Raw genomic sequence first — 57,671 nt, 5'->3', positions numbered from 1 at the left:
CTTGATGCCCAGGCCGACGCCCGGTGGGGTGCCGGTGGAGATGATGTCGCCAGGTTGCAGGCTCATGCAACGGCTCAGGTAGGCGATCAGTTGCGGCACGCTGAAGATCAGCGTGCGGGTGTTGCCTTTCTGGTAACGGTGACCGTCGACCTCCAACCACAAGTCCAGCGCATGGGGGTCGGCGATTTCATCGCGGGTGACCAGCCATGGGCCGATCGGGCCGAAGGTGTCGAAGCCCTTGCCCTTGTCCCAGGTGCCGCCGCGCTCCAACTGCCAGGCGCGCTCGGAGACATCGTTGATCACGCAGTAACCGGCGACGTGATCCATCGCATTAGCCTCATCGATGTAACGCCCACCCTTGCCGATGACCACCCCCAGTTCGACTTCCCAGTCGGTCTTGAGCGAACCACGGGGGATCTCGATGTTGTCGTTGGGGCCGCAGATGGCGCTGGTCCATTTGCTGAAGATGATCGGCTCCTTGGGCACTTCCATGTTCGACTCGGCGGCATGGTCGGCGTAGTTCAGGCCGATGCAGATGAACTTGCCCACCTGGCCGACGCAGGCGCCGATCCGTGGCTGGCCTGGCACCCGCGGCAGGCTGGCGGGGTCGATCGCCGCCAGGGCCGCCAGACCCTGTGGAGTCAGGGTCTGCCCGGCGATGTCGGCAACGTGGCCAGAGAGGTCGCGAAGCTGTTGATTGGCATCCAGCAGGCCCGGTTTTTCCGAACCCTTGTCGCCATAACGCACTAATTTCATGTGTCGCTCCTGCTTCTAATTAAAGGTGCCGGGTGGCGCTCAGATACTCATGCCGCCATCGATGACATGCACGCCACCGGTGGTGTAGGCCGAGGCGTCGCTGCCCAGGTACAAGGCCAACTGGGCGATCTCCGTGGCGCTGCCGATGCGGCCCATGGGCTGGCGGTCGAGGAACTGTTGGTACACCTGCGCCTCGGTGACGCCCTGCTGCGCCGCCTGCTCGGCGATCCGCTGGCGCAGCGACGGCGACTCCACGGTGCCCGGGCATATTGCGTTGCAGCGAATGCCCTGGCCGATAAAGTCGGCGGCGACCGCCTTGGTCAGGCCCACCACCGCTGCCTTGCTCGCGGCATAGGCAAAACGCTTGGGCACACCCTTGACGCTGGAGACCACCGACGACATGTTGATGATCGAACCGCCGCCACGCTCGAGCATGCCCGGCAGCACCGCGCGGATCATCCGGTACATGGCGGTCACGTTGATGTCCATGGACCGGGCCCAGGCCGCTTCATCGCACTCCAGGATGTTGCCGCTGTGCACATACCCGGCGCAATTGAACAGCACATCCAGGCCACCGATCCGCTGGCAGGCCTCGCTGATGGCGCCGGCCGAAGTGACGTCCAGGGTCAGGGCTTCGATACCCGGAATCCCTCGCAGCCCGCGCACCTCGATATCACTGGCGAACACCTGCGCACCCGCCTCGGCAAAGGCGATGGCACTGGCCAGCCCGATGCCCTGCCCGGCCGCCGTCACCAGCACCCGCTTGTTGTGCATCTTCATACTCGCTCCAGGTTAGCGCTGCCGGCCGCGGTTTTCGCCGTCCGGCCGAGCATCGCCGCAGGGATCGCCAGGATCAACGCGCCGCTGATGAACAGACACACCGCCAGCACGTAAGTACCGTTGTTGATGTTGCCCGTGAGGTTCTCGGCCACGGCGGTGATCATCGAGCCGGTGAAGCCGGACAGGTTGCCGATGGCGTTGATCATGCCGATCCCGGCTGCGGCCGCCACACCCGACAGCACGGTGCCCGGCAGGGTCCAGAAAATCGGCATCAGGCTGAGGATCCCCGAGGCGGCGACGCTGAGGAACAGCACGGAGAGCATCAGGTTGTCGGCAAAAAAGGCGCTGAGGATCAGCCCGGCGCCGCCGATGAAGGCCGGAATCGCCGCATGCAGCCGGCGCTCGCCGGTTCGGTTGGAGTGGCGTGCGTTGAGCAGCATCGCCACCGTGGCTACCGCATAGGGAATCGCGGTCAGCAGGCCAATGTGCAGGCTGTTGGTGATGCCGGTGCTCTTGATGATCGATGGCATCCAGAACGCCAGGCCATAGAAGCCGGTGTTGAAGGTCAGCAGGATCAGCACCAGCAACCACACGCGCGGGTTGAAGAACACCTCGCCCAGGCGCGACACCTTGCCCTGGTTGTCGGTCTGCAGGTTGGCCTTGAGCATGGCTTTCTCGGCGGCTGACAGCCACTTGGCCTTGTCGATGTTATCGGCCAGGCAAACGATGACCACGAAGGCCATGATGATCGAAGGAATGCCCTCGATGATCAGCATCCACTGCCAGCCCGACAGCCCATGCACCCCTTGCATGCTGTTCATCAGCCAGCCGGAGAGGATTCCGCCCAGGGTCAGGCTGATCGGCATGGCCATCAGGAACCCGGACATCACCCGGCTCTGGCGATGGGTCGGGAACCAGTAGTTGAGGTACAGGATCACCCCGGGAAAGAAGCCCGCTTCACAGATCCCCAGCAGGAATCGCAGCACATAGAACATGGTGCTCGACTCAAGCCCGAAGAACCCCGCCAGCGGCACCGTATACGCCACCGCCATGGAGATCACCGCCCAGCTGAGCATGATCCGCGCGATCCAGAAGCGCGCGCCGAAGCGATGCAGCAACAGGTTGCTGGGTACTTCAAAGAGGAAGTAGCCCCAGAAGAACATGCTGGCGCCAAGGGCGTAGACGGTGTTGCTGAATTGCAGCTCGTTGAGCATGTCGAGCTTGGCGAAGCCGATGTTGACCCGGTCCAGGTAGGCGGCCATGTAGCACAGCAGCAGCACCGGCAGGATGCGCCAGATCACTTTGCGGTAGGTGCGGTCTTCAAAGTCGAGTTCGCTGGCTTGCGCCTGCGCGGGCAGATGCTCGGATATCGTTTGCATGGAGATAACCCCTGGGCATGTGGACATGCCTGATTGTTTTTATCGAATGGGTCACGCCGGGCGAGCAATTCACCCGGCGATGCAGCGTGGACTAGAGTGCCTGGGTGGTTTTTTCTCCGTTGACCAGGCGCGTCAGCCCCAATGGATTGCTGTTGCGCAGCGCTTCGGGAAGCAAGGCATCCGGGAAGTTCTGGTAGCACACCGGACGCAGGAAACGGTCGATGGCCAGGGTGCCCACCGAGGTGCCACGGGCGTCGGAAGTCGCCGGCCAAGGGCCGCCGTGGACCATGGCGTCACACACCTCGACGCCGGTCGGGTAACCGTTGACCAGCACCCGGCCGACTTTCTGCGCCAGCAACGCCACCAGGTCGGCAGCGTGTGCCAGCTCGTCCGGCTCACCCAGCAGGGTGGCGGTCAGTTGCCCGCGCAGGCCCTGCAAGGCCGCCAGCAATTCAGCGCGATCAGCCACTTCCACCACCACGGTGGCCGGCCCGAAGATTTCTTCCTGCAGCAGTTCATCACCACTGAGCAGCAATTGGACGTCGGCCAGGAACAGTTGCGCCCGGGCTTGATTGCCCTCCTGCGCCTGCCCGGCCAGGTGCGTGACCTGGGGATGGGCGCGCAAGGTGGCGCAGCCTTCGACGTAACTGCGCAGGCCGCCCGCGTTGAGCATGGTTTGCCCAGGCTGTTCGGCGATCAGCACGCTGAGCGATTGCAGGAAAGCGCTGAACGCTGGCGAACGAATGCCGATCACCAGGCCCGGATTGGTACAGAACTGTCCGGCGCCCATCACCACCGAGGCGGCCAGTTCGCGGGCGATCTGCTCGCCGCGCACCTGCAGCGCCTGCGGCAGCACCAGCACCGGATTGATGCTGCTCATCTCGGCGAACACCGGGATCGGTTGCGCCCGGGCAGCAGCCATGTCGCACAGCGCCCGGCCGCCCTTGAGCGAGCCGGTGAAGCCGACCGCCTGGATCAGCGGATGCTTGACCAGTGCCTCACCGACGCCGGCACCGAAGATCATGTTGAACACCCCGGCCGGCATGCCGGTCTTCTCGGCGGCACGAATGATTGCCATGGCTACCTGCTCGGCCGTCGCCATGTGCCCGCTGTGGGCCTTGAACACCACCGGGCAGCCAGCGGCCAGGGCCGCAGCGGTGTCGCCACCGGCGGTGGAAAAGGCCAGGGGAAAGTTGCTGGCACCAAACACCGCGACCGGGCCGACGCCCAGGCGGCACTGACGCAGATCGACCCGTGGCAGAGGCTGGCGCTGGGGCAGCGGCAAATCGATCCGCGCACCGAGGAAGTCACCACGGCGCAAGGTCTGGGCGAACAGGCGCATCTGCCCGCTGGTGCGGGCCCGTTCGCCTTGGATGCGCGCCGCTGGCAAGGCGGTTTCGCTGCAGACCAGGGCGACGAATTGCTCGTCCAGGGCATCCAGCTCGCTGGCGATGGTGTCGAGGAATTCGGCCCGGCGCTCGGCCGGCAAATTGCTGTAGATCGCGCTGGCCTGATGGGCCGCCGTGGCAGCAGCGTGCACTTCCTCGGCCGTGGCCTGGATAAAGGCGATGGGCAGCGGCTGCCCGGTAGTCGCATCAACGCTGTGCAGGACCACGGAGCCGGCGGCGCTACGGCCACCGGCGATGAAGTTGTGACCAGACAGTTCGGGCATGACAGTCTCCTGACCCAGAGTGAAATCTGGTCGGTACTCTACTGCCGCGAATCGATTCTTTCCCAATGGCATTTTTGGATTAACCGATAACCAAGCGTTATCGAGTTTCACCTGCGACTGCCGCATTTTCAGCCACCTGGTCCCTGGCCAGGCGGGCGTTGTCCGTGAGGATCTGCGCGAACTCCAGGGCCGCCCCCACCAGTTGCTCGCCCTTGCGGGTGAGGATGCCGTAGTCCTGTGGCGCCAGGTGCAGCGGCGTGTCGAGGGCTTTCAACTGGCCGTTTTCCAGGAGTGGATAGACCATGGCATCCGGCAGCATGCCGATCATCGGCCCGCGCTGCAGGACCTGGAGGAAGGTCTGCATCGAGATGGTGTCGACGGTATTGCGCGGCAGCGCCACCCCAGCCTCGGCGAAGGCCAGTTCCATGCGCGCACGAATCGGCGTGCCCACCGGGTACAGAATCCACGGCAGGTCCACCAACTGCTGCAAGGAGATTGGCCCGGCGTCTGCCAGCGGGTGGCGGCTGTTGACCACGATGCAGAACGGTTCCGGGGCTAGCGGCTGGAAGTCGTAGCGTTGCTCCTGGCTGTGCTCGGTGAACCGGGCCACCGCCAGGTCGAGTTTTTTCTCTTCGAGCATCTCCATCAGGTGGTTGCTGGTCTGCTCCACCACCTCGATCGACAACAGCGGCCAGCGCTGCTTGATCTGCAGAATCGCCTCGGGCAGGGCGATGGCGGTGGCGGCAAAAATCCCGCCGACCTTGAGATGACCATGGCCGCCCTCACGCAGGCTGCCGATCTGCTCGACGAACGAACGTGCGTCATTCAGAGCGATCTGCGCATACCGCAAGACATGCTCGCCCAGCGCCGTGGGCGGCATGCTGCGCGGCTGGCGCTCGAACAAGGCAAACCCCAGCAGGCTTTCGATTTCCTTGAGCATCTTGCTGATAGCCGGCTGGCTGAGGTTCATCTGCTGCGCCGCCAGGTGCATGTTGCGGGTGCGGCCCAGGGTGTCGATCAGCAGCAGATGGCGGAATTTGAGCCAGCCGCAGAAGCTGGAGAATGACAGTTCGGACATGGGTGTGCCTCGTCAAACAATAACCAGGAGTTATCGATTACTGAAAATATCTCATTGGAGTTTATCGAGTGCCAGTCATAGCGTGAAGCCTTTACGGACCAGGAAGATTTGCCATGTCGTTACTGCTTACTCCCGAGAACACCCTGCCGGTCGATGGCGTGGCCGGTACCTTGATTGGTCGCGCCTGGGTTCCAGGGCCGATTGCTGGCCCTTCGCTGATTGTCCTGCGGGCCGATGGCGTGTTCGATCTGTCGCAGCGCTTCGCGACCCTGAGTGACTTGCTGGAGTCGGACGCGCCCCTGGCCGAAGTACGCCAAACCCCTGGCACTTTCCTGACCAGCGTCGAAAACCTGTTGGCCAATACCGGCCCTGATGCCGACCCGAGCCAACCCTACCTGCTGCCACCGCTGGACCTGCAAGTGATCAAGGCCGCTGGCGTGACCTTCGCCGCGAGCATGATCGAGCGCGTCATCGAAGAGCAGGCCGGTGGCGATGCTGGCAAGGCCGAGCAGGTGCGGGCTATCGTCCATGGGGTAATTGGCGACAACCTGCGCTCGATCGTGCCCGGCTCCGCACAAGCGGCGCAGTTGAAGGCACTGTTGATCGAGCAAGGCATGTGGTCGCAGTACCTGGAAGTGGGCATCGGCCCGGACGCGGAAATCTTCACCAAGGCGCCGGTGCTCGCCGCCGTCGGCAGCGGCAGCCAGATCGGCATTCATCCCGGCTCGATCTGGAACAACCCGGAGCCGGAAGTGGTGCTGGCGGTCAACAGCCGCGGGCAGATCCACGGCGCAACCCTGGGCAACGACGTCAACCTGCGGGATTTCGAGGGTCGCAGCGCGCTGTTGCTGAGCAAGGCCAAGGACAACAATGCGTCCTGCGCCATCGGCCCGTTCATTCGCCTGTTCGACGAGCAGTTCAGCCTGGACGATGTGCGCGCCTGTGTGGTCGACCTGCAGGTCGAGGGCACGGACGGCTACCGGATGCACGGTTCCAGTTCCATGAGCCAGATCAGCCGTGATCCCGAGGACCTGGCCGGGCAGACCCTCAACGCCAATCACCAATATCCCGACGGTTTCCTGCTGTTTCTCGGTACCCTGTTCGCCCCGACCGAGGACCGTGATCACGTCGGCAGCGGCTTTACCCACAAACTGGGCGACCAGGTACGCATCAGCAGCCCGTTGCTCGGCAGCCTGCACAACCGCGTGACCCACAGTTCTGCCGCCACGCCCTGGACCTTTGGCGTCGGCGCCTTGTTGCGCAACCTGGCGTCCCGAGGCCTGCTCGCCCGCTAAAGCCCGACGCCGGTTGTCGATTCATCCAATTATAAGAGAGCTATGAATCATGAGTGACACCCCGAAACGCCCGCTGCGTAGCGAGCAATGGTTCAACGACCCGGCCCACGCCGACATGACGGCGCTGTATGTCGAGCGCTACATGAACTACGGCATGACCCGTGAAGAGCTGCAATCGGGTCGCCCGATCATCGGCATCGCCCAGACCGGCAGCGACCTGACGCCCTGCAACCGGCACCACCTGGAGCTGGCGCAACGGGTCAAGGCCGGGATCCGTGATGCCGGCGGCATTCCCATGGAATTCCCGGTGCACCCGATTGCCGAGCAGACTCGCCGTCCCACCGCCGCGCTGGACCGCAACCTGGCCTACCTGGGGCTGGTGGAAATCCTCCACGGCTATCCACTCGATGGCGTAGTACTGACCACCGGGTGCGACAAGACCACGCCGGCCTGCCTGATGGCGGCCGCGACCACCGACCTGCCGGCGATTGTGCTGTCGGGCGGGCCGATGCTCGACGGTCACCACAAGGGTGAACTGATCGGCTCCGGCACCGTGCTCTGGCATGCGCGCAACCTGCTCGCCGCCGGCGATATCGACTACGAAGGCTTCATGGAAATGACCACCGCGGCGTCGCCTTCGGTGGGTCACTGCAACACCATGGGCACGGCCTTGTCGATGAACGCCCTGGCCGAGGCACTGGGTATGTCCCTGCCCGGCTGCGCGAGCATTCCGGCGCCCTATCGCGAGCGCGGCCAGATGGCCTATGCCACCGGCAAGCGCATCTGCGAGCTGGTGCGCCAGGATGTGCGACCGTCGCAGATCATGACCCGCGAAGCCTTCGAGAACGCCATTGCCGTGGCCTCGGCCCTGGGCGCCTCGAGCAATTGCCCACCGCACCTGATCGCCATCGCCCGGCACATGGGCGTCGAGCTGAGCCTGGATGACTGGCAACGGATTGGCGAAGACGTGCCGCTGCTGGTCAACTGCATGCCGGCCGGCAAGTATCTGGGCGAAGGTTTCCACCGCGCCGGCGGCGTACCGGCGGTGATGCACGAACTGCAAAAGGCCGGTCGCCTGCACGAGGACTGCGCCTCCGTCAGCGGCCAGACCATCGGCGAGATCGTGCGCAGCACCCTGACCAGCAACACCGACGTGATCCACCCCTTCGACACCCCGCTCAAGCACCGCGCCGGCTTCATCGTGCTCAGCGGCAACTTCTTCGACAGCGCGATCATGAAGATGTCGGTGGTGGGCGAAGCGTTCCGCAAGACCTACCTGTCGGAACCCGGCGCGGAGAACAGCTTCGAAGCCCGGGCCATCGTGTTCGAGGGGCCGGAGGACTATCACGCGCGGATCAACGACCCAGCGTTGGAAATCGACGAGCGCTGCATCCTGGTGATCCGTGGCGTCGGCACCGTGGGTTACCCCGGCAGTGCCGAGGTGGTGAACATGGCCCCACCCGCGGCGCTGATCAAGCAAGGCATCGACTCCCTGCCGTGCCTGGGCGACGGCCGCCAGAGCGGTACTTCGGCCAGCCCGTCGATCCTCAACATGTCCCCGGAAGCCGCCGTGGGCGGTGGCCTGGCCCTGCTGAAAACCAATGACCGGCTGAGCGTCGACCTCAATGCGCGGACGGTCAACCTGCTGGTCGACGAAGCCGAAATGGCCCGTCGCCGAGCAGCCTGGGAGCCAAACATCCCGGCCTCGCAAACCCCGTGGCAGGAACTCTACCGGCAACTGGTCGGGCAACTGTCCACCGGCGGCTGCCTGGAACCGGCCACCCTGCACCTGCGCATCATCGCCCGCAGCGGCGAGCCACGACACTCTCACTGAGGGGAAGACTGGACCGGCCCCATCGCTGTAGGAGCGAGCTTGCTCGCGATGGGGCCGGAATTTTCAACATTGATAGTGCCTGACACACCGCCATCGGCGATGTTGGCGGTGCCTACCCGGTCATTTTTCCAGGTAGTATTTTTTTTCATACCAGCCATTAGCATTACTCGTTAGTTTCATGCCGTGGATTTCTCTACTGTCGGGGAAAAACAAAAATCCGCCTGTGAGGAACCTATGAGCATCGAATCGAGCATCTGGAACCAGTGGTATCCACTGGCCGTCGTGGAAGACCTGGTCGATGGCAGGATTTACCGTACGCAGCTGTTGGGCCACGAGATCCGCTTTGGTCGCGACGGCGCGGGCCACTTCAGCGCCATACGTGCCGACGACTGCGGCGGGCCTTGTCGCACCACCACCCTGTATCACACCCATTGGGTCTGCCTGGGCGAACCCGACGCGGGATTTTTCCAGATAGCGGAGTTCGATGAACCAGACCGCCGGGTGCTGGGGGCCGGTTCAATGAAGGTGCATGCCTCGGGCCTGCGCGTGGTGGAAAACTTTCTCGACATGGCGCACTTCCCCTACGTCCATACCGGCTTTCTCGGGGCCGAACCCTACACCGATATCAGCACTTATAAGGTAGAGGTCGACCAGGAGCGGGACGAGATCCTGGCCACCGACTGCCGCATATTCCAGCCCATGGCAGCCGCCGGGTCGAAACAAGCGATCGAGGCGCACTACGTGTACCGCGTGACTCGCCCCTTCGTCGCCATTCTGTACAAGACCAGCCCCGAGCAGCCAGAGCGACGCGACGCCATCTGCCTGTTTGTCCAGCCGCTGGATGAAGAGTGGTGCATCGCCCACGTGGTCCTGGCCTATGTCGACGCCACCAGCAGCGACCGCGATCTGCGCCTGTTCCAGCAGACCATTTTCAGCCAGGACCTGATGATCCTCTCCAACCACCTGCCCCGGACTCTGCCCCTGGACCCGAAATTCGAGATCCCGACCCGGGCCGACGCGATGTCCAGTGCCTATCGCCGCTGGTTGCGCGACAAGGGCATTCGCTACGGCACTTACCAGCCGGCACAGGCTGCGGGAGGCCAGCCATGAAGCAGACCGATAATCGTTGGCACCCGGTGGCGCAGAGCAGCGACCTGGCCCCGCACCATGTGTTTCACGGTCAATTGCTCGGGGTGGAACTGGCGCTCTGGCGCGATGACGAGCAGCGCGTCAACGCCTGGGAAAACCGCTGCCCGCACCGCAGCGTGCGTTTCACCCTGGGCGTCAACCTCGGCTCCCGGCTGCGCTGCCAATACCACGGCTGGCAGTACCAGGGCGGTGATGGCCGCTGCACGCTGATTCCGGCGGCCTCGCAAAGCACCCCGCCGGCCAGCGTGTGCGCGCGGACCTTTGCGGTGAGCGAAGCGCACGGGATGATTTGGGTCAACCTGCAGGCGCAACAGGCTCAAGAACTGCCAGCAGCGGCTTTGCCACCCCTGGCTTTGCACCTGCGCAGCCTGCCCTTCCAGGCCGCCCTCGACGACGTGCGCCAGGCCTTGGCCGGTTATGCCCAACTGGATCCGGACTGCCAGCTCGACTCGGTGCAACTGCAACAGACCGACAACACATTGCAACTGTCCTGGCGCAGCGCCGAGCAGCCCTGCCAGGTGCAATTCTGGCTACAGCCGGCGAGTGCCGAGCGCACCATCGTGCACAGCAGCACCCTCGTCGGGCGCCCCGGCATCGACCCACTGCGCTGGCATAACCGGATCCTCAACGTGCTGCGCCAGCGCCTGGAAAACCAGGCCGGACTGATCACCACTAGCCGGTCCCCTGACAGCCTGCGCATCGCGCCAGCAACAGCGGTACGCCGTCCGGCGCAAACCCTGGAAGTCGAAGTGCTGCAGCGCTGGACCACCGCCAGCGAGATCGTCGCCCTCAAGCTGGCCCTGCCCGCCGATGGCGGCTTCAGCTTCGAAGCAGGTGCCCACATCGATGTGCATACACCCGGCGGGCTGGTGCGCCAGTACTCGCTGGTCAACGCCCCCGACGAGCGTGAGCACCTGGTGATCGGGGTCAAGCTGGAGGCGCAGTCGCGTGGTGGTTCTCGTTCGATGCACCACGACCTCAAAGCCGGTGAGCGCCTGCGCATCTCGGCGCCGAAGAATAATTTTCGCCTGGTCCCAGGCACCGCCGGGATTCTGATTGCCGGCGGGATCGGCATCACCCCGCTGCTGGCCATGGGCGCGGCCCTGCAGGCCGCCGAACGGCCCTACGAGTTGCATTATTTCGTGCGCAGCGAGTCCCACGTGGCGTTCCCCGAGCGCCTGCATCAGCTGCGGCACAACTGCATCCACACCGGCCTGGACCCGCAGCAGACCCGCGAACGCCTGCGCATCGTACTGCAACAGGCGAGTGCCGGCACCCACCTGTATGTCTGCGGCCCCAAGGCCCTGATCGACCTGGTCAGCACCCTGGCCAGCGAAGCCGGCTGGAGCGAGAGCCAGGTGCACTTCGAACTGTTCGCCAACGAGGTCAGCCACGACCACGACCACCCCTTCCGTGTACGCCTGCAACGCAGCGGCGAGGAATTTACCGTAGCGGCCGGCGTCAGCCTGGCGGACAGCCTCAAGGCCCGCGGGATAACGCTCGACACCTCGTGCGAACAAGGTGTGTGCGGGACCTGCCGCACTGCGGTGGTGGATGGCGAACCGGAGCACCGCGACGTCTACCTGACCCGCGAAGAGCGGCAAGCCAACCGCTGCCTGATGCCTTGTGTATCGCGCAGCAAATCCGAGCTGTTGGTGCTCGATCTTTAAGGGAGCAGGCAGGTGATCACACTCTACAACTACGAGCTGTCCGGAAACTGCTACAAGCTGCGCCTGTTCATGAACCTGCTGGGCGTGAGTTTCAGCACGGTGGACCTGGAGTTCTACCCGGGCAAGGAGCACAAGGGCGAGGCCTTCCTGGCCATCAACCCCCTCGGCCAGTTGCCGGTGCTCGACGACGACGGATATGTCCTGCGCGACGCCCAGGCGATCCTCACCTACCTGGCCGCCCGCTACGATGCCAGCGGCACCTGGTACCCGGTGCAGGACGCGCGCCGCCTGGGCGAGGTCAACATGTGGCTGGCGTTTGCCGACAGCATCACAGCCACTGCCTCGGCCGCGCGCCTGGCGGATGTTTTCAACTATGATCTTGACGCCGAAAAAGCCCGCGACGGCGCCCACGCCCTGTTCCGCATCCTCGACGAACAACTGTGGTTCAGCGAGCGGCAACACCAGGGATGGGTCTGCAGCGGACCTTTGCCGACCGTGGCCGACATCGCCTGCTTTCCCTATGTGATGTTGTCCGACGAGGCTGGCATCAGCCTGATCGACTACCCCGCGATCCGGCGCTGGACCGACCGGATCAAACGCTTGCCCGGTTTCACTGTGATGTCGGGGATTTTCGCCACTGCAACCGCCTGACCCATGTTCGACTCGAATCAAACCAAAAAAATATAACAACAACAAACAACCGAGCCTTGCCGCTTTGAGGAGATCAACATGAACCAACCGGTCAGTTTGCGCGATGCGCCCATCGGGTTAATCGCAAGACTCAGGTTATGGCTGGAAAACTACTTCGGCATCCATCGCGAAGGTTCGACCCTGCGGCGCGAGATCATCGCCGGGGCCACCACCTTCCTCGCGGCGGCCTACGTGATCGTGGTCAACCCGGACATCAACGCGGCGGCCGGCATCCCCTTCTCCGCCGGGGTCACTGCCACTGTGCTGGTGAGTTTTCTCGGCACCCTGGCGATGGCCCTGTACGCGCGCAACCCAATCCTCATCGCCCCCGGCATGGGGATCAATATCCTGTTCGCCTACACCATGGTGGTCGGGGCCAAGATCCCGCTGCAAATCGCCCTGGGCTGCGTGCTCTGGGCCAGTGTGATCTTCACTGTGCTGGCGTTCTTCAACGTGCGCCAGGCAGTGATCGACGGTATCCCGGCGAGCCTGCGCAATGCTATTTCCTGTGGCATGGGGCTGTTCATTGCACTGATCGGCCTGGTGAACGCCAAGTTCATCAGCGCCGACCCGTTCACCGTGGTGCACGCGGCACCGTTCAATCCAATCATCCTGACCTTCCTCGCAGGCCTGGTGATCACCATTGCCCTGGTGGCGCGCAAGGTGCCGGGGGCGCTGATCCTGGGGATCATCTGCACCACCTTGCTGGCGATCCCGATCGGCCGCCTGTGGGGCGATGCCACAGCCTATTGGCCCGAGGGCGCCAGCACGGTCACGCTGGTCAACTGGAGCGGCCTGTTCGCCGCGCCGGACTTCAGCTTCCTCGGCCAGGTCGACTTGCTGGGCTCGCTGCACATCGAGTACCTGCCGTACATCTTCGTGCTGGTGTTCACCAACTTCTTCGAGTCGCTGTCGACCTTTCTCGGCATCTCCGAAGCGGGCGACCTCAAGGACGCCGACGGCAACCCGCGCAACATCAAGCAGTCAATGCACGTCGACGCCCTCGCGGCCCTGGCCTCCGCGCCTCTGGGCACCAGCCCGGCAACGGCCTACATCGAATCGGCCGCCGGCATTTCCCAGGGCGGCCGCACCGGCATGGTCGCCCTGGTCGCCGCCGTGCTGTTCCTGCCATTCCTGTTCCTCTCCCCCCTGCTGTCCCTGGTCCCGGCAATCGCCACGGCGCCGGTGCTGATCATGATCGGCGTGTTCATGATGGACACCATCAGCAAAATCGACTGGAAGTCCTATGAAGAAGCGATCCCGGCATTCCTGGTGATCCTGCTGATTCCCCTGACCTACTCCATCACCCTGGGCATCGCCCTGGGCTTCATTGTCTTTGTCCTGCTCAAGCTGCTGATCGGCAAGGCACACACGGTCAAGCCCATCATGTGGTGGGTGGCGGCGTTGTCGGTGTTCTTGGTGATGCGGGTGCAGTATTAGGTGGGGGGATTGGGGGCATTGCCGAGATCTATGGTGTGGCGCAAGTCGCCATCGCGAGCAAGCCGCAAGCGGGCGCCGCAAGCGGGCGCTCGCTCCTACAGTAAGAACCCAGCAGGCCGCCTCGTGCGCCCCCCCTCCAACCATAAAAAAACAAGGACCCACCCATGACCTACACCGTGATCCGCAACGCCATCATCTTCACCGTCAACCCCCAGGACCAGGTCCTCGCCAACGGCCACGTGGTCATCCGCGACGGCGTCATCGAAGCCATCGGCCAGGGCGAACACATGCCCCTGCCCGCCGACGCCAAAGTCATCGATTGCCAAGGCCAGATGGCCCTGTTGCCAGGCCTGGTCGATGCCCACTCGCACTCCAGCCTGATGCGCGGCATCACCGAAAACATGCCGCTGATGCAATGGCTGCCCTACTACCAGCTCGAACACCGCGCCATGAACGCCGAGGACGCCTACCACGCCGCGCGCCTGTGCTACCTGGAAGCCCTGAAGAGCGGCACCACCTGCGTCATGGATATGTACCGCTTCATGCACCGCTGCGCCGACGCCGCCGGCGAAATCGGCATTCGAGTACACCTGGCGCCCTATGCCGCCGACCTGCCCGGCAAAGACTTCTTCGAAAGCCCGGAGGCCAACCGCAAGCTGATCGAAACCCATCACATGGCCCACGACGGCCGCGTGCGAGTGTGGATGGGGCTGGAGCACCTGTTCTACTGTTCACCCAAGGCCTACGCCCATGCCCGCGACTGCGCGCGCGACTACGGGATCGGCATCCACACCCACGCCTGCGAACAGAAGGAGGAAGAACAGGCGGTGCTCCAGCACTTCGGCAAACGCTCGATCCCAATGCTGGACCAGATGGGCATCCTCGGCGAAAAGACCCTGATCGCCCACTGCGTCTGGCTCAACGATGAAGAGATCAAGCGCCTGGCCGACACCGGCACCGCGGTCGCCCACTGCCCCAGCAGCAACGCCAAGCTGGCCAGCGGGATCGCCCGGGTTCCGGAAATGCTCGCCGCCGGCATCCGCGTCGGCCTGGGCACCGACGGCAACGTCTGCAACAACAGCCTCGACCTGTTCGAAGAAATGAAATTCGCCTCACTGCTGCAAAAGGCCCACCGCCTGGATGCCGCCGCCCTGCCGGCGAATGTCGCCTTGCGCATGGCAACCATCGAGGGTGCCCGGGTACTGGGCATGGACCGGGAGATCGGCTCGATCGAAGTCGGCAAGCGTGCCGACCTGCTGCTGCTCGACCTGGCTCAGCCGAACATGTGCCCGATCGTCTGGGAAGGGACACAGACCAACGTGCTGTGGAACCTGGTGTACTCGGCCCGTGGCTCGAACGTGAAAACCGTGCTGGTGGACGGCAAGGTGATCCTGGAAAACGGCCGCAGTACCCTGGTCGACGAGACGGCCTTGCTCCAGGCGGCGCAGGCCCAGACCCTGCAACTGATGGAGCGGCGCAAGGACTTCGCCCATACGCTGGTGCCGATGGTCTGAAGCGTTGACCAGCTTTCGGGCGCAAACCTCGGTAAAGTGGCGGCCGGTATTGTCCATCCTTCACCGCGAGGCCAGCGCCCGGCATATGCAAAACGTCGATATGAAATCCTTGCACGTGTTCTTTTGCCTGCTCAACGAGTGCAACGTCACCCGCACCGCCGAGCAACTGAACATGACCCAGTCGGCGGTGAGCCATACCCTGGCTCGCCTGCGCGTGCTGTTCAACGATCCACTGTTCGTCTCCATGGGCCGTGGCATGCTGCCGACCAGCCGCGCCCTGGAGCTGGTGGAGCCGTTGCAGCAGAGCCTGGCGGCGCTGAACAAGCTGATCGAGCCGGTCAAGGCTTTCGACCCCGGGCAATTCCAGGGCAGCTTCGAAATCGCCACCACCGACTACATCGGTTTTATCCTCTTGCCGCGCCTGATGGTGCGCCTCGCCGAGGTCGCGCCCGGGGTCGAGCTGAACATCCAGCCGCTGCGCCCCAAAGAGGATCTGCCGCTGCTCAAGGACGGCAAGCTCGACCTGATCATCTGGAACGAGAAGACTGCCCCGGCCAACTTCCACGTGCGCAAACTGTTCTCCGACCGGCTCAAGTCAGTGGTGCGCGTCGGCCACCCAGAGATCAACGGCAGCCTCTCCCTGGAGCAATTTCGCAACGGCAAGCACCTGCGTATCAGCAGCAACCATGGGGCGGTCAAGGAGGCCATCGACAGCCTCTACGAACAACATGACATCCGCTGCAAGACCTCCCTGACGGTGCCGCACTTCCTGCTGGCGCACATCCTGATTTCGCAAACCGACATGATCGGTATGATCGCCGAGCTGACGGCCCTGCGCATCGCCAGGGAAGTCCCCCTGCAACTGTTCGAACCGCCAGTAGCAGTGGCGGGATTCACCGTCTCCCAGGTCTGGCACGAACGCCTGCACGCATCGCCCGCGCACAAATGGCTGCGCGGCGAAATCAATCAGGTGGCCAAGGAAATCACCCTGGAGCTCGCCCAGTTCAAGGACTCGCAGCCTGCCCTGCCGGGGTGACTGAGCGTAAAGCCGATGTAGCAAGGTGAACCGCCAGTCACCTTTCAAACCTGACACTGGACGAACCGGCCTTGGCGACCTATACCTTTGAGTTCGGCGGCAGACTCTCCACCTCAGGTTTGAACCATGCGGCTCTACGATTACACCGCTTACCCGAAAGATCACGCCCAGCACGCGGTCTACGGCGAAGTGATGGCCGACACCGACAGCGCGGCCAAGGCCAAGATCAAGGCCCTGTGCCCACACTGCGGACGCATCGAACTGTCGATTCTCAGCGCCTCCGAGCCATTCGGCCGACACAGCGCTCGTCCGGTTCCTGGCACCCGATCAGCACCCAAGTACAACGGCGACTGAGCACTTGCTGATTCACCGGCCAAAGACGCACTGACCCGGCTGAAGTGCCACGACACCCTTGCGCGCAACGCGCACAGGTGTCGTGTGGGTGCAGCGAAGGTCGATCAATAGGATTTTTTGGTTGCCGATGGCCCGGCCTTGCTCAAGCCTTTGGTGTTGTGATCGCTAGGTGTCGAAGTCGAAATTGCAGTGGCCTTAGTCACGCCACGGGTATCTTTGGACTGGGCAATGCCCGAAGTCGTGGTGCCATGCCCACGGTCATCGTTACGCTCACTGCCGTATTGATTGCCGCTGACACCATGATCGCGAACGGCCTTGCCGGCGTGATCGCTGCTCAACCCCTTGCCCTGGCCATTGCTGCCCGAGTGACCCGAGCCGGCGTGACCGCCACCGGTGCCGCCACCATGGCCAGCACCTGCGCCACCGCCACCGCCACCGCCACCGCCGTGACCGCCGCCACCACCACCACCACCACCACCACCACCACCACCTTCCTTCGCATAGGCGGAGTTCATGATGGACAGGTCAGCAGGGAGTAAAGGCGCTGCTGCAAGCATCAGGGCGCAGGACATAACAGCAAACAGACTTTTGTTCTTTAAAAGCATGATGTGCTTCCGATAAGGGTGGATACCGCATAGGGTCAGACGCGAAAAACCCCATCCAGTTCAAGCCACACGACGGATGGAGGCCCACAGCCGGGTGCGTTAATCAAAGGCTCCCGTGAGCACTTCATAAATCAGCCCGGTAGCCAAGGCCACCAAAATCAAGTCCGTACCCGCCTGCTGCCACTCGTAGCCATCGTAATGGGGCAAGTGGCCAACCAGCCGGCCATCGAGCTTCTTGGCGATGCCGGGCGGCAGGGGCTTGCCCCGTGCGAGGTTCTTCTGAATCCCAGGCGGCAAGGCCGGTCCGGGGCTCCAGTAGTCCCGGTAGCCGCCGACAATTCCCAGCACACTGCTGCGGTTGATGCTCGGACCGTTACCCCAATCACCGCCTGCGGGGTTTTTGCCCTGGTTGCCATGCCCACCTTGATTGCCATGCGCCTGGCTATTGGGCGGGTTTCCCTTGCCGTTCCCCTGGCCCTTGCCATTCCCTGGATCGGCCCATGCCAGCGCCGAGCCGCAAACCAATGCAAGAGACGTAACAGCTGCAATCAACGCACGAGATCTGGACATGGAGCGTTCCTTGTTTTTTTGGGGGCCGTTGAAATATAGAGGCTGACGTGAAGGTTAGTTCCATCCCGGCGCTTACATGTTGAATGCATTTCACGCAACAACCCGTTGGCAGTGGCGACGGCGATGAGTACGGTAGTCAGTCACCGGCGCAAGACCGCTGTTTACTGCTCGAACCCATGCGCTAGCGTGATTGACGACGACAAGGAGTCGAGGCATGGCCTTGCAGGTACTTCGCGGGATATTGCTGTTGCTGCTCTGCGGCCTGAGTGTAAATGCCCTCGCCGCAGTCACGGACTGGCACGAAGTGCCAACGGCAGCCGGTACCTGGCGAATCGATCGGGCTACCCTGGCCATCGAACTCATGCCACCTACAGGTCCCACATTGCCCCTCGCGGCTCCCGCTTTCAGCGGTGCAAACACCACCCCCCTGACTGCTGAAGGATGGCAGATCCAGCAGGGGCGACAGCGTTTCGATATCGCCGTCACGCGCGACCAGAATGACCTCCAGGTCAGCATCCGCGCCGCACAACCCGCCACGCTGGATTGGCCGATCTCGGCCCAACCTTCTGCGATCGACGCTTATGCCTTTCCCTTTGGCGAAGGCAACTTTGTGCCCAGTACCGATCCGGGCTGGCTGGACTGGCTGGTGCGTCGCTATCAAAACGAAAGTGTCGCCGGTGCATTGTCGATGCCATTCTGGACCGAACTGCGCAAGAAGCACTCGCTCACCTGGATGGTCGAGACGCCGCTGAACACGGAATTTTCGATTGTCGATACCGGAGGGCGCCCGCAAATGCGACTGCGCCATGCATTCACCCGGCTGGCCCCGGACGCACCCTACATCGTACGCCTGCACATTGCCGGTCCGGACCTCCTGGCCGGAACGCGGCGTTACCGAGACTGGTTGCAACAAACCGGCCAGTTCGTCTCGCTGGACGAAAAGATCAAGACCGTGCCTGCCACCGCCAGACTCGGTGGTGCCGCCCACATCTATCTCTGGGACAGCGGGTTGTTGAAAGCCGCCGACATCGCCGACTGGCCTGGCTTTCTCCAGCGCCTGCAGGCGGGCCGGCAGGTATCGGGGAGCCTGGCCGCTCGCGTGTGGCAGCTGTTTGACACGCAGACCCGGGACCTATTCGAAGCGGCGTTCAACGAGTCGGTCAACGGCAGTCTCAGCACCTGGCGGCGACAGCCATTGATCCACGCCCTCAACAGCGGCCTTCGCCTGACAGTGCCCCGCATGCCAGTGGCGCCGCAGCCGGGCAAGCACGACCCCATGGCCGAAGTAGCCTGGGGGCGCACGGTTCGCGAACAACTGCTGGAGACCTTCGGTGAAACCCTGCAGCCGCCGGCACAATGGGGCGATGGACTGTCCACCAGCACCATCGATGCCTTGCGCACAGCCGGACTACAGCGCGCCTGGTTGGGCGCCGATAACTGGCTATCGAGTTTCTGGCGCCCCGAGGCCGTGGCCGCTGCCAAAGCCGCAGGGTATCTGGTGGGGGTATATGACAGCTATGGCAGCGCCCATCGGGAGGACCTGGCCAATACCTGGCCAACCGCGCAAATGGGCAATGCGCTGGCTGGCGCGGGTTATCGTGACCAGGACGGTAAACTTGCGGTCGGTTTTGCAGGTCGTGGGGTGTATGCCAACCCTCAGGTCGTCGAGCCCTATGCCCAGCGGCGCATCAGTGCCGTCGCTGGGGCCGGGCAGTTGAACAGCTATTTTCTCGACGTCGACGGCGCCGGCCCCATGTTGGAGGACTACACGCCTGGGCGGGAAATGAATCAGGCTGACGACGCCCAGGCCCACCGTCGGCGCCTGGAGTACCCTGCCCTGACCCATGGCCTGGTCACCGGAAGTGAGGGCGTGCTTTCCATGTTTGCCGCACAGGTGGCGTTTGCCCACGGTGTGCTGACACCGCCTTTTGCCTGGATGGACCCCGCCATCCAGGATCCCCGCTCACCTTACTACCGAGGCCGATACTGGCCGCCGGAAGCACCCTCACTGTACTTTCAACCCGTACCGCTGGCGGATTCGGTAGCGCGTTATGTGACGCGTCCACAGTTTCGCCTGCCACTGTATGAAATTGCCCTGCACGACAGCATCGTCAGCACCCATCATTGGGAATATGGCTCGCTGAAGTTCACCACCGAACGCGACCAGACGGCATTGCTGCAACTGTTGTACATGGTGCCACCGCTGTATCACCTGAGCGACCCGGTGCTGCGTCGCGACCTGCCGTTGATTCAAGCCTATGACCGGGTCTTTTCGCCCCTGCATCAGCGCTTGTTCACCCAGGCCATGACTCACTTTGAAACCCTGTCCCGCGACCGCCTGGTACAGCGCTCACAATTCGCCGACGGCACCCGGATAACCGTCAACTTTGATCGCCAGCCCCGCACGCAGGACAAGAAAATGCTCCCAGCGCTGTCGGCAACGGTCCAGTCCCCCGGCGGATCGGTTGAAGTACTCGAGATGGAAAAAATCTGGCCACCTGTCGATCAACGTCCACAACCCGCTAGACCGTAAGGCTGCGCTGGCAAGTACAGGCGCCTTGCTCAGGATTGGGCATGTGGGGCGCACTTACATTTCTGTGGGACAGATCCCACTTCAGGGGCTGCCCTTTCGCAGCCTTGTGGTGTTAATTTGGAAATGATTTGTTTCATCTCCCCTACACCCCTGCAAAGGAATGCCCACCACCATGGATTTTTCCCTCAAGCACCTGGCCGCAACCACCCTGATGCTGGCCAGCCTGGCGTCGTTCACCACGCCGGCCCACGCCAATATCACCCCGCAACAAAGCGCGGCCATGCTCAAGACCTTCAACAACAGCTCAGTCACGGACTTCAGGCAGTTCCTCACGCGCCTGGCCAAAAGTGAGCTGGCGAAAAACGACGACCTCGCCCCGGCCATCAATGCCTTCCTCGCCAACCAGAGCCTGAACGCCGAGCAGCAGAATGAAATCCATCGCCTGCTGGGCCTCTACGCGCGAGTCAAATATGGCAGCGCTGCCACCGAGACCCTGCGCGAACTAGTGGCCATCCCGACCTTCGAGATCGAAGGCGTACCGCAGCACGAGAATCCGCAGTTCCTCAAGATCGCCGACAAGATCAAGGGCCTGGCCGAGGCCTTCAATCTGAAATTTCGCAACATCGACAACCGGGTCTATGAAATCTCCCTCGACGGCGCTGGCGATGAAGTCGTCGGCATCCACGCCCACGCCGATGTGGTGCCCGTGACGCCAGAGAACTGGGTACTGGAAGACGGCACCCGGCTGGACCCGTTCAAGGTCACCCTGATTGGCGACCGCATGTACGGCCGCGGCACCGAGGATGACAAAAACGGCATCGTGGTGACCCTCTACGCGATGAAGATCATCCAGGACGAGAAGCTGCCACTGGCGCGCAATTTCAAGCTGTTGGTGGACACCACCGAGGAAACCAGCGGCGATGCCATCCCCTATTACTTCGAGCGCAATCCGACGCCCAACTACAACCTGGCCCTGGATGGCGGCTACCCGGTGGTGATCGCCGAGAAAGGCTACGGCACGGTCATGGCCAGTTTTACCCGGCGCGCCGCCGAGGGCAAAGGCGCCGAAATCAGCACCATGACCGGCGGGCTGGCGACCAACCAGATTCCGTCGACCTCGGTCGCCACCCTGCTCACCGAGCAACCCGCCGAACTGGCCGCCAGCCTGCAACAAGCCGGCGCCGACTACGCCAAGCGCAACGGTGGCAATTTCACGGTGACTGCCAAGGTCGTCGGCAAAGACGTGCAACTGACCGTCACTGGCGTCTCTGCCCACTCCTCCGAGCCTGAGTCCGGGGTCAACCCGGTGGCCCGGATGCTCGACTTCATCAACGGCCTCGACGGCAAGGTCGCGCTCAAGCACAACCAGATCACCGACGCAGCCCGCTACGCCGCCGACAACTGGGGCCTGGACTACCTGGGTAGCAAACTGGGGGTTGGCTTTGCCGATGCTTTCATGGGACCGCTGACCGCTTCCCTGACCTACGTCGGCATGGACGACAAAACCTTCAAGCTGGCAGTCAACCTGCGGGTGCCGAAGGGCAAGTCTCCCGAAGTGCTGAAGAGCGAAATCGCCGACAAACTCAGTGCCTGGAGCAACAAGGCCGGGATCGCGCCAGCCTTCGACTACTCGATCGCCGAACCGATGTTCCGCAACCCCGAAGGTGAATGGGTCAAGGCCCTGCTGGCCGTGGCCAGCGAAAACCTGGGCATGAAACACCAGTTCGGCACCTCCGCCGGTGCCACCTCGGTGCATGAACTGCCCAACGGTGTGCAATTCGGCCTGGCCATGCCCGACGTCAAGTACACCGGGCACAACGACAACGAGTTCAAGACCGTCGAACAGTTCATGCTGGACCTGCAGATCGTCACGGAAATGATGGGGCGTATCGGGCAGTTGCCGAAGCTTTGACCTAACGCCGCCGCACCTGCTGCCCCAGGAATTCACGCAGCAGGGTGCGGGGCAGCTCACAGCCCTTGAATGGCAATACGGGCAAGGTCTATACCCTCAATCGATGAACACACGCTCGGTACCAGCACCGGCAGGAGGATGCACTCAATGCCCCACGACAGCCCCCTGTTCCCCATCAGCTTGAACCGACTCATCCGCCAAGGGACGACCGAGGACGTGCCCGCACTGATCGCATTGGATACCTATGCGACGCAACACGCCAGTCGTTGCGACTTTATCCATGATGCCGTCGTTCGCCAGCAATGCCTGGTAGCCGTCGCTGCCGATCAGTGCGTAGGTTACCTGGTACTTACCGATGATTTTTTCAGCCATGGCTTCGTTGAGCTGGTGGTCGTGTCACCGACACAGCAACGGCAAGGCATAGCGCTCGATTTACTAGCGGCAGCCGAAGCCGCGTGCAAGACAGCCAAGCTGTTTGCTTCAACCAATGCATCCAACACGGCTTCGCAGTCACTGTTCAAGAAAGCGGGTTTTGTACCGAGCGGGCGAATCGATAATCTTGACGAACACGACCCTGAACTGGTGTATGTCAAATTTGTTGGATAATCGATGTCGGCGGATAGTACTGAAACGAAAAAAGACGCCGAAGCGTCTTTTTTGTTGACCTGCATAAGCCAGTGACTTTTGCAGGTCTATATTTGGAGCGGGAAACGAGACTCGAACTCGCGACCCCGACCTTGGCAAGGTCGTGCTCTACCAACTGAGCTATTCCCGCGTCTTGGTGTGGCGTATTCTATAGCAATTCGAATACGCGTCAACCCTTTGATTCAAAAAAGTTTTATTTTTTCTGCACGTCGGTTTTCAGGTGCGGCCAGGCGGCGCGCAGGTATTGCACCATGGACCACAAGGTCAGGCCGGCCGAGACCAGCAGCAAGGCATAGCCCACCAGTACCCAGAAGCTGAAGTCCGACGGGTTGGCCAGCAGGATCACCAGCGCGAGCATTTGCGCGGCGGTTTTCCATTTGCCCAGGTTCGACACGGCCACCTGGGCCCGTGCGCCCAGTTCGGCCATCCACTCCCTAAGGGCGGAAATGACGATCTCGCGACCAATGATCACGGCTGCCGGCAAGGTCAGCCACAGGTTGGCGTGCTCCTGGACCAACAGCACCAGGGCCACGGCGACCATCAGCTTGTCTGCCACCGGATCGAGAAACGCCCCGAACGGGGTGCTCTGCTCCAGCCGGCGGGCCAGGTAACCGTCCAGCCAGTCCGTCGCCGCAGCGAACGCAAAGACCGAACTGGCGGCCATGTAGCTCCAGTGATACGGCATGTAGAACAGCAGAATAAAGATCGGGATAAGCAGAACGCGTAGTACGGTGATCAGATTAGGGATATTCATCGGCACAACTGGCTACGAGGTGAGGGGGCATTCTACTCGCTGTGCAGGTTTGCATAAATCAACTCTGCGAGCTTTTTACTGATCCCCGGTGCTTTGGCGATCTCGTCGATGCTTGCACGAGACAGCTCCTGCAATCCACCAAAATGTTTCAACAGGTCCCGACGCCGGGTCGGCCCTACCCCGGCAACCCCTTCCAGGGTTGAGGTGCGGCGGGTTTTGCCACGTCGCGCGCGGTGCCCGGTAATCGCAAAACGGTGGGCCTCGTCACGGATCTGCTGGATCAGGTGCAACGCCGGGGAGTCGCCGCGCAGGGTGAACTCATGGGCCGCATCATTCAGGTAAAGGGTTTCGAAGCCGGCCTTGCGGGTCGCGCCCTTGGCCACGCCCAGCAGAATCAGGTCGGGCACCGCCAGTTCATTGAGCACGTCACGCGCCATCGACAACTGGCCCTTGCCGCCGTCCACCAGCAGGATGTCCGGCAGCTTGCCCTCGCCGTCCTTGAGTTTGCTGAAGCGCCGGGTGAGCGCCTGGTGCATCGCCGCGTAGTCATCGCCCGGGGTCACCCCTTCGATGTTGTAGCGGCGGTAGTCGGATTTCAACGGCCCTTCCGGGCCGAACACCACGCAGGACGCCACGGTCGCTTCGCCGCTGGAATGGCTGATGTCGTAACACTCCAGGCGCTGTGGCGGTTCATCCAGATTCAGCACTTCAGCCAGGGCGTCAAAACGCGCGGCAACGTGCTGACGATTGGCCAGGCGCGCGCCCAGCGCCTGCTCGGCGTTGGTCACCGCCAATTGTTGCCAGCGCGCCCGGGTGCCACGGACCCTGTGACTGATGGTCAACTCGCGACCGCGCAGCTCGTGAATGGCTTCGATGAGCGCAGGAAAGTCCTCATGGACCACATTGACGATCAGCTCACTCGGCAGGTCGCGCTCAGGACTGCTGATGAAATACTGTCCGAGAAACGCCGCCATGACCTCGGCAACGTCCTCTTCAATACCCACCTGCGGGAAAAAGTTCTTGCTGCCCAGCACTCGCCCGCCACGCACACTGATCAAGTGCACACAGGCGCCACCTGGGTTGATGAATGCCGCGACCACATCGACGTCGCCCGTGCCGCCTTCCATGCTCTGTTGGTCCTGGACCCGGCGCAGCAGGGAAATCTGATCGCGCAACTCGGCCGCGCGCTCGAAATCCAGGGTGCTGGCTGCCTGCTCCATGCCTGCCGACAGTTCGTCGGTCAGGGCATTGCTGCGGCCCTCGAGAAACATCACCGAGTGCCGCACATCCTCGGCGTACACCTCTGGCTCCACCAGGCCGACACAGGGCGCCTTGCAGCGCTTGATCTGATATTGCAGGCACGGCCGGGTGCGGTTCTTGTAGTAGCTGTCTTCACACTGGCGGACGAAAAAGGTTTTTTGCAGCAGGCTGAGGCTTTCGCGAATCGCCCCGGCACTGGGATAAGGACCGAAATACTTGCCCTTGGTCTTTTTTGCCCCGCGATGAATGCTCAGGCGTGGAAACTGGCCGTCGGAAAGAAACACATAGGGGTAGGACTTATCGTCGCGCAGCAGGATGTTGTAGGGCGGCCGCCACTCCTTGATCAGCGTCTGCTCCAGCAGCAGCGCTTCGGTCTCGTTGGCGGTAATGGTGGTTTCGACCTGCGCGATACGGCCCACCAGCGCCGCCGTCTTGGGCGCCAGGCCGGTCTTGCGAAAGTAGCTGGCCAGGCGTTTTTTCAGGTTCTTGGCTTTGCCCACGTAGAGCAGGCGCGCATCGCTGTCAAACATGCGATACACCCCGGGACGCCCACTGCAGGTGGCGAGAAAGGCGCTTGGATCAAAGGCTTGAGTCATTTCAGAGGCTGGCATCGACCATGCCGTGACGCACCGCCAACAGGGTCAACTCGACGTCACTGCTGATCGAAAGCTTCTCGAAAATCCGATAGCGATAGGTGTTCACGGTCTTGGGTGACAGGCAGAGTTTGTCGGAGATGATCTGCACCTTCTGGCAGCCGACAATCATCAGGGCGATCTGGATCTCGCGCTCCGAAAGGGCATCGAACGGCGAATCGTTGCTCGGCTGGAATGACTTGATTGCCAATTGCTGGGCAATTTGCGGGCTGATGTAGCGCTGGCCGGCAAACACCAGGCGAATCGCCTGGACCATTTCGTTGAGGCCGGCGCCCTTGGTCAGGTAGCCTGCCGCGCCCGCTTGCAGTAGCCGCGTCGGGAACGGGTCTTCCTCGCACACGGTGACCGCCACGACCTTGATGTCCGGATGGCTGCGCAACAACTTGCGCGTGGCTTCCAGGCCGCCGATGCCGGGCATCTTGACGTCCATCAGCACCACATCGGGTTTCAGTTCGCGCGCCTTGAGCAGGGATTCCTCTCCCGACTCGGCCTGGCCGACTACTTGCAGGCCATCGATGTCAGCCAGCATTCGTGTAATACCTGTACGAACGAGATCATGGTCATCGACTACTAGCACCCTAATCAAGCAGACACCCCGCGATATGGTCTTGTTGGTTGCCCGCCACCTTAGCAAAAAGCATCCGGCAGACCTAGCAGAACCCAAGATTTAAAATGGTTTCAATAGATCTTGCAGCGCTTGTACTACGCGCCTTACAGACCTTTCAACGCGGACACTGGCGTTGCATTCGCAAGAAGCAATCATCCTGCCCGACAATCTGCAATCCCATGCGCAGGTAAAGGGCTTGCGCCGGGTTGTCGGTGAACACCGTCAGACGCAGGGCCGGACGCCGCTCCTGGCAGGCCAGGGCAAAAACCTGATCGATCGCCCAACTGCCGATGCCCCGCCCCCGCGCGGCCTCGACCACGTGCAACTCACGAATGTACAGGGCATTAGCGTCGCGACTCAGGCTGGTAAAGCCGAGCACCGCCGCGTCCTGGCAAATCAACCAGTTCTGCCGCCCGGCCCAGGCCACGTCGAACGCCTCGTCGAGCCACAACAGGTCATGGCGCACGTAATAACTGAGCATGCCGCGCCGGGCCAGTGCCCGGGCGAACGGCAAATCCTCGGTGGTGGCCAGACGCAGCGCCAATCCGGGCTCAGGCATGCTGCACCGGCACCACTTCACCGCGCCATAACGCCGCCTGGCGACGGGCGATCACCAGCGCATCGCCCTTCCCGGGAGCGGCGGCGAGCAGCCTGCCGTCCGCTGCCCAGATAGCACTGCGCCCCGCCGACTCCCAGCCGCCGGTCGCGCCACCATGGTTGGCCATCAGGACCAGCATCCCGTGTTCGCGCGCATAACCTTGCAGCAAGGCGCTGTCGGCGGCGTACCCTCCTGCGGTGATCAACACCCCGGCGGCATAGATGTTTGCCCCCACTTCAGCGGCCGCTGCCGCATGGCTGGCGCGGGAAAAGTCGGCACAGACCGCCAGCGCAATGGTGTCATCACCCACGATCAAGGGTGCGCCGCCCGCCCCCGGTGCGAACGCCACTTCTTCGCCGGGGTGCAGGTGCTGCTTGCTGTACACGGCCAACGAGCCGTCGGCCGCCAGCACCAGCGCGCCGATCAACACCGGGGAATCGTCAGACAGGCGAATCGGCATACCGACGACAGCCGTCACGCCTACTTCTCGCGCCAGGTCCCGCAAGGGTTGCAACAACGCCGCATCCGGGGCGATCGCCAATTGCGCCGCCAGGCCACGCTCATAACCGCTCAGGGAAAGCTCGGGAAACACCAGCACCTGCACTCCCTGCTTCGCCGCGGCCATGATGAAACGCTGGTGATGGGCAATATTGGCGTGGACATCGCCGGCAATCGAGATCGATTGAGCCGCTGCAACAGTCAGTGTGGTCATCCCAGCTTTCCTTGATGAGGGTTCGGAGGCAATCGCCGAGTCTGGCATAAAGCGCGTCACGACTTAAGCCATAGCGAGCAACCTTCACCCCGATAGCATTTTCTGATTGAAACTGCGTCCCGGCCTCTAGTAAGCTCGGGGCATTCAACGGAGACGTATCTGCATGTCGCATACCCCTTCCCAGCTTTGCACCCCTAGCGCCCTGCGCTCGGCTGCGGCTGCGCGGGCGAATGCCACCGGTGCTCCAGCAAACTTTTATTTTGGGTATTGGTTTAGCCACTGGCGCGCCTGATACCTACACGGCGGCCACTACTCAAGGGGTCGCCTGCCAGAGAATTCTCAACCCCCGGTCGGCTCCCCGACCGGGGGTTTTGTTTTTTCAAGGCCCTAACTTTTTAGCAACATCACTGACTTCAAGGAATTACCCCATGAACTACACCACTTATTACCGTCACGACAGTTTTACCGCCTGGCGATTTACCAGCCTCCGCTCGGGACAGCCTGCCGCCTCCGATCGGTCACCCACAGGTGGCAAGCGCACACACCCAGCCAACACGGCCAATTGTCGAACACCCCAGTAGGGCCGAGCGCGCGGGCACGAACCCGCCGCCAGCCCAGGAAGCCTGAATATGAACTCCCGCGTATCCGCTCTGCCGCTGTCCACCCACAACCCTGCCAATGAAGCACTGACCCAGCGTCTGCCCAGCTCATTGCAGCTCAAGCAACAATTGCCCCTGAGCCTCGCCCTGAGCCAACAGGTCGCCGCCCATCGCCAAGCCATCCGCGCCATCCTTGAAGGTGAAGACTCGCGTCTGCTGGTTGTCGTCGGCCCCTGCTCGATCCACGATCCGCAATCGGCCCTTGAATACGCCGGCAAACTCGCCCGACTCGCCCACGAAGTCAGCGCCGAGATGCTCCTGGTGATGCGTGCCTATGTCGAAAAACCGCGTACCACGGTGGGCTGGAAAGGCCTGGCCTACGACCCGCACCTGGACGGCAGTGACGACATGGTCGGCGGCCTGAACCTGTCCCGGGAATTGATGCGCGAGATGCTGCGCCTCGGCCTGCCGGTTGCCACCGAGTTGCTGCAACCGATGGCCGCCAGCTACTTCGATGACCTGCTCAGTTGGGTGGCTATCGGTGCACGTACCACCGAATCGCAGATCCACCGGGAAATGGCCAGCGGCCTGGGCATGCCGGTCGGCTTCAAGAACGGCACCGACGGCGGCGTGGGCGTCGCCACCGATGCCATGCGCTCGGCCGCCCACCCGCACCGCCACTTCGGCGTCGACAGCCAGGGCCATCCGGCGATCATCCAGACCCAGGGCAACCCGGACACCCACCTGGTGTTGCGCGGCGGCCATCGCGGCCCCAACTACGACCAGCACCACGTGGCCCGGATCGAGGACGACCTGCAGCGGCTGAACATCGCGTCGCGGATCATGGTCGATTGCAGCCATGCCAACAGCGGCAAGGATCCCCTGCGCCAGCCAGCGGTGTTCAACGACGTGCTGGAGCAACGCCTGAACGGCAATCGCGCACTGATCGGCATGATGCTAGAGAGCCACCTGTTCGAAGGGTGCCAGGCGCTGGGGCCGTCCCTGCGCTACGGGGTGTCGGTGACGGACGGTTGCCTGGGTTGGGAGGCGACTGAGCAGCTCCTGCGAGAGGCCAGCCGCAAGCTGCGCAATACCTGAAGCCCACAGGCTCTTGACTGAATACGCCGTTGCGCCGATTTGGCGCGCAACGGCAAGGTTCACCACCGACTCCTCCTGCCACTTCTATTCCGCCTTCAGCAACCGACAGCGGCTTTTTCGCACATCGCCCCGGTGTGGCCTGGATTAGAGTGAGAACGCGAAACAATTCCCGACCCCACGGAATACAGGCACGCTTATGCAACGGAATGCAAGCACCCAATACCCGATCATGCTGGTTCACGGCCTCTTCGGGTTCGACAGTATCGGCAATCTCGATCTCTTCCACGGCGTCAAACAGGCCTTGCGCAACGCCGGCGCCCACGTGTTCATCCCCTATCTCTCCGCCACCCACAGCAACGAACTGCGCGGCCAGCAATTACTGACACAGATCGAGCTGGTGCGGGCCGGAACCGGTGCCGCCAAGGTCAACCTGATCGGCCATAGCCAAGGCGCCCTCGCGGCGCGTTATGCGGCGGCGCTGGCACCCGGGCATGTGGCCTCGATTACTTCGGTCAGCGGGCCGAACCATGGCTCGGAACTGGCCGACCGCCTGCGCCAGGCGCTGACCCCCGGGCATCTGCCCGAGCAGGTCGCGGCGGCGGTCTCGACGCTGTTTGTCGAGTTCCTCAGATTTATCAGCGGCAGTCCGAAAATCCCGCAGAACGCCATCGCCGCCCTCAACGCCCTGACCACCGAGGGCGTCACCGCCTTCAATGGCAAATACCCACAAGGCTTGCCCGACACCTGGGGCGGCAACGGCGAAGAGCAGGTCAACGGCGTTCGCTATTACTCCTGGAGTGGCACTGTGCAGGGGCGCCTGCGGGATGAGGGCCCTAACGCCCTCGATCCGCTGCACCTGTTCTGCCGCAACTTTTCGCGCTTTTTCATCCGCGAGGCCGAGCAGAACGACGGCATGGTCGGGCGCTTCAGCTCGCACCTGGGCACGGTCCTGCGCTCAGACTACCCGCTGGATCACATGGACAGCATCAACCAGACCACTGGCCTGGTGCGCCTGGGCATCAATCCCGTGGCCCTGTACCTGGAGCACGCCGAGCGCCTGAAGCAGGCCGGCGTCTGAATCATGGGCGGTGCAATATTTTCGACCGGCGGCCCCTTGGCTCAGGATCAGGCAGCAGATTGACGAGAAATAGCCCTCTGAATCCGGTAGGCTCAGCACTTTATTGAACATTGAATGGAGATTCTTCCCATGGCCAAAGCCACTGCCCGTCACATCCTGGTTGCCAGCGAAGCCAAGTGCAACGAACTGAAAGCCCAGATCGAAGGCGGCGCTGATTTCGCCGAAGTTGCCAAAGCCAACTCCACCTGCCCGTCCAGCCGTCAAGGCGGCGACCTGGGCTCGTTCGGTCCTGGCCAGATGGTCAAGGAATTCGACACCGTGGTCTTCAGCGCCCCGGTCAACACCGTACAAGGCCCAGTCAAGACCCAGTTCGGTTACCACCTGCTGGAAGTGACCAGCCGTCAGGACTGATCCACAGCCGACTGCTTGAACAACGGCCCGCCTTCTGGTGGGCCGTTGTGTTTGTGCCGAACGTTTTTGGCTGGCCAGGCCTGCGCCGCTAGCGTACAAATCGAACCATCGATCACCCGGCTCTTAAGGCTGACAATGCGACTGGCTTTCTCCTCATTGATCTCCACGGTCCTGGCCTTGCTGCTGAGCGCGACCACCGTGAATGCAGCTCCCCAGCACGCCCTCACCGTCTACGGCGAACCGGCCAAGTACCCTGCCGATTTCAGCCATTTTGCCTATGCCAATCCACAAGCCCCCAAGGGCGGCAGCATGCGCCGTTCGGCCATTGAGATCGGGCGCTTTGACCACGTCTCGCCCTACATCGACAAAGGCATCGGCGTCAGCCAGCTCGATGGCATGGTGTATTCGCCCCTGGCCCAACGCTCGCTGGACGAGCCCTACACTGTCTACGGACTGGTGGCGGAAAAAATGGAGCGCGCCGAGGACGGTATGTGGCTGCGCTTCTACCTCAACCCCAAAGCCCGCTTTGCCGACGGCCGCGCCATCACCGCTGAGGACGTGCGCTACACCTTCGACCTGCTGATGACCCAGGGCAGCCTGCGCTATCGCACGCAGTTTGCCGACGTCAAAGGCGTCGAGGTCGAGTCGCCACGGACCATTCGCTTCGACTTCAAGAACAACCAGAATCGCACCCTGGCACTGGATATCGCGACCTTGCCGGTGTTCCCCGAACACTGGTGGAAAAGCCGCGACTTCGCCAATGGTGGCGGCTACGAAGCGCCCCTGGGCAGCGGCCCGTACCGAGTCAGCAAGATCGACTCCGGGCGCAGCATCACCTTCGAGCGCAACCCCGACTGGTGGGCCAAGGACCTGCCCGTCAGCCGCGGCCTGTACAATTTCGACCGCTTCAGCATCGAGTACTTTGGCGACACCGACGTGGCGCGCCAGGTCTTGCGCGGCGGCGCCTACGACTATAACCGCGAGTTCTCCGCCACCGGTTATTCCATCGGCTACGACGGTCCAGCCCTGAACGACGGCCGCCTGCAGAAAGCCCACCTGGCCAAGCAGGCTCCACAAACGTCCCAGGGTTTTGTGTTCAACCTGCAGAACCCGATGTTCAAGGACCGCCGCGTGCGCCAGGCCCTGGCCATGCTCTGGGATTTCGAGTGGAGCAACCGGCAGATGATGCGTGACCTGTACATCCGCCAGCAGAGCTTCTTCTCCAACACCGAGTTGGCCGCACGCCAACTGCCGGATGCCGACGAACTGGCGATTCTCGAACCACTGCGCGGACAGATTCCCGACGAGGTCTTCACGCAGGTCTTCGAAGCGCCGAAAACCGATGGCAGCGGGCTGATTCGCGACAAGCAACTGCAAGCCCTGGACCTGCTGGAACAGGCCGGCTGGAAACCCGACGGCGATCGGCTGGTGAATGCCCAGGGGGAACCGCTGGCGTTCACGTTCCTGATCAGCCAGAACGGCATGGATCGCCTGTTGTTGCCCTACAAACGCACCCTGGCGCAGATCGGCATTCACCTCAATATCCGCCTGATCGACTCCTCGCAGTACGTCAATCGCCTGATGAGCCGCGACTACGACATGATCGTCACCGGCTACCCGGTCAGCACCTCGCCGGGTGGTGAGCTGTTCAACTATTTCGGCTCGGCCGCGGCCAACGACCCCGGCGCCAACAACTACATGGCCTTGCAGAACCCCGCCGTCGACCGCCTGCTCGATGGCCTGGTCAAGGCCACCACCCAGGCCGACATGCTGCGCCATGCCCACGCCCTGGACCGGGTGCTGCAATGGAACTACTACTGGATTCCCAACTACTACCCGCCGGGCAGCTCCACGGTGTGGTGGAACCGCTTTGGCATGCCGGCGGTACCGGCCAGCAATGACGAAGCCATCGAGAGTTGGTGGCAAGTGAGCACCACGCCGCTGACCAATGAACAAATGGCCGCCGAACGCATCAAGCGTGGCCAGCCCGGAGGACCGCGCTGATGCTGGCCTATGTATTGCGCCGCTTGCTGCTGATCATCCCGACCCTGGTGATCATCCTGCTAGTCAATTTTGTGATCGTCCAGGCCGCGCCCGGCGGCCCGGTGGAACAGGCCATCGCGCATCTGCAGGGGATTGGCGGGGGTGGCAGCCTCGGTGCGTCTGGCGATGCCCTGAGCCATGGCTCGCGGGCCAGTCGCGGCCTCGATCCACAGCTGATCAAGGACATCGAGAAACAGTACGGTTTCGACAAGCCGGCCCATGAGCGCCTGTGGCTGATGCTCAAGAGCTACGCCCAACTGGACTTCGGCAAGAGCTTCTTTCGCGGGGCCACGGTCACCGAACTGATCCTGGAAAAAATGCCGGTGACCATTTCCCTCGGGCTCTGGGCGACCCTGATCACCTACCTGGTGTCGATTCCGCTGGGCATCCGCAAGGCCGTGCATCACGGCAGCCAGTTCGACATCTGGAGCAGCACCGCGATCATCATCGGCTACGCCATGCCGGCCTTTCTGTTTGCCATGTTCCTGATCGTGATTTTTGCCGGCGGCACCTCGCTCAACTGGTTCCCGGTGCGGGGACTGGTCTCGGAAAACTTCGAGCAGTTGTCGACCCTGGGTAAAATCGCCGACTACTTCTGGCACCTGGTGCTGCCTGTGACGGCGCTGGTGGTCGGCGGTTTCGCGACCCTGACCATCCTCACCAAAAACTCCTTCCTCAACGAAATCACCCGCCAGTACGTGGTCACCGCCCGCGCCAAGGGCCTGAGCGAGCGCCGGGTGCTGTACGGCCACGTGTTCCGCAACGCCATGCTGCTGGTGGTGTCGGGGATTCCCCAGGCGTTCATCAGTGTGTTCTTCGCCGGCTCGCTGCTGATCGAGGTGATCTTCTCCCTCGATGGCCTGGGGCGCATGAGCTATGAAGCTGCGGTATCCCGGGACTACCCGGTGGTGTTCGGCTCGTTGTTCATCTTCACCCTGTTCGGCCTGCTGATAAAACTGCTCGGAGACCTGTGCTACACCCTGGTCGACCCACGCATCGATTTTGCCGCGAGGAACGCCTGATGCTCAATCTGTCGCCCCTGGCGCGCCGACGCTTCGAGCGTTTCAAGAAAAACCGTCGTGGCTGGTGGTCGCTGTGGCTGTTCATCGGCCTGTTCCTGCTGACCCTGGGCGGTGAACTGATCGCCAACGACAAACCGCTGGTCCTCAGCTACCAGGACAGCCTGTACTTCCCGGCATTCAAGCGCTACACCGAGCAGGAATTCGGCGGTCAACTGCCGTTCCAGGCCGACTACCGCAGCGACTATGTGCAGAAACTGATCCACCAGGACGGCGGCTGGATGCTGTTCCCGCCGATCCCGTTCAGCGACGACACGCCCAACTACGACCTCAACCAGCCCGCTCCGAGCCCGCCATCCAAGGTCAACTGGCTGGGCACCGATGACCAGGCGCGGGATGTGCTGGCGCGGGTGATCTTCGGCGCCCGGGTGTCGATCCTGTTCGCCCTGGCGCTGACCGTCATCAGCGCGCTGATCGGCATCGCCGCCGGGGCGCTGCAGGGTTACTACGGTGGCTGGGTCGACCTGCTGGGCCAGCGCTTGCTGGAAGTCTGGTCGGGGCTGCCGGTGCTGTACCTGCTGATCATCCTGTCTGGCTTCGTCGAACCGAACTTCTGGTGGCTGCTGGGGATCATGGCGCTGTTTTCCTGGCTGGCCCTGGTGGACGTGGTGCGCGCCGAGTTCCTGCGCGGGCGCAACCTGGAGTACGTCAAGGCCGCCCGGGCCCTGGGCCTGAACGACCGCAAGGTGATCGTGCGGCACATCCTGCCCAACGCCATGAACGCGACCCTGAGTTACCTGCCGTTCATCCTCACCGGAGCCATCTCGACCCTGACCGCCCTGGACTTCCTCGGTTTTGGCATGCCGGCCGGCAGTGCATCGCTGGGCGAACTGATCGGCCAGGGCAAACAGAACCTGCAAGCGCCGTGGCTCGGGCTGACGGCGTTTTTCACCCTGGCACTGATTCTGTCTCTGCTGGTATTTATCGGCGAAGCCTTGCGCGACGCGTTTGATCCACGATCTTGATCCACGATCTTGATCCACGATCTTGATCCACGATGCTGAAACGGACTATTGCCATGAGTGACAACCTGATCGAAATCCGTGACCTCAACGTGGCCTTCAACGGCCAGGTGGCAGTGCGCGACCTGTGCCTGGACATCCGTGCCGGCGAGTGCCTGGCGCTGGTCGGTGAATCCGGTTCGGGCAAGTCGGTGACCGCCCACTCGATCCTGCAACTGCTGCCCGAGTGTGGCACCCAGTCCTCGGGCAGCATTCGCTACCGTGGCCAACAATTGCTCGGCGCCGAGGCCGGCACCTTGCGCAGCCTGCGCGGCAATCGGATCGCGATGATCTTCCAGGAGCCGATGACCTCCCTCAATCCCCTGCACAGCATCGAGAAGCAGATCGGCGAAACCCTGCTGGTGCACAAGGGCCTGGGCGGCAAGGCGGCGCAACGGCGGATCCTCGAATTACTCGACCTGGTGGGCATCGCCAAACCCAAGGAACGCCTCAAGGCCTACCCGCACCAGCTCTCCGGCGGCCAGCGGCAACGGGTGATGATCGCCATGGCGCTGGCCTGCGAGCCGGAATTGCTGATCGCCGACGAGCCCACCACCGCGCTGGACGTAACGGTGCAGCGCAAGATCCTGCTGTTGCTCAAGTCGCTGCAGCAGCGCCTGGGCATGTCGCTGCTGCTGATCAGCCATGACCTCAACCTGGTGCGCAGCATCGCCCAGCGCGTCTGCGTGATGCGCGGCGGCGAGATCGTCGAACAGGCCGCCTGTGAAACCCTGTTCACCGCACCCCAGCACCCTTACAGTTGCGTGCTGCTCAACGCCGAGCCGGAAGGTGAAGCGCTGCCCCGGGATGAACGCGAGGCGGTGCTGGAAGTTGCCGACCTGAACGTGCGTTTCCCCCTCGGCGGCGGGCTGTTCCAGCGCAAAACCTGGCTGCATGCCGTGGACGGTATCAGCCTGAGCATTCAACGGGGCAAGACCCTGGGCATCGTCGGCGAATCCGGCTCAGGCAAGTCGACTCTCGGCCAGGCGATCCTGCGCCTGCTCGACTCCGAGGGCAGCATCCGCTTCCAGGGCGAGGCACTGGACGGCCTCAACCAGAAGCAACTGCGGCCCTGGCGCAAACAGATGCAGGTGGTGTTCCAGGACCCCTTCGGCAGCCTCAGCCCGCGGATGTCGGTGGCGCAGATCATCAGCGAAGGCCTGGAGGTCCACAGCCAATGCACCGCCCAAGAGTGTGAAGCCCAGGTGATCCAGGTACTCAAGGAAGTCGGCCTGGACCCGCAGAGCCGCCATCGTTACCCCCATGAGTTTTCCGGTGGCCAGCGCCAACGCATCGCCATCGCTCGCGCCCTGGTGCTCAAGCCGGCGCTGATCCTGCTCGACGAACCGACCTCGGCGCTGGACCGCACCGTGCAAAAACAGGTGGTCGCCCTGCTCCGCCAACTCCAGGAAAAGCATGGCCTGACCTACCTGTTCATCAGCCACGACCTGTCGGTGGTCCGCGCCCTGGCCCACGACATGATCGTGATCAAGGACGGCAAGGTGGTTGAACGCGGCGCCAGTCATGATGTGTTCGATGCGCCGCAGCATCCCTATACCAAGGAGCTATTGGCTGCGGCGCATCCGGGGTGGTCATGATTGCGCGTCTGCGGGCGGACCGTATTGCCCCCATCGCGAGCAAGCTCGCTCCCACATTGGATCTGTGGTGTTCACACAAACAGCGAAAACAGCACATTCCTGTGGGAGCGAGTTTGCTCGCGATGAGGCCACCACACCCCACACACCTCTCGGAAATGAACCGATGAACACCGGCGAAAACCTCAAGGACTACCAACGCGTACGCTCGCTGGCGATCCGCTCACTGTTCGAGATCATCGAGCAATCCAGCGAAGGCACGGTGATAGTCGACCGCGACGCCAACATCGTCTGGATGAACGAGCGCTATGCCCGGCGCTTTGGCCTGGAATCGGCCGCCGTGGCCATCGGCAAGGCCTGCGAAAGCGTGATCCCCGGCAGTTTGCTGCGTGAGGTGGTGCGCAGCGGCCGGCCGATCCTGCTGGACATGCAGGACACCTCCAAGGAACCACTGGTGGTGATGCGCCTGCCGATCCACGACGATGCCGGGACCGTGATCGGTGCCATCGGCTTTGCCCTGTTCGATGAGCTGCGCAGCCTGTCGCCGATGCTCAAGCGCTACCTGAGCATGCAGGAAGAATTGGCCTCCACCCGCTCCTTGCTGCGGGCCCGCCAGGCCAAGTACACCTTTGCCCATTTCATCGGCACCAGCGCCGCCAGCCTGGAGGTCAAGCGCCGTGCCCGACGCAGCGCCAGCACCGACTCGCCGGTGTTGCTGCTGGGGGAAACCGGTACCGGCAAGGAACTGCTGGCCCAGGCAATTCACAGCGCCTCGCCCCGGGCACATAAAGCTTTTGTCAGCATCAACAGCGCGGCGATTCCCGAAGCGCTGCTGGAAGCCGAGTTTTTCGGCACGGCCCCGGGCGCCTTCACCGGCGCCGATCGCAAGGGACGCGCCGGCAAGCTGCAAATCGCCCAGGGCGGCACGCTGTTTCTCGATGAGATCGGCGACATGCCCCTGCCCCTGCAAAGCAAATTGCTGCGGGTGCTGCAGGAGAAGGAATTCGAGCCGGTGGGCTCCAATGAAATGATCCAGAGTGACGTGCGAGTGATCGCCGCGACCTCCACCGACCTTGAAGCGGCGATCAAACGCGGCGAGTTTCGCGCCGACCTGTATTACCGCCTCAACGTCCTGCCGATCCAGGTGCCGCCCCTGCGCGAGCGCCTCGACGACCTGCCCGCCTTGAGCGAAGCGATTCTCGAAGAACTGCGCAGCCAGCACGAACTCGACCAACCGGCCCTGGAATTGCTGGGCCAACACGCCTGGCCGGGCAACATCCGCGAACTGCGCAACGTGCTGGAGCGCGCGGCACTGCTCAGCGACGACCTGATCCTCGACGCCAGCGAAATTCGCGCGGCAATCGGCAGCCTGGTGCCCGTGCAACGCGCGGCAGCCGTGCTGATCGAGCCCCAACTGAACGAAACCTTCAGCGCCGCCCGCGAACGTTTCGACCGGCAGTTGATCCAGAACACCCTGGCCCAATGCGCGGGCAAGGTGCCGCAAGCTGCGGTTCGGCTGGGGCTGGGGCGGTCGACCTTGTACAAGAAGATGGTGGCGCTGGGAATTGTCGAGTCTCCCTATTGAGACTTTAGTCTTTACAGAGAGACAAGTACTGCGCTATCACGAGTAAGCCCTGCCCCTACAGGCGTTTACCCTCCCCTGTAGGAGCGAGGCTTGCCCGCGATGACGTTATCCCCGTCGACAAATATCTCAATACTGAGACAAATTATTAAAAAATATTACCAGCAAAGAAAATAAATCTTATAAATCAACAACTTAAAGACCTGGCACAAAACCCGCTATAGCCCCTCCCACACCTGCTTTACCCCCTAAAAAAATAACAATCGAAGGAGACACACCATGAGTGTGATCATTGCCTTGGCAGCCCTCGCGCTGCTGATGCTCGCAGCCTACCGTGGCTATAGCGTTATCCTCTTTGCCCCGATTGCCGCCCTTGGCGCCGTCCTGCTGACCGACCCCTCCGCCGTTGCGCCCGCCTTTACCGGGGTGTTCATGGAGAAAATGGTCGGCTTCATCAAACTGTATTTCCCGGTCTTCCTGCTCGGTGCAGTGTTCGGCAAGCTGATCGAGCTGTCGGGTTTCTCGCGCTCGATCGTGGCCGCCGCCATCCGCCTGTTGGGCACCCGCCAGGCGATGCTGGTGATCGTGCTGGTCTGCGCCTTGCTCACCTACGGCGGCGTCTCGCTGTTCGTCGTGGTGTTCGCGGTGTACCCCTTCGCGGCCGAGATGTTCAAGCAGAGCAACATTCCCAAGCGGCTGATCCCGGCCACCATCGCCCTCGGCGCTTTCTCGTTCACCATGGATGCCCTGCCGGGCACCCCGCAAATCCAGAACATCATCCCCAGTACCTTCTTCAACACCACCGCCTGGGCTGCGCCGTGGCTGGGAGTAATTGGCACGATTTTCGTGTTCTGCGCCGGCATGCTGTTTCTCCAGCGCCAGCGCAACAAGGCCCAGCGCAGCGGTGAAGGTTATGGCAGCGTGCTGCGCAACGAACCGGAAACCGCCGAGGATATCAAGCTGCCCAACCCCTGGCTGGCCCTGTCGCCGCTGCTGGCGGTGGGCATCATGAACCTGCTGTTCACCCACTGGATTCCCCAGTGGTACGGCAAGACCCACAGCCTCAGCCTGCCCGGCATGACCGCGCCAGTGACCACCGAAATCGCCAAGCTCACCGCCATCTGGGCCGTGCAGGCGGCCTTGCTGGTAGGCATCCTGATGGTGCTGGTGTTCGGCTTCCAGGCGATTCGCAGCAAGCTCGCCGAAGGCAGCAAGAGTGCGGTCAGCGGCGCCCTGCTGGCGGCCATGAACACCGCCTCGGAATACGGCTTCGGTGCGGTCATCGCCTCCCTGCCGGGCTTCCTGGTGCTGGCCGACTGGCTCAAAAGCATCCCCAACCCGCTGGTCAATGAAGCAATTACCGTGACCCTGCTGGCCGGCATCACCGGTTCCGCCTCGGGCGGCATGAGCATCGCGCTGGCCGCCATGGCCAACGACTTCATCGCTGCCGCCCACGCCGCCAACATCCCCCTGGAAGTGCTGCACCGGGTGGCGGCCATGGCCAGTGGCGGCATGGACACCCTGCCCCACAACGGCGCGGTGATTACCCTGCTGGCGGTCACGGGCCTGACCCACCGCGAAGCCTACAAAGACATTTTCTGTATTACGCTGATCAAGACCCTGGCGGTCTTCGTCGTTATCGCTACCTTCTACGCCACCGGCATTGTGTGAGGCATTCATGACATTTCTATCGGGCAAGACCGCACTGGTCACCGGCTCCACCAGCGGCATCGGCCTGGGCATCGCGCTGAGCCTGGCCAAGGCCGGCGCCAACCTGGTCCTCAATGGTTTTGGCGACGCCTCCCAGGTCATCGCCGACGTCGGGCAATTCGGCGGCAAGGTCGGCCATCACCCGGCCGACGTCAGCGATCCGGCGCAAATCGCCGAGATGCTCGCCTACGCCGAGCGCGAGTTCGGTGGCATCGACATCCTGGTCAACAACGCCGGGATCCAGCATGTGTCCGCCGTGGAGGACTTCCCCGTGGAGCGCTGGGATTCGATCATCGCGATCAACCTGTCCTCGGTGTTCCACAGCACCCGCCTGAGCCTGCCGGGCATGCGCGCCAAAGGCTGGGGACGGATCATCAATATCGCCTCGGTGCATGGCCAGGTCGGGTCAGTGGGCAAGGCCGCGTACGTCGCCGCCAAGCATGGGGTGATCGGCCTGACCAAGGTGGTCGGCCTGGAAACCGCCACCAGCAACATCACCTGCAACGCCATCTGCCCTGGCTGGGTGCTGACACCGCTGGTGCAGAAGCAGATCGATGACCGCGCCGCCGCCGGTGTCGAGCCGCAGCAAGCGCAGCATGACCTGCTGGCCGAGAAACAACCGTCGCTGGAATTTGTCACCCCGCCGCAACTGGGCGAACTGGTGCTGTTCCTCTGCAGCGACGCCGGCAGCCAGGTGCGTGGCGCGGCGTGGAATATCGATGGCGGGTGGCTGGCGCAGTAACCCACGCACAGCGCCACCTGCCCCCCTAAAAATAAGAGGCAAGTCATGTCCGAAATCCTTTGGCAACCCAGCCCCGAACGCATCGCCCAGACCCGCATGGAAGCCTTCCGGCGCCTGTGCAACCAGCGCCACACCCTGGCAATCGCCGACTACCCGGCCCTGCACCAGTGGAGCATCGACCAGCGCGAAGACTTCTGGCAGGCCATCGTCGACTACTTCGGCATCACCTTCCACCAGCCCCCCGAAACGGTGTTGTGTGAAGGCCGGCAGATGCCCAGCGCCGAGTGGTTTCCCGGGGCCACCCTGAATTTTGCCGAACACCTGTTGCGCCGGCGCGACGAGGCGGTGGCGGTGATCGCCATCGGCGAAGATGGCCGGCGCGAACAGCTGAGTTTTGCCGAGCTGGCCAGCCACGTGGCCGGCCTGCAGAAGAGCCTGCAAGCGGCCGGCGTCGGCCTTGGCGACCGGGTCGCGGCGTGCATGCCCAACACCTGGCAAACCCTGGTCGGCATGCTTGCCACCACCAGCCTGGGGGCGGTCTGGTCCTGTTCTTCGCCGGACTTCGGCACCCAGGGGGTGATCGACCGGTTCGGCCAGATCGAACCCAAGGTGCTGATTACCTGTGCCGGTTATCACTATTCTGGCAAGACCATCGACCAAACCCCCAAGCTCAACGAAATACTCCAGCGCCTGCCGTCCCTGGAACACCTGATCATCGTGCCGTACGCCCGTCCCCAGGCGCGTACCGAGGACTATCTGAGCCAGGCCAGCGTCAGCCTGTGGCAGGACTTCTATCGGCCCGGCGGCGAGCCTGAATTTGTCGCCGTGCCCTTCGCCCATCCGCTGTACATCCTCTATTCCAGTGGCACCACCGGCGTGCCCAAATGCATCATCCACAGCACCGGTGGCGTGCTTCTGCAACACGTCAAGGAACACGGCCTGCATGTCGACCTCGGGGCCGCCGACCGGTTGTTCTACTACACCACCTGCGGCTGGATGATGTGGAACTGGCTGGTCTCGGCACTCGCCGTGGGCAGCAGTATCGTGTTGTACGACGGCTCGCCCTTCCACCCTGGACCGCAACGCTTGCTCGACCTGATCGAGCACGAGCGCATCACCGTCTTCGGCACCAGCCCCAAATACCTGGCCACCCTGGAAAGCCACGGCCTGCAGCCGCGCTTGAGCCACGACCTGAGCAGCCTCAAGACCCTGCTCTCGACCGGCTCGGCGCTGTCGCCCCACAGCTACGACTACGTTTACCGGCAGATCAAGCCTGACCTGTGCCTGGCCTCGATGTCCGGCGGCACCGACATCATCTCCTGCTTTGTCGCCGGCAACCCGTGGCTACCGGTGCGCCGCAGCGAAATGCAGGGCAAGGGCCTGGGCATGGCCATCGAAGTGTGGAACGACGCCGGCCAACGGGTGATTGGCGAGAAAGGCGAACTGGTCTGCACCCGGCACTTTCCGGCCATGCCCATTGGCCTGTGGAATGACCCGTTGCAGGAAAAACTCCACGACTCCTACTTCAGCCAGTTCCCCGGCGTCTGGGCCCAGGGCGACTACGCCGAAGAACTGCCCCATGGTAGCTGGATGATCCATGGCCGCTCCGACGCCGTGCTCAACCCCGGCGGCGTGCGCATCGGTACCGCGGAAATCTACCGCCAGGTGGAAAAGGTCCCGCAGGTGCAGGATTGCGTCGCCATCGGCCAACAGTGGCAGGACGACGTGCGCGTGGTGCTGTTCGTGCGCCTGGCCGACGGCGTGGTACTGGACGAGGCCCTGGAGCAGCAGATTCGCCAGGTGATCCGCACCAACACCACGCCCCGTCATGTGCCGGCAAAAATCCTCGTGGTCAGCGACATCCCGCGCACCATCAGCGGTAAGGTGGTCGAGCTGGCGGTACGCAATGTGGTGCACGGCCGGCCGGTGAAAAACACCGACGCCCTGGCCAATCCAGAGGCGCTGGAGCAATTTCGCCAACGCCCGGAACTGCAGGAGTAGCGCTGGTCGCAATGAAATCGGGCAGCGACGAGACTTTTTCGGCAGCCAGGCGTCTACATCCTCGACATGCCCGATGACAGGACGCAGGAATCCGCGATGAATCACTCCCCCAACGGCGGCGACGCCCAGGCCCTGATTGCCCGCCTCGACTGGACACAAAGCCCGCTGGGGGCTGCCAGCCAGTGGCCACAGAGCCTGCGCACCGCGGTGGACATCGTGATTCACTCGCCAATGCCCATGCTCCTGCTCTGGGGCCCGCAACTGGCGCAGATCTACAACGACGGCTTCGCCCTGCTGGCCGGTAACAAACACCCCGAGGCGTTCGGCCAGCCAACGCACCTGACGTGGCCGGAGCTCGAGGATTTCACCACCCCGATCTACCACGCGGTACTGCAGGGCCAGGTACGCTCCTACAGCGAGCAACGGTTCAGCCTGCAACGCGAAGGCCAGGAACAGGAATTCTGGCTGGACCTGACCTACAGCCCGATACGCGACGAACATGGGCAGGTGGCCGGGATCCTGGTCACCGCCATCGAAACCAACGAACGCCGGCGCATCGCCCTGGAGCTCAAGCAACGCTCGGACGCCAGCCTCAAGGCCCAGCAAGACAGCGAGCAGCGCCTGCAACTGGCCCTCGCCGCCACCGAGTCGGTCGGCACCTGGGACTGGGATATCGGCAGCGACCGTTTTCTCGCCGATGCCCATTTCGCCCAGTTGCACGGCGTCGACCCGAGCCGCGCCAGCCAGTTGCCCATCAGCGAGTACCTGCACGGCGTACACCCGGAAGACCGGGCCATGGTCACGCGCAGCATCAAGCACTGCATCAGCCACGCCGGCGAATACGCCGAGGAATACCGTCTGCTGCAGGCCAATGGCGAGGTGCGCTGGGTGTTTGCCCGGGGCCGCTGCTACAAGGATCACCACGGCCGGCCGATCCGCTTTCTCGGCGCCGCCCTCGACCTGACCGAGCGCAAGCACACCGAACAGGCGCTGCGCCAAAGCCAGACCGAACTGCAACTGATCATCAACGCGATGCCGGTGCTGATCGGCTATGTCGACCACGAGCAACGCTTTCGCCTGAACAACAGCGCCTACCTCGACTGGTACGGCATGACCCCGCAGGAGTTGTACGGCAAATCCATCCTCGAGATTCTCGGCGCGGACATGTATGCCACGCGGCTGGAGCATATCCAGGCGGCGCTGGCCGGCAAGGCCTGCAGCTTCGAGGCCTACTCCCCGCACCGCGACGGTCGCCCGCGGTACGCGCTGATGAAGTACCTGCCGCGCTTCGGCCCGGATGGCTCGGTGAATGGTTTCTACATTTTCGTGATCGACGAAACCGAGCGCAAACAGACCGAGGAAGCCCTGCGCAACCTCAATGAAACCCTGGAGGAACGGGTAGCCGCGCGCACCCAGGCGCTGGCCGAGGTCAACCAGCGCCTGCAGAACGAAATGTTCGAGCGCGAACGGGCCGAGGATGCCTTGCGCCATGCGCAGAAAATGGAAGCGGTGGGACAGCTCACCGGTGGCATCGCCCATGACTTCAACAATATGCTGACCGGCATCATCGGCAGCCTGGACCTGATCCAGCGCTACATCGACGATGGCCGTACCGAGGACATCGGGCGCTTCGCCGAGGCGGCCGTGGCCTCGGCCAATCGTGCCGCCGCCCTGACCCACCGCCTGCTGGCCTTCTCCCGCCGGCAATCGCTGGATCGCCAACCGCTGGACCCCAACAGCCTGGTGCGCTCGCTCGAAGAGTTGATCCGCCGGACCAAGGGTGAACAGATCGAATTGAAGTTCGATCTGGCCCCCGGCGTGTGGCCGGTCAATACCGACGCCGGGCAGTTGGAAAATGCCCTGCTCAACCTGGTGATCAACGCCCGCGATGCCATGCCCGACGGCGGTGAATTACTGATTGAAACCGCCAATAGCTACCTCGACGGCAGCGACATCAGCACCCTGGAACCGGTCAAGGCGGGCGACTACGTAATGCTCGGCGTGCGCGACAATGGCTCAGGCATGAGTCCACGCGTCCTGGCCAAGGCCTTCGACCCCTTTTTCACCACCAAGCCCATTGGCCAGGGCACCGGCCTGGGCTTGTCGATGATCTACGGTTTTGCCCAGCAATCCGGCGGCCACGCCACCCTCAGCAGCGAACCCGGCGAGGGCACCTGCGTGCGCTTGTACCTGCCGCGCCTGCACAGCCCGGCGCTGGCGGCGGTGCCCACGCCGAACCTGGGCGGCGCCTTCGCGGTCGCCGGTGAGTCGGTGGTGCTGGTGGAGGACGATCCGGCGGTGCGCCTGCTGGTGCTCAACGTGCTCACGGAACTGGGCTACAACACCCAGGCCGCCGAAGATGCCCACAGCGCGTTGCCCTTGCTGGAATCGGAGTTGCGCATCGATCTGCTGGTGACCGACGTCGGCCTGCCCGGGATGAATGGCCGGCAACTGGCGGAGATCGCCCGCCAGCATCGCCCCGAGCTGAAAGTGCTGTTCATGACCGGTTATGCGCAACAGGCCGCCGAACGCCAGGACTTCCTCGACGAGGGCATGGACCTGCTGGCCAAGCCGTTTACCATCGAGCAACTGGCCGGCAAGATTCGCCAGATGATCCGCCCCGCAGGCGGATATCAGGCATAATCGCGCCCCGCCGCCACCACCGTTCCAGGGTAACTGTCCGAATGAAAGCTCAAGCCCGCCATATTCTGGTGAAAACCGCCGATGAGGCCGAACAGCTCAAGCAACGCATCGCCAAGGGCGAGGCGTTCGATGTGCTGGCCAAGAAATACTCTACCTGCCCGTCCGGCAAGCGCGGCGGCGACCTCGGCGAAGTACGGCCCGGGCAAATGGTCGGCGCCATCGATGCGGTGATTTTCAAAAAGCCATTGCGCGTGGTCCACGGGCCGATCAAGAGCAAGTTCGGCTATCACCTGGTGCAGGTGTTCTACCGCGACTGAGCCCGGCTTCAGACCCTGGGAATCAACGCCCCCGGGACCTGGATCACTCGACTGGCCAAGCGGTGACCGGCCTCTGCCGCCTGCGCCGGAGTGCCGCCACCCAGCCGGCTGGCCAGGTACGCCGCACTGAATGAATCACCGGCGGCCGTGGTGTCCAGCACCTGGTCGACGCGCTGCGCTGCCACTTCGAAATGCTCGCCGTTACAGCGAATCAGGCACGACTCGGCGCCCCGCTTGAGCACCACCTGCGGCGTACCGATCTGTTGGTACGCGGCAAACACCGCCTCAGCCCCGGAAAAGTGGAACAGCGCCTGCTCGTCCTCCAGGGTCAGCAGCGCCAGGTCGACATAGGGCAGCACCTCGCGATACGCCGTCCGCGCCTGTTCGACACTGCTCCACAGGCGTGGACGGTAGTTGTTGTCGAAGACGATCTGCGCTGCGCGCTGACGCGCCTCGACCAGGGTTTCGATGAGCTTCTTGCGCCCCTCCTCACCCAGCACGGCCAGGGTGATGCCACTGAAATACAGCACATCATAGTCGGGCAACGCGGCCAGGATCGGCGTCGCTGCCGCGGTGGTGAAGCAGTCGCGCACCGCCGCTTCATTGCGCCAATAGAGGAATCGGCGCTCCCCCGCCGCGTCGGTCTGGATGCAATACAAACCCGGCAAGCGCCCCGGCAGGCGCTGGACCATGCCCAGGCCAATGCCCTCGTCCACCCAACTCTGGCACATGGCGTCGCTGAAGCTGTCATCGCCCAGCGCCGTGACGTAATCGACCCGGGCCCGCTCGCCCAGTTCGCGCGACAGGTAGACCGCGGTGTTCAAGGTGTCACCGCCGAAGCTCTGCTGCAGGCTGCCGTCGGCGCGCTGTTGCAACTCGATCATGCACTCGCCGATCAGGGCGATGCGTGGTGGATTGGGGCCGCTGAAGGTTTTCATTATCCTGGGGAATCCTGAGCTTTTGGTGTGGGCTTGCCCGCGAAGGCAGCAACTCGTTTGCGGGTCTAGAAACAGGTTTGCATGCTTTCAATCACCCGCAACTGCTCATCCACCAACAACCCAGTGCGCCATTTATCGAACGTCAGGCACGGGTGCGAAGTGCCGAACGAAATGATGTCGCCGACCCGCAATTCAATGCCCGGAGCCACCGTCATGAAGGCGTGCTGGTCCATCACCGCCGTAACCTTGCACGCCGCCACGTCATCACCCACCGCCGGTATCACACCGGCTGGGTAGCGGCGCAACGGCACCGGCAAGCCGGCGTCATAGGCCACGTCGCGCTTGCCCAGGGCAATCACCGCGAAGCCCGGTTCCGGTAACGACTGCACATGGGCCCAGACTTCCAGTGCCGGGCGCAGACCTTCGTGCAGGTCGCTACGGCGATCCAGCACGCAGCATTGCGCCTCTTTGTAGATGCCATGGTCGTGAGCCACATAACTGCCTGGGCGCAACACACTGAGGAAACGCCCCGCCGCGTTCTGCGCCGCGAAGGATTCGGCGATCAGGTCGTACCAGGCCGACCCCGATGCCGTGACGATCGGTCGCTCGATGGCGAACGCCCCGCTGTCTTGCAACTGCACGGCCAGGCGCACCAGGGAGGCGGCGAACTGACGAATGCCACTGACCGCCTGCTCACCGTGGATCACCCCTTCGTAACCTTCAATGCCGGTCAAGGCCAGGCCCGGGTGGGCCTCGATTGCCGCCGCCAGCGCCAGCACTTCGGCTTCGCTGCGGCAACCACAACGGCCGCCGACCACGCCGTACTCGATCATTACGTTCAAGCGCTGGCCACGTGCGGCAAAAAAACCGCCGAGGTCGGCGACGTTGTCCGGGTGGTCGACCATGCAGTGGAAATCAAAGTCCGGGTCGGCCAATAGCTCGGCAATCAGCGCCATGTTCGGTGCGCCGACCAACTGGTTGGCCATCAACACCCGACGCACGCCGTGGGCGTAGGCGGCTCGGGTCTGCACGGCGGTGGCCAGGGTAATGCCCCAGGCACCGGCCGCCAGTTGGCGACGGAACAGGGCCGGGGTCATGCTGGTCTTGCCGTGGGGCGCCAGTTGCGCGCCGCTGGCAGTAACGAACTGCTGCATCCAGGTGATGTTGTGCTCAAGCGCTGCGCGGTGCAGCACCAGCGCCGGCAGGCTGACGTCGCGCACCAGGTGCGCACCCACCGGCGCAGCGCCTTTTTCCACGGCAGCGATATTCAACGTAGAAGACATGCTTTCACTCCTTGCACGGCCGGCAGCGGCCAGGGTTATTCGTTGAGGCGCCGGGCCATGCGGTTGGCGCTGTCGATCAGCACCCGACGGTAGGCGTCGTAGTTGTTAATGGCGTCGGCCCTTGGGGCGACGATGCACAAGGTGGCAATGGCCACCCCATCCGGGTCTTTTACCGGGGCGGCAAAACAATGGGTGAAGGTGTCGGCCACGCTGTCGAAAGAGAAGAACCCATCGACCCCGGCCTGGCGAATCTGCGCCAGGAAAAGCGCCAACGGCAATGGCTGGCCGTCAGGCAGGATGAAGTCCTCGGCGGCAATCAGCTCGACAATCTGCTGGTCGCTCAGGTGCGCCAGCAGCAGGCGCCCGGACGCGGTCCAGGGGATCGGCGCGTTCTCGCCGATGTCCGAGGAAATACGAAAATGCCGCTGGCCTTCCTGCATCAGCGCCACCGTGTATTTGCGCCCGTTGAGCAGGCACATCTGCGCGGTTTCGCCGGTCTGGCTGACAATCTCCTGCAGGGCCTGCCTGGCCTCGCGGGTGAGGTCGAAATGACGCAAGTGCGCCTGCCCCAGGAAGTACAGCTGGCGGCCCAGGTACACATGCCCGTCCTTGCCCACCGGCTGCAGGATCCGCCGTTCCAGCAGGGCCGCCACCAGCTCATAGACCGTGGACTTCGGGCTGCCGATGCCGTTGGCGATATCGTTGGGACGCAGCGGCTCGCCGATTTCCTTGAGGAAGTCGAGAATATCGAACGCCCGGTCCAACCCGCGGGCCCGACGCTTGATAGTGTCGTCACTCATGGTTGCGGCCTCCCCGGGCTTCAGGCTTTTTTCTTGTACGCGACGCAATCGATCTCGACCTTGCAGTCGACCATCATGTTCGCTTGCACACAGGCCCGGGCCGGCGCGTGTTCCGGGCTGAAGTACTCGGAGAAGACCTTGTTGAAGCTCCAGAAATCCCGCGGGTCCGCCAGCCAGACACCAGTGCGCACCACGTCCTCGAGGCCATACCCGGCTTCTTCGAGGATCGCCACCAGGTTGCGCAGGGTCTGGTGAGTCTGCTCGACAATCCCGCCGACAATGATTTCGCCATCCACCGCCGGCACCTGCCCGGACACATGTAGCCAGCCGTCGGCTTCAACGGCGCGGGCGAAAGGACGCGGCTGACCGCCACCGGCGGTACTGCCGGTGCCATAACGAGTGATGCTCATGGTGGATCTCCTGCTTGAGAAACAATTTACTTTTCCGCTATAGCGGAATTGAATATGTAATAGCGGAATACATGGCCAAAAGTGTGCCACAGCCCGCCGGAAAAATCCCAACGTATTTGTTCACCCAGTGCGATCAACGCGGCACCACCAACCCGGTGGGCTATTGGACAACACCGCGTTGGCCTGCTTTTATTCAAGCTTCAGCCGACATCCGTGTGCGTCCGGGTATTCCAGGGAAAACAAGGCAAGTGATGTTCAAGACCATTGAAGATGAAGTGCTGAAAAAAGCTGCCCCGGCAGCCTTGCAACGGGAATTTGCGCAGTATCACTTCGAGCGGCAACGGCGTTTCTGCCTGTTGATCTACATCGCCAGCATCGTGATCTGGCTGGTCTTCGACCTGATCGTCAGCTTCCTGGGTGGGCAGCGTTTTACCTACCTCTCGCCAGTGTTCCTGGGGGCACTCTCGATCATCGCGATCATTCTGGGGTTCACCCACAAGGCCCGGCACTTTCACCGACTCAATGTATTGTTCGTGCTGGTCATGACCCTGGGCGTGCGCATGGTCACCCACGGTTTGCCCGTGAGCTTGCAGCCAGCCTGGCTGATGCTGGGCGCCTCCAGCATCCTCTACAGCGCTTCGGTACTGCCACTGAGCCGCGGCTCGTTCTACTGTTCACTGATAATCATCTGGCTGGTGCTCAACCCCTTCTACGGCACCGATATAGAACTGCTGGGCCTCAAGGGTGCGATGGCGGCCTGCTACTCGGTGTTCCTCAGCGCGATGACCCTCTACAGCTTTATCAAACTGCGCCAGGCCAGGCTCTATGCCTACATCATGACGAAGCTGCTGCTGGACCAGGCCTACCTCGACACGCTGACCGAAATCCCCAACCGCCGCTCGTTCATGACCACCGCCACCAAACAACTGCAAGCGCGCCCGCGCAAGCGTGCCCATTATCTGGCGATGATCGATATCGACAATTTCAAGAAGGTCAACGATACCTACGGCCACGACATTGGCGATCTGGTGCTCAAGCGCATCGCAGCCGCTATCAAGGCGGTCATGGCCGATTACGAATATGCGCGCCTGGGGGGCGAGGAATTTGCGGTCTACCTGTCCGAGGTCAGCCACGACGACGTCGAGCACCTCGCCGCACGCCTGTGCCGGGAAGTGCGCGAAGACCCGAGCGAATACCCGGTGACCGTCAGCATCGGCCTGACCCGAGTGGCCGACAGCGACTCGTTGAACCAGGCACTGAGAAAAGCCGACGAAGCACTGTACCTGGCCAAACACAGCGGCAAGGACCGTTATACCTTTGCGGCGTGAAGTCACGAGCGTGTTCACGATGCCAGTCAAGAAACCTGTGGGAGCCGACGGAGATCGTCATCGCGGGCAAGCCCGCTCCCACGGGGGAAATTCGTACACCAGGAATAAGCAGGTCGGCCGATAGGCCGCCTCGCCCGCTTTTATCACTCAGGCCGACTGCCAGGTCGCCGTGCTTTTGCTCCTGGTCTTGATCCGCCTGCCCCTTCAGCCCACCCCAAGATCATCAATATGCCGATACTCAGCCCCCAACTCCCGAGCCAGATCCCGAGCCCGACCCAGGCGAATCGGACCACGCTCAATATCCACCAACACACTCGGACAACCAAACGCCACCAGGTTCGGCCAAGCCTTGAGGCGACCATCAGTCACCAACAACACACGCTGAACTTCCGCCGGAAAGCGTTTTTGCCGCCGAACCAACCACTGCCCCGCCTCGCCAAGGGCCGCCAACAACGGCGTACCTCCCCCGGCCCCCAACCCCTCAAGCCAATCGCGCAGACTGCCGGAAGCCTTTAAACCCTGGACCTGCCAACTCGGTGCCAGGCCGCTGACGGTAAGCAAGGCCAGGCGCGCACGTTGCCGGTAGGCGTCGTCGAACACCTGCGCCAACAGCCCCTTGGCATCCCCCAGCGCCTGATGCCGGCGGGTCGAGGCCGAAGCATCGACAATCACCAGCCACAGTTCGTGAGGCGCACGGCTGCGCAAATGGAACAACAGCGCGTCGCGGCTGCGCGGCCGGCCCTTGAGCAGCGTCCCCGGCCAATCCACCGACCCGCTGCCAGCGGTCCGCCGTGGCCCCTGCCGGCCATTGTGCAAGCGCCCCGCCCGGGGCCTGGCATCCGCCCCCGCATCACAGCGCGGGCGAATGCCTAGGGCTTTTTTGGCCAGCTCGGCACTTCTCGGCGCGCACCGGTGGGCAGCGCCTGGGCCGGCATTTCGCCCCACTGGCCCTGGCCTGAATCGACGCTAGGTGATTGCGGGGCAGACGCCGGGGGCGCTGGTTGTGGGTCCGAAGCGGGCGGCGGGGCCTGGCGACGGCGATGGCGCAAGGCAAACTCAGCGACTGCCTCGATATCGCCGTCCTCGATCGCCGTTGCCCCGCGCCACGCGGCATGGGCGCGGGCAGCGCGCAGCCATACCAGGTCAGCACGCAAGCCATCGACCCCGGCGGCGAAACAGCGTTCGGTAATCTGTGCCAGCGCCTGATCGTCGAGGGCGATCTCACTCAGCAGCCGGCGCGCTTGCTGACAACGTTCACGCAGGGCCAACTGGGCTGCCTCCCACTGCGCACAGAACGCCTGCGGATCGCTGTCGAAATCCAGGCGGCGGCGGATGATCTGCCCGCGCTCCAGCGGCGCAGTGTGGCCACTGAGTGCGACATTCAGGCCAAAGCGATCGAGCAGTTGCGGACGTAGCTCGCCCTCTTCCGGGTTCATGGTGCCGATCAGCACAAACCGCGCCGGATGACGGTGGGAAATGCCGTCGCGCTCGATCAGGTTAGTACCGCTGGCTGCCACGTCGAGCAGCAGGTCCACCAGGTGATCGGGCAGCAGATTGACTTCATCGACGTACAGCACCCCACCGTCGGCCTTGGCCAGGACCCCAGGGGAAAACTGCGCGCGACCCTCGCTCAATGCCGCATCCAGGTCCAGGGTGCCGACCAGGCGTTCTTCGGTTGCGCCCAGGGGCAAGGTGACGAACTGCCCGCTGGCCAGCAGGTCGGCCAGGCCACGGGCCAGGGTCGACTTGGCCATGCCGCGCGGCCCTTCGATCAGCACGCCGCCGATTTTCGGGTCGATGGCGCTCAGGCACAGCGCCAGCTTCAGGGCGTCGGCGCCGACCACGGCGGACAGCGGGAAATGGGGGGTGTCGGTCATCTCAGGTCTCGACTACAACGGTTGTCTGTCACAGCGCTTTCACTGGCAAGCCAGCTCCCCCAAGTCCGCGTAGATCCTGTGGGAGCTGGCTTGCCAGCGAAACGATCGCACATGGGTTCAAGAATCTTCTTCAATATCCAGCAGCAAGTGTTCCAGCGCCTCACGGTACTCACCAGGCGCTTGCCACAGCCCGCGCTGTTGCGCTTCGAGCAGGCGCTCGGTCATGTCACGCAGTGCATGGGGATTATGCTGGCGCACGAACTCGCGGGTCGAGGGGTCCAGCAGGTAGGCGTCGGCCAGCAAAGCGTACTGGTGATCGTCGATCAACTGCGTGGTGGCGTCGAAGGCAAACAGGTTGTCCACGGTCGCCGCCAGTTCGAAAGCACCTTTGTAGCCATGGCGCTTGACCCCTTCGATCCACTTCGGGTTGGCGGCACGGGAACGGATGACCCGGTTCAGTTCTTCCTTCAGCGTGCGGATCTTCGGTAGGTCCGGCTGGCTGTGATCGCCGTGATAACTCGCCGCCGCTGCACCGCTGAGGGTTTCCACGGCGGCCAGCATGCCGCCCTGGAACTGGTAATAGTCGTTGGAATCGAGCAAGTCGTGCTCGCGGTTGTCCTGGTTCTGCAACACCGCCTGGACCTGGCTCAGGCGCTGGGCGAACTGGCTGCGCGCGGCAGTACCCTCGTCGGCGCCGCCGTAGGCATAGCCACCCCAGTTCAGGTAGACCTCGGCCAGGTCTTCGCGGCTTTGCCACAGGCGGCCATCGATGGCGCCCTGCACGCCCGCCCCATAGGCGCCCGGCTTGGCACCGAAGATCCGCCAACCGGCCTGGCGCGCCGCCGCGTCGCTATCGAGCCCCGCCTGCTGCAAGGCTTGACGCTCCTCACGGACCTTGGCCGCCAGCGGGTTCATGTCATCCGGTTCATCCAGTGCAGCCACGGCTTGCACCGCGGCATCGAACAGGCGGATCAGGTTGGCGAAGGCATCGCGAAAGAACCCCGAAACACGCAGGGTCACGTCTACTCGCGGGCGGTCCAGCAGGCTCAGCGGCAGGATTTCGAAATCGTCGACCCGCTGGCTGCCCGTGGCCCAGACCGGACGCACGCCCATCAATGCCATGGCCTGGGCGATGTCGTCGCCGCCGGTGCGCATGGTGGCCGTGCCCCATACCGACAGGCCGAGCTGACGCAAGTGATCGCCGTGGTCCTGCAGGTGGCGTTCGAGGATCAGATTGGCCGACTGGAAACCGATGCGCCAGGCGGTGGTGGTCGGCAGGTTGCGCACGTCCACCGAGTAGAAGTTACGGCCGGTGGGCAGCACGTCGAGACGCCCGCGACTTGGCGCGCCACTCGGGCCGGCCGGGACAAACCGCCCGGCCAGGGCATCGAGCAAACCGCGCATTTCCGCCGGGCCACAGGCATCCAGGCGCGGTGCAACGACTTCGCGCAGGTGGCCGATGATCGCGTTGACTTCAGCCCAGCATGGGTCCTGGGGGAGCAAGCCCGTGGAGCCAATCGCTTCGCGAGCAGGCTCGCTCCCACGGGGGAACGGCTGCGGCGCAAGCGGGGTGACTGCCTGCTCGATCAACTGCGCGGCAAACAGCTCAAGGCGCTCGCGGGTATCGCCGGCGGTGCGCCAGGCGTCCTCGCCGAGACCCTGCAACTCGTCCGGCTTGGGGCCGCTCCACGGTGCCGACAACTCACAGTCCAGCGGATCAAAGCCCAGGCCGAACGCCTTGGCCAAGGCCCGCAGCAAGCTCGACTGCGCGCCCCGCCCGTCGCCCCGGGGAATGCGCAACAGGGCCAGCAAGGTGTCGATACGCAGGCGCCCGCTGGGCGATTCGCCGAACACATGCAGGCCATCGCGAATCTGCGACTCCTTGAGGTCGCACAGGTAGGTGTCCAGGCGCGGCAGCCAGATCGCCGCATCGGCCTGGCTGTCGAGTTTGCCGTCCAGTTGCAATTCCCGATCGATGTGGGTTTCGCGCACCAGTTCGAGAATCTCCCGTTGCAGCTCACGGGCGCGCCGTGGGTCGAGCAACTGGGCTTCGTAGTACTCGTCCGCCAGCAACTCGAGGTTGCGCAGCGGTCCATAGGTTTCGGCGCGGGTCAGCGGTGGCATCAGGTGATCGATGATCACCGCCTGGGTCCGGCGCTTGGCCTGGGCGCCCTCTCCCGGGTCATTGACGATAAACGGATAGATGTTCGGCAGCGGCCCCAGCAGCGCATCTGGCCAGCAACTCTCAGACAGGCCGACGCCCTTGCCCGGTAGCCATTCAAGGTTGCCGTGCTTGCCCACGTGAACCAGTGCATGGGCGCCGTAGACCTGGCGCAGCCAGAAATAGAACGCCAGGTAACCGTGGGGCGGCACCAGGTCGGGGTCGTGATAGACCGCGCTCGGGTCGACCTGATAACCCCGCGCCGGCTGGATGCCGACGAAGGTCAGGCCAAAACGCAGCCCGGCGATCATCATCCGCCCACCGCGGAACATCGGGTCGTCCTGCGGCGCGCCCCAACGCTCCAGCACCGCCGCGCGATTGGCGGCGGGCAAGGCGTCGAACAGCGCGTGATAGTCATCCAGAGCCAGGCTTTGCTGGCAGGGACGCTGGTCGATGCTGTCCAGGTCGTTACTGACCCCGCCGAGCAGTTGGCGGATCAGCTCGGTGCCGCTGTCCGGCAGCTCGCCAGGCAGCGGATAACCTTCGGCCTGCAGCGCCCGCAGGATGTTCAAGGCCGCGGCCGGGGTGTCCAGGCCAACGCCATTGCCGATCCGGCCGTCACGGGTCGGGTAGTTGGCGAGAATCAACGCCACGCGTTTTTGCCCATTCTCCACCCGCGCCAGTTCGCTCCAGCGGCGCGCCAGTTCGGCGACAAAATCCATGCGCTCCGGTTGCGCCCGGTAGCAGACCACGTCGCACTGGCTGCGCTCGCTGCGCCAGGCCAGGTCCTTGAAGCTGATGGGACGGCTGATGATGCGCCCGTCCAGTTCCGGCAAGGCAATGTGCATCGCCAGGTCCCGCGGCCCCAGGCCCTGTTCGCTGGCGCGCCAGCCCGGCTCGTTGTCCTGGGCGCAGATCGCCTGGATCACCGGGATGTTGCGGCGAAACGGCCGCAGGTGCGGCGCTTCCGGGCTGGATTGGGCAAACCCGGTGGTATTGAGAATCACCGAGGCCTGGACTTGATCCAGCCAGTCCTCGACCACCGCCAGGCAACCGGGCTCTTTCAGGCTGGCCAGGGCAATCGGCAACGGGTTGAGCCCCGCCGCCTGCAAGCGCTGGCAGAAAATATCGATGAAGGCGGTGTTGGCCGCCTGCAAATGGGAACGGTAGAACAGCACTGCCGCCACCGGCTGCCCGGCCTGCCAGTCGGCTTGCCATGAGGCCAGGTCGGGCTGGCTGTGCCGCGGGTGATAGATCGCGGTACGCGGCAGGGCTTGCGGTTCGGCCCACGGGTAGTCGCGCCCGAGCCAGCGACTGGCCAGGCAGCGGTACAGGTCCAGGGCATTGCTTTTGCCGCCCTGGCGCAGGAAGTGCCACAGCCGCTCGCGGTCCTGCACCGGCACCGTACTCAGGTCGCTGAGCTCCGGATCGGGACGGTCATCGCCCGGCACCAGGATCAGTTGCACCCCGCGCTTGGACAGCTCCACCAGACGCTCGACGCCGTAGCGCCAATAGCCGATGCCACCGTGCAGCGAAATCAGGATGACCTTGGCATGGCGCAGCACCTGGTCGACGTAGAGGTCGACCGACGCATGGTTCTGCACCTGCATCGGGTTGGCCAGGCGCAGACTCGGGTAGTCATCCGGCAGTTGCTGGGCCACTTCGGCCAACAGTGCCAGGCTGGAGTCGCCGCTGCACAGGATCACCAGGTCGGCGGGGGTTTGCCCGAGGTCGGCAATGTTGTCGTCGGCAACAAAACCGCCGGGCTGGGTCCTGAGCAGGTGCATGGGTCAGACGCTGAGCGCGGCGCGCAGTTGCGCTTCGAGCAAGGACGCATCCAGCGCCTGGCCGATCAGCACCAGGCGTGTGGTACGTGCTTCGTCCGCGCCCCACTGCCGGTCGAAATGCTTGTCGAAGCGCGTGCCCACGCCCTGGATCAGCAAGCGCATCGGCTTGTTCGGGATCGCGGCGAAACCCTTGACCCGCAGGATGCCGTGCTGGACCACCAGTTGGGTCAAGGCATCGAGCAGCAGGCTTTCGTCGGCTTGCGGCAGTTCGATGGAGATCGAGTCGAAGGCGTCGTGATCGTGGTCATCGTGATCATCGTGATCATCACCGTCGTGATGGTGATCGTGATGGCTGTGGCGGCTGTCGATGTGTTCTTCGGAACCGGCACCCAGGCCAATCAGCACGTCGAGCGGCAAGCGCCCGCTGCTGGCTTCGATGATCTTGACCGCTGGCGGCAGCTCCTCGGCAACTTCCAGGCGTACCCGGGCCAGGTCTTCAGGGCTGATCAGGTCGGCCTTGTTGAGGATTACCAGGTCGGCACTGGCCAGTTGGTCGGCGAACAGTTCGTGCAGCGGCGACTCGTGGTCCAGGTTCGGGTCGAGTTTGCGCTGGGCGTCGACCTGGTCCGGGAAGGCGGCGAAGGTGCCAGCGGCCACGGCCGGGCTGTCGACCACGGTGATCACCGCGTCGACTGTGCAGGCGCTGCGGATTTCCGGCCACTGGAAGGCCTGGACCAGCGGCTTGGGCAAGGCCAGGCCGGATGTTTCGATGAGGATGTGGTCGAGGTCGCCGCGACGGGCCACCAGTTCGCGCATCACCGGGAAAAACTCTTCCTGGACGGTGCAGCACAGGCAGCCGTTGGCCAGCTCATACACCCGGCCTGTAGCTTCTTCTTCGGTGCAACCGATGGTGCACTGCTTGAGGATGTCGCCGTCGATGCCCAGCTCGCCGAACTCGTTGACGATCACCGCAATGCGACGGCCCTGGGCGTTGTCGAGCATGTGCCGCAGCAAGGTGGTTTTACCCGAGCCGAGGAAGCCGGTGACGATGGTGACGGGGAGTTTGGCCAGTGTTTTCATCGGATGCCCTTTGGCAAGGTGGCGGGCATACGGGACGAGAAGCCACAACGCGCAGGCGTGCGGAAAGCGTTCGCCACCGGATCACCCCGCCCGGTTGTAGTGAGAATCTGGATCGAGGCAGGTCTCCTGGCTGACGGTGGGCCGGTCTTTCGACTGGCGGTTCCTGCGCCTTCCCGCCGCTTGAGATCAAGCGTGCAGTGGCCTGGCAGAAACAGCACCGTTCACAGTTGCGGGGGCAGCCGCGGCATCAACCGCGTTCCCTTCTTAGCTTCGGCGCACGCGCCAAAGAACCTCGAAGGCGCAAGGCTACGCATCGCGTCGGGGCGGGTCAATGTTCATGCCGTGTTCTGTGGTGCCAGGAATGCGGCCATCGCGGGCAAGCCTTGCTCCTACAGGGGAGTGGGAACACTGGTGGCAGCGGGTTTGCCCGCGATGGGCATAGGTATCTACACAACTTTGTAGCGGTCTGTGGCGAGGGGGCTTGCTCGTGTGGCGGCCTCTGGGGTGTTGGATTAGACCGAGTACATATCCATTTTTGCGGTAATGGCCTCCTATGGTTCCGCTTTTACAGCGGCTCACTTTTGGAGGAGCCCAAAAGTAAGCAAAAGGCTC

47 protein-coding genes, 1 tRNA gene and 1 riboswitch (1 of these 49 running past the window's edge) are annotated in these 57,671 nt (G+C 63.3%); of the genes, 26 read left to right on the top strand and 22 right to left on the bottom strand.

What is annotated here, in order from left to right:
- The 5 genes from ACIOVD_RS23295 to ACIOVD_RS23275 form a co-directional block, all read right to left on the bottom strand.
- Positions 1 to 756: the 5' portion of an ureidoglycolate lyase gene (locus ACIOVD_RS23295; protein ID WP_095170408.1), read on the bottom strand. The gene continues 93 nt to the left of window position 1, outside the view; only the first 756 of its 849 coding nucleotides appear in the window; it begins with the start codon at positions 754 to 756; its stop codon lies beyond the left edge, outside the window.
- Positions 757 to 795: 39 nt separating this feature from the next.
- On the bottom strand, positions 796 to 1,536 hold the full coding sequence (locus ACIOVD_RS23290; protein ID WP_401130454.1) for an SDR family oxidoreductase: 741 nt from the start codon (positions 1,534 to 1,536) through the stop codon (positions 796 to 798).
- Positions 1,533 to 2,915, bottom strand: coding sequence for an MFS transporter (locus tag ACIOVD_RS23285; RefSeq protein WP_401130452.1), 1,383 nt, complete (start codon positions 2,913 to 2,915; stop codon positions 1,533 to 1,535). Before ACIOVD_RS23285 ends, ACIOVD_RS23290 begins: the two co-directional genes overlap by 4 nt.
- Before the next feature lie 91 nt (positions 2,916 to 3,006).
- Entirely contained in the window at positions 3,007 to 4,587 is a 1,581-nt protein-coding gene (locus ACIOVD_RS23280; RefSeq protein ID WP_401130450.1) for an aldehyde dehydrogenase (NADP(+)), read from the bottom strand.
- A gap of 97 nt (positions 4,588 to 4,684) precedes the next feature.
- A complete protein-coding gene (locus ACIOVD_RS23275) occupies positions 4,685 to 5,665 on the bottom strand; it encodes a LysR family transcriptional regulator (protein WP_095170404.1) in 981 nt (326 codons plus the stop codon).
- A 113-nt stretch (positions 5,666 to 5,778) separates the two neighbouring features.
- On the opposite strand from ACIOVD_RS23275, the gene ACIOVD_RS23270 reads away from it, so the two are divergent.
- Together ACIOVD_RS23270 and ACIOVD_RS23265 are read left to right on the top strand one after the other, a co-directional pair.
- Positions 5,779 to 6,960 (top strand): fumarylacetoacetate hydrolase family protein, encoded by a 1,182-nt coding sequence (locus ACIOVD_RS23270; RefSeq protein ID WP_320334293.1) that lies wholly within the window; start codon positions 5,779 to 5,781, stop codon positions 6,958 to 6,960.
- Positions 6,961 to 7,009: 49 nt separating this feature from the next.
- The gene (locus tag ACIOVD_RS23265) at positions 7,010 to 8,794 is read left to right on the top strand and encodes an IlvD/Edd family dehydratase (protein WP_095170402.1); all 1,785 of its coding nucleotides are present in this window, start codon (positions 7,010 to 7,012) and stop codon (positions 8,792 to 8,794) included.
- On the opposite strand, the gene ACIOVD_RS23260 is transcribed toward ACIOVD_RS23265, so the two are convergent.
- The gene (locus ACIOVD_RS23260; RefSeq protein WP_401130447.1) at positions 8,788 to 8,952 is read right to left on the bottom strand and encodes a hypothetical protein; all 165 of its coding nucleotides are present in this window, start codon (positions 8,950 to 8,952) and stop codon (positions 8,788 to 8,790) included. The two genes, ACIOVD_RS23265 and ACIOVD_RS23260, sit on opposite strands and share 7 nt — an antisense overlap.
- A 76-nt stretch (positions 8,953 to 9,028) precedes the next feature.
- On the opposite strand from ACIOVD_RS23260, the gene ACIOVD_RS23255 reads away from it, so the two are divergent.
- The 7 genes from ACIOVD_RS23255 (at position 9,029) to ACIOVD_RS23225 (ending at position 16,647) form a co-directional block, all read left to right on the top strand.
- The gene (locus ACIOVD_RS23255) at positions 9,029 to 9,904 is read left to right on the top strand and encodes an aromatic ring-hydroxylating dioxygenase subunit alpha (RefSeq protein ID WP_401130445.1); all 876 of its coding nucleotides are present in this window, start codon (positions 9,029 to 9,031) and stop codon (positions 9,902 to 9,904) included.
- The gene (locus ACIOVD_RS23250) at positions 9,901 to 11,613 is read left to right on the top strand and encodes a Rieske 2Fe-2S domain-containing protein (RefSeq protein WP_401130443.1); all 1,713 of its coding nucleotides are present in this window, start codon (positions 9,901 to 9,903) and stop codon (positions 11,611 to 11,613) included. Before ACIOVD_RS23255 ends, ACIOVD_RS23250 begins: the two co-directional genes overlap by 4 nt.
- 12 nt (positions 11,614 to 11,625) lie before the next feature.
- A complete protein-coding gene (locus ACIOVD_RS23245; RefSeq protein WP_401130441.1) occupies positions 11,626 to 12,264 on the top strand; it encodes a glutathione S-transferase family protein in 639 nt (212 codons plus the stop codon).
- Positions 12,265 to 12,342: 78 nt separating this feature from the next.
- Positions 12,343 to 13,743, top strand: coding sequence for an NCS2 family permease (locus ACIOVD_RS23240; RefSeq protein WP_095170398.1), 1,401 nt, complete (start codon positions 12,343 to 12,345; stop codon positions 13,741 to 13,743).
- 164 nt (positions 13,744 to 13,907) lie between these two features.
- Entirely contained in the window at positions 13,908 to 15,257 is a 1,350-nt protein-coding gene (locus ACIOVD_RS23235; protein WP_159995240.1) for an amidohydrolase family protein, read from the top strand.
- A 49-nt stretch (positions 15,258 to 15,306) separates the two neighbouring features.
- Positions 15,307 to 16,293, top strand: a complete 987-nt coding sequence (locus tag ACIOVD_RS23230; RefSeq protein ID WP_401130438.1) for a LysR family transcriptional regulator — start codon at positions 15,307 to 15,309, stop codon at positions 16,291 to 16,293.
- Positions 16,294 to 16,419: 126 nt separating this feature from the next.
- Positions 16,420 to 16,647: a hypothetical protein gene (locus tag ACIOVD_RS23225; protein ID WP_401130436.1), complete on the top strand. Its 228-nt coding sequence runs from the start codon at positions 16,420 to 16,422 to the stop codon at positions 16,645 to 16,647.
- Between the two features lie 104 nt (positions 16,648 to 16,751).
- On the opposite strand, the gene ACIOVD_RS23220 is transcribed toward ACIOVD_RS23225, so the two are convergent.
- Both ACIOVD_RS23220 and ACIOVD_RS23215 read right to left on the bottom strand, forming a co-directional pair.
- The gene (locus ACIOVD_RS23220) at positions 16,752 to 17,252 is read right to left on the bottom strand and encodes a hypothetical protein (protein WP_401130434.1); all 501 of its coding nucleotides are present in this window, start codon (positions 17,250 to 17,252) and stop codon (positions 16,752 to 16,754) included.
- Positions 17,253 to 17,351: 99 nt separating this feature from the next.
- Entirely contained in the window at positions 17,352 to 17,822 is a 471-nt protein-coding gene (locus ACIOVD_RS23215; protein ID WP_095170393.1) for an anti-virulence regulator CigR family protein, read from the bottom strand.
- A gap of 214 nt (positions 17,823 to 18,036) precedes the next feature.
- Between ACIOVD_RS23215 and ACIOVD_RS23210 the strand changes: the two genes are divergently transcribed.
- The 3 genes from ACIOVD_RS23210 (at position 18,037) to ACIOVD_RS23200 (ending at position 22,873) form a co-directional block, all read left to right on the top strand.
- Positions 18,037 to 20,355, top strand: a complete 2,319-nt coding sequence (locus ACIOVD_RS23210) for a glycoside hydrolase (protein ID WP_401130432.1) — start codon at positions 18,037 to 18,039, stop codon at positions 20,353 to 20,355.
- 172 nt (positions 20,356 to 20,527) lie between these two features.
- Entirely contained in the window at positions 20,528 to 22,267 is a 1,740-nt protein-coding gene (locus tag ACIOVD_RS23205; RefSeq protein ID WP_401130430.1) for a dipeptidase, read from the top strand.
- Between the two features lie 147 nt (positions 22,268 to 22,414).
- On the top strand, positions 22,415 to 22,873 hold the full coding sequence (locus tag ACIOVD_RS23200) for a GNAT family N-acetyltransferase (protein ID WP_401130428.1): 459 nt from the start codon (positions 22,415 to 22,417) through the stop codon (positions 22,871 to 22,873).
- A gap of 93 nt (positions 22,874 to 22,966) precedes the next feature.
- Here ACIOVD_RS23200 and ACIOVD_RS23195 read toward each other — a convergent pair.
- From ACIOVD_RS23195 to ACIOVD_RS23170, 6 genes are all read right to left on the bottom strand, one after another.
- Positions 22,967 to 23,042 (bottom strand) — tRNA-Gly (locus ACIOVD_RS23195).
- A 63-nt stretch (positions 23,043 to 23,105) separates the two neighbouring features.
- Positions 23,106 to 23,666: a CDP-diacylglycerol--glycerol-3-phosphate 3-phosphatidyltransferase gene (gene pgsA, locus ACIOVD_RS23190; RefSeq protein ID WP_095170389.1), complete on the bottom strand. Its 561-nt coding sequence runs from the start codon at positions 23,664 to 23,666 to the stop codon at positions 23,106 to 23,108.
- A gap of 32 nt (positions 23,667 to 23,698) precedes the next feature.
- A complete protein-coding gene (uvrC, locus tag ACIOVD_RS23185) occupies positions 23,699 to 25,522 on the bottom strand; it encodes an excinuclease ABC subunit UvrC (protein WP_401130470.1) in 1,824 nt (607 codons plus the stop codon).
- Position 25,523: 1 nt separating this feature from the next.
- Positions 25,524 to 26,165, bottom strand: a complete 642-nt coding sequence (uvrY, locus tag ACIOVD_RS23180) for a UvrY/SirA/GacA family response regulator transcription factor (RefSeq protein WP_071555134.1) — start codon at positions 26,163 to 26,165, stop codon at positions 25,524 to 25,526.
- A 136-nt stretch (positions 26,166 to 26,301) separates the two neighbouring features.
- Positions 26,302 to 26,745, bottom strand: coding sequence for an N-acetyltransferase (locus tag ACIOVD_RS23175; protein WP_095170388.1), 444 nt, complete (start codon positions 26,743 to 26,745; stop codon positions 26,302 to 26,304).
- On the bottom strand, positions 26,738 to 27,496 hold the full coding sequence (locus ACIOVD_RS23170) for a carbon-nitrogen hydrolase family protein (RefSeq protein ID WP_401130425.1): 759 nt from the start codon (positions 27,494 to 27,496) through the stop codon (positions 26,738 to 26,740). Before ACIOVD_RS23170 ends, ACIOVD_RS23175 begins: the two co-directional genes overlap by 8 nt.
- Before the next feature lie 629 nt (positions 27,497 to 28,125).
- Here ACIOVD_RS23170 and ACIOVD_RS23165 point away from each other — a divergent pair.
- The 13 genes from ACIOVD_RS23165 (at position 28,126) to ACIOVD_RS23105 (ending at position 45,395) form a co-directional block, all read left to right on the top strand.
- Positions 28,126 to 29,193 carry a 3-deoxy-7-phosphoheptulonate synthase gene (locus ACIOVD_RS23165; RefSeq protein WP_159995224.1) on the top strand — a complete coding sequence of 356 codons (1,068 nt, stop codon included), beginning with the start codon at positions 28,126 to 28,128 and terminating at the stop codon, positions 29,191 to 29,193.
- Positions 29,194 to 29,389: 196 nt separating this feature from the next.
- Positions 29,390 to 30,271, top strand: a complete 882-nt coding sequence (locus tag ACIOVD_RS23160; RefSeq protein WP_159995222.1) for a triacylglycerol lipase — start codon at positions 29,390 to 29,392, stop codon at positions 30,269 to 30,271.
- 129 nt (positions 30,272 to 30,400) lie between these two features.
- Positions 30,401 to 30,682, top strand: a complete 282-nt coding sequence (locus ACIOVD_RS23155; RefSeq protein ID WP_008369704.1) for a peptidylprolyl isomerase — start codon at positions 30,401 to 30,403, stop codon at positions 30,680 to 30,682.
- Between the two features lie 135 nt (positions 30,683 to 30,817).
- Positions 30,818 to 32,686, top strand: a complete 1,869-nt coding sequence (locus ACIOVD_RS23150; protein WP_159995220.1) for an extracellular solute-binding protein — start codon at positions 30,818 to 30,820, stop codon at positions 32,684 to 32,686.
- Entirely contained in the window at positions 32,686 to 33,747 is a 1,062-nt protein-coding gene (locus tag ACIOVD_RS23145; RefSeq protein ID WP_095170383.1) for a microcin C ABC transporter permease YejB, read from the top strand. Before ACIOVD_RS23150 ends, ACIOVD_RS23145 begins: the two co-directional genes overlap by 1 nt.
- Positions 33,747 to 34,769: an ABC transporter permease gene (locus ACIOVD_RS23140; protein ID WP_401130421.1), complete on the top strand. Its 1,023-nt coding sequence runs from the start codon at positions 33,747 to 33,749 to the stop codon at positions 34,767 to 34,769. Before ACIOVD_RS23145 ends, ACIOVD_RS23140 begins: the two co-directional genes overlap by 1 nt.
- Positions 34,770 to 34,822: 53 nt before the next feature.
- The gene (locus tag ACIOVD_RS23135) at positions 34,823 to 36,403 is read left to right on the top strand and encodes an ABC transporter ATP-binding protein (protein WP_095170422.1); all 1,581 of its coding nucleotides are present in this window, start codon (positions 34,823 to 34,825) and stop codon (positions 36,401 to 36,403) included.
- A 163-nt stretch (positions 36,404 to 36,566) separates the two neighbouring features.
- The gene (locus ACIOVD_RS23130) at positions 36,567 to 37,985 is read left to right on the top strand and encodes a sigma-54-dependent Fis family transcriptional regulator (protein WP_095170381.1); all 1,419 of its coding nucleotides are present in this window, start codon (positions 36,567 to 36,569) and stop codon (positions 37,983 to 37,985) included.
- Positions 37,986 to 38,261: 276 nt separating this feature from the next.
- A complete protein-coding gene (locus tag ACIOVD_RS23125) occupies positions 38,262 to 39,653 on the top strand; it encodes a GntP family permease (protein ID WP_095170380.1) in 1,392 nt (463 codons plus the stop codon).
- Positions 39,654 to 39,660: 7 nt separating this feature from the next.
- The gene (locus ACIOVD_RS23120; RefSeq protein WP_159995218.1) at positions 39,661 to 40,434 is read left to right on the top strand and encodes a 3-hydroxybutyrate dehydrogenase; all 774 of its coding nucleotides are present in this window, start codon (positions 39,661 to 39,663) and stop codon (positions 40,432 to 40,434) included.
- A gap of 45 nt (positions 40,435 to 40,479) precedes the next feature.
- Positions 40,480 to 42,435: an acetoacetate--CoA ligase gene (locus ACIOVD_RS23115; RefSeq protein WP_401130417.1), complete on the top strand. Its 1,956-nt coding sequence runs from the start codon at positions 40,480 to 40,482 to the stop codon at positions 42,433 to 42,435.
- 96 nt (positions 42,436 to 42,531) lie between these two features.
- Positions 42,532 to 45,078, top strand: a complete 2,547-nt coding sequence (locus tag ACIOVD_RS23110; protein WP_401130415.1) for a PAS domain-containing protein — start codon at positions 42,532 to 42,534, stop codon at positions 45,076 to 45,078.
- A gap of 41 nt (positions 45,079 to 45,119) precedes the next feature.
- Complete coding sequence (locus tag ACIOVD_RS23105) at positions 45,120 to 45,395, top strand: peptidylprolyl isomerase (protein ID WP_095170376.1); 276 nt, start codon at positions 45,120 to 45,122, stop codon at positions 45,393 to 45,395.
- 8 nt (positions 45,396 to 45,403) lie between these two features.
- Here the strand turns inward: ACIOVD_RS23105 and ACIOVD_RS23100 are convergent, their stop codons facing one another.
- The 4 genes from ACIOVD_RS23100 to ACIOVD_RS23085 form a co-directional block, all read right to left on the bottom strand.
- Positions 45,404 to 46,333 (bottom strand): sugar kinase, encoded by a 930-nt coding sequence (locus tag ACIOVD_RS23100; RefSeq protein WP_401130413.1) that lies wholly within the window; start codon positions 46,331 to 46,333, stop codon positions 45,404 to 45,406.
- A 65-nt stretch (positions 46,334 to 46,398) separates the two neighbouring features.
- Positions 46,399 to 47,616 (bottom strand): amino acid deaminase, encoded by a 1,218-nt coding sequence (locus ACIOVD_RS23095; RefSeq protein WP_401130411.1) that lies wholly within the window; start codon positions 47,614 to 47,616, stop codon positions 46,399 to 46,401.
- A 35-nt stretch (positions 47,617 to 47,651) separates the two neighbouring features.
- Positions 47,652 to 48,416 (bottom strand): IclR family transcriptional regulator, encoded by a 765-nt coding sequence (locus ACIOVD_RS23090; RefSeq protein WP_095170373.1) that lies wholly within the window; start codon positions 48,414 to 48,416, stop codon positions 47,652 to 47,654.
- Positions 48,417 to 48,436: 20 nt separating this feature from the next.
- Positions 48,437 to 48,826, bottom strand: a complete 390-nt coding sequence (locus ACIOVD_RS23085; protein ID WP_095170372.1) for a RidA family protein — start codon at positions 48,824 to 48,826, stop codon at positions 48,437 to 48,439.
- Between the two features lie 251 nt (positions 48,827 to 49,077).
- Here ACIOVD_RS23085 and ACIOVD_RS23080 point away from each other — a divergent pair, with 251 nt between their 5' ends.
- The gene (locus ACIOVD_RS23080) at positions 49,078 to 50,154 is read left to right on the top strand and encodes a diguanylate cyclase (RefSeq protein WP_401130408.1); all 1,077 of its coding nucleotides are present in this window, start codon (positions 49,078 to 49,080) and stop codon (positions 50,152 to 50,154) included.
- A gap of 204 nt (positions 50,155 to 50,358) precedes the next feature.
- Here the strand turns inward: ACIOVD_RS23080 and ACIOVD_RS23075 are convergent, their stop codons facing one another.
- From ACIOVD_RS23075 to cobW, 4 genes are all read right to left on the bottom strand, one after another.
- Positions 50,359 to 50,970: a VWA domain-containing protein gene (locus tag ACIOVD_RS23075; protein WP_256585529.1), complete on the bottom strand. Its 612-nt coding sequence runs from the start codon at positions 50,968 to 50,970 to the stop codon at positions 50,359 to 50,361.
- A gap of 53 nt (positions 50,971 to 51,023) precedes the next feature.
- Entirely contained in the window at positions 51,024 to 52,031 is a 1,008-nt protein-coding gene (locus ACIOVD_RS23070; RefSeq protein ID WP_401130406.1) for an ATP-binding protein, read from the bottom strand.
- Positions 52,032 to 52,148: 117 nt separating this feature from the next.
- Positions 52,149 to 55,979 carry a cobaltochelatase subunit CobN gene (cobN, locus tag ACIOVD_RS23065; protein WP_401130404.1) on the bottom strand — a complete coding sequence of 1,277 codons (3,831 nt, stop codon included), beginning with the start codon at positions 55,977 to 55,979 and terminating at the stop codon, positions 52,149 to 52,151.
- 3 nt (positions 55,980 to 55,982) lie between these two features.
- Positions 55,983 to 57,059 (bottom strand): cobalamin biosynthesis protein CobW, encoded by a 1,077-nt coding sequence (gene cobW, locus ACIOVD_RS23060; RefSeq protein WP_401130402.1) that lies wholly within the window; start codon positions 57,057 to 57,059, stop codon positions 55,983 to 55,985.
- A gap of 98 nt (positions 57,060 to 57,157) precedes the next feature.
- A riboswitch (cobalamin riboswitch) is annotated at positions 57,158 to 57,369 on the bottom strand.
- Positions 57,370 to 57,671 lie beyond the last annotated feature (302 nt).

Origin of the sequence: Pseudomonas sp. NPDC087626 (assembly GCF_044743405.1) — a bacterium.
GTDB lineage: Bacteria > Pseudomonadota > Gammaproteobacteria > Pseudomonadales > Pseudomonadaceae > Aquipseudomonas.
The sequence above is the reverse complement of the archived record's forward strand: the minus strand, read 5'-3'. Positions and strand labels throughout refer to the sequence as shown.

Coding starts and splice junctions, on each gene's coding strand:
- ACIOVD_RS23205 (WP_401130430.1), top strand. CDS start 20,528: ATGGATTTTTCCCTCAAGCACCTGGCCGCAACCACCCTGATGCTGGCC.
- ACIOVD_RS23280 (WP_401130450.1), bottom strand. CDS start 4,587: ATGCCCGAACTGTCTGGTCACAACTTCATCGCCGGTGGCCGTAGCGCC.
- ACIOVD_RS23125 (WP_095170380.1), top strand. CDS start 38,262: ATGAGTGTGATCATTGCCTTGGCAGCCCTCGCGCTGCTGATGCTCGCA.
- ACIOVD_RS23145 (WP_095170383.1), top strand. CDS start 32,686: ATGCTGGCCTATGTATTGCGCCGCTTGCTGCTGATCATCCCGACCCTG.
- ACIOVD_RS23105 (WP_095170376.1), top strand. CDS start 45,120: ATGAAAGCTCAAGCCCGCCATATTCTGGTGAAAACCGCCGATGAGGCC.
- cobW (WP_401130402.1), bottom strand. CDS start 57,059: ATGAAAACACTGGCCAAACTCCCCGTCACCATCGTCACCGGCTTCCTC.
- ACIOVD_RS23200 (WP_401130428.1), top strand. CDS start 22,415: ATGCCCCACGACAGCCCCCTGTTCCCCATCAGCTTGAACCGACTCATC.
- ACIOVD_RS23135 (WP_095170422.1), top strand. CDS start 34,823: ATGAGTGACAACCTGATCGAAATCCGTGACCTCAACGTGGCCTTCAAC.
- ACIOVD_RS23165 (WP_159995224.1), top strand. CDS start 28,126: ATGAACTCCCGCGTATCCGCTCTGCCGCTGTCCACCCACAACCCTGCC.
- ACIOVD_RS23115 (WP_401130417.1), top strand. CDS start 40,480: ATGTCCGAAATCCTTTGGCAACCCAGCCCCGAACGCATCGCCCAGACC.
- ACIOVD_RS23270 (WP_320334293.1), top strand. CDS start 5,779: ATGTCGTTACTGCTTACTCCCGAGAACACCCTGCCGGTCGATGGCGTG.
- pgsA (WP_095170389.1), bottom strand. CDS start 23,666: ATGAATATCCCTAATCTGATCACCGTACTACGCGTTCTGCTTATCCCG.
- ACIOVD_RS23170 (WP_401130425.1), bottom strand. CDS start 27,496: ATGACCACACTGACTGTTGCAGCGGCTCAATCGATCTCGATTGCCGGC.
- ACIOVD_RS23290 (WP_401130454.1), bottom strand. CDS start 1,536: ATGAAGATGCACAACAAGCGGGTGCTGGTGACGGCGGCCGGGCAGGGC.
- ACIOVD_RS23080 (WP_401130408.1), top strand. CDS start 49,078: ATGTTCAAGACCATTGAAGATGAAGTGCTGAAAAAAGCTGCCCCGGCA.
- ACIOVD_RS23265 (WP_095170402.1), top strand. CDS start 7,010: ATGAGTGACACCCCGAAACGCCCGCTGCGTAGCGAGCAATGGTTCAAC.
- ACIOVD_RS23160 (WP_159995222.1), top strand. CDS start 29,390: ATGCAACGGAATGCAAGCACCCAATACCCGATCATGCTGGTTCACGGC.
- ACIOVD_RS23100 (WP_401130413.1), bottom strand. CDS start 46,333: ATGAAAACCTTCAGCGGCCCCAATCCACCACGCATCGCCCTGATCGGC.
- ACIOVD_RS23120 (WP_159995218.1), top strand. CDS start 39,661: ATGACATTTCTATCGGGCAAGACCGCACTGGTCACCGGCTCCACCAGC.
- ACIOVD_RS23150 (WP_159995220.1), top strand. CDS start 30,818: ATGCGACTGGCTTTCTCCTCATTGATCTCCACGGTCCTGGCCTTGCTG.
- ACIOVD_RS23140 (WP_401130421.1), top strand. CDS start 33,747: ATGCTCAATCTGTCGCCCCTGGCGCGCCGACGCTTCGAGCGTTTCAAG.
- ACIOVD_RS23285 (WP_401130452.1), bottom strand. CDS start 2,915: ATGCAAACGATATCCGAGCATCTGCCCGCGCAGGCGCAAGCCAGCGAA.
- ACIOVD_RS23130 (WP_095170381.1), top strand. CDS start 36,567: ATGAACACCGGCGAAAACCTCAAGGACTACCAACGCGTACGCTCGCTG.
- ACIOVD_RS23225 (WP_401130436.1), top strand. CDS start 16,420: ATGCGGCTCTACGATTACACCGCTTACCCGAAAGATCACGCCCAGCAC.
- ACIOVD_RS23095 (WP_401130411.1), bottom strand. CDS start 47,616: ATGTCTTCTACGTTGAATATCGCTGCCGTGGAAAAAGGCGCTGCGCCG.
- ACIOVD_RS23070 (WP_401130406.1), bottom strand. CDS start 52,031: ATGACCGACACCCCCCATTTCCCGCTGTCCGCCGTGGTCGGCGCCGAC.
- cobN (WP_401130404.1), bottom strand. CDS start 55,979: ATGCACCTGCTCAGGACCCAGCCCGGCGGTTTTGTTGCCGACGACAAC.
- ACIOVD_RS23175 (WP_095170388.1), bottom strand. CDS start 26,745: ATGCCTGAGCCCGGATTGGCGCTGCGTCTGGCCACCACCGAGGATTTG.
- ACIOVD_RS23260 (WP_401130447.1), bottom strand. CDS start 8,952: ATGGCTGGTATGAAAAAAAATACTACCTGGAAAAATGACCGGGTAGGC.
- ACIOVD_RS23235 (WP_159995240.1), top strand. CDS start 13,908: ATGACCTACACCGTGATCCGCAACGCCATCATCTTCACCGTCAACCCC.
- ACIOVD_RS23210 (WP_401130432.1), top strand. CDS start 18,037: ATGGCCTTGCAGGTACTTCGCGGGATATTGCTGTTGCTGCTCTGCGGC.
- ACIOVD_RS23090 (WP_095170373.1), bottom strand. CDS start 48,416: ATGAGTGACGACACTATCAAGCGTCGGGCCCGCGGGTTGGACCGGGCG.
- ACIOVD_RS23255 (WP_401130445.1), top strand. CDS start 9,029: ATGAGCATCGAATCGAGCATCTGGAACCAGTGGTATCCACTGGCCGTC.
- ACIOVD_RS23155 (WP_008369704.1), top strand. CDS start 30,401: ATGGCCAAAGCCACTGCCCGTCACATCCTGGTTGCCAGCGAAGCCAAG.
- ACIOVD_RS23220 (WP_401130434.1), bottom strand. CDS start 17,252: ATGCTTTTAAAGAACAAAAGTCTGTTTGCTGTTATGTCCTGCGCCCTG.
- uvrC (WP_401130470.1), bottom strand. CDS start 25,522: ATGACTCAAGCCTTTGATCCAAGCGCCTTTCTCGCCACCTGCAGTGGG.
- ACIOVD_RS23275 (WP_095170404.1), bottom strand. CDS start 5,665: ATGTCCGAACTGTCATTCTCCAGCTTCTGCGGCTGGCTCAAATTCCGC.
- ACIOVD_RS23240 (WP_095170398.1), top strand. CDS start 12,343: ATGAACCAACCGGTCAGTTTGCGCGATGCGCCCATCGGGTTAATCGCA.
- ACIOVD_RS23085 (WP_095170372.1), bottom strand. CDS start 48,826: ATGAGCATCACTCGTTATGGCACCGGCAGTACCGCCGGTGGCGGTCAG.
- ACIOVD_RS23250 (WP_401130443.1), top strand. CDS start 9,901: ATGAAGCAGACCGATAATCGTTGGCACCCGGTGGCGCAGAGCAGCGAC.
- ACIOVD_RS23110 (WP_401130415.1), top strand. CDS start 42,532: ATGAATCACTCCCCCAACGGCGGCGACGCCCAGGCCCTGATTGCCCGC.
- ACIOVD_RS23215 (WP_095170393.1), bottom strand. CDS start 17,822: ATGTCCAGATCTCGTGCGTTGATTGCAGCTGTTACGTCTCTTGCATTG.